At 71.8% G+C, this 57,671-nt stretch carries 42 protein-coding genes and 2 pseudogenes; 20 read left to right on the forward strand and 24 right to left on the reverse strand.

What is annotated here, in order from left to right:
• Positions 1-7: 7 nt before the first annotated feature.
• Entirely contained in the window at positions 8-1,138 is a 1,131-nt protein-coding gene (locus tag E9998_RS07995; protein ID WP_136529191.1) for a S41 family peptidase, read from the reverse strand.
• 86 nt (positions 1,139-1,224) lie between these two features.
• Between E9998_RS07995 and E9998_RS08000 the strand changes: the two genes are divergently transcribed.
• From E9998_RS08000 to E9998_RS27020, 5 genes and pseudogenes are all read left to right on the forward strand, one after another.
• Positions 1,225-1,728: an ArsR/SmtB family transcription factor gene (locus E9998_RS08000; protein WP_204745320.1), complete on the forward strand. Its 504-nt coding sequence runs from the start codon at positions 1,225-1,227 to the stop codon at positions 1,726-1,728.
• A gap of 41 nt (positions 1,729-1,769) precedes the next feature.
• Entirely contained in the window at positions 1,770-2,636 is an 867-nt protein-coding gene (locus E9998_RS08005; protein ID WP_136529192.1) for a GNAT family N-acetyltransferase, read from the forward strand.
• A gap of 198 nt (positions 2,637-2,834) precedes the next feature.
• On the forward strand, positions 2,835-4,016 hold the full coding sequence (locus tag E9998_RS08010; RefSeq protein ID WP_158299733.1) for an MFS transporter: 1,182 nt from the start codon (positions 2,835-2,837) through the stop codon (positions 4,014-4,016).
• 206 nt (positions 4,017-4,222) lie between these two features.
• Positions 4,223-5,488, forward strand: a pseudogene (gene xynC / locus E9998_RS08015) (glucuronoarabinoxylan endo-1,4-beta-xylanase XynC); the annotation flags it as partial.
• Positions 5,480-5,815, forward strand: coding sequence for a cellulose binding domain-containing protein (locus E9998_RS27020; RefSeq protein WP_476729801.1), 336 nt, complete (start codon positions 5,480-5,482; stop codon positions 5,813-5,815). The pseudogene xynC and the gene E9998_RS27020, both read left to right, overlap by 9 nt.
• A 52-nt stretch (positions 5,816-5,867) precedes the next feature.
• On the opposite strand, the gene E9998_RS08020 is transcribed toward E9998_RS27020, so the two are convergent.
• Positions 5,868-6,605, reverse strand: a complete 738-nt coding sequence (locus E9998_RS08020) for an SDR family NAD(P)-dependent oxidoreductase (RefSeq protein ID WP_136529195.1) — start codon at positions 6,603-6,605, stop codon at positions 5,868-5,870.
• Positions 6,606-6,716: 111 nt separating this feature from the next.
• Between E9998_RS08020 and E9998_RS08025 the strand changes: the two genes are divergently transcribed.
• Both E9998_RS08025 and E9998_RS08030 read left to right on the forward strand, forming a co-directional pair.
• On the forward strand, positions 6,717-7,001 hold the full coding sequence (locus tag E9998_RS08025) for a hypothetical protein (protein ID WP_136529196.1): 285 nt from the start codon (positions 6,717-6,719) through the stop codon (positions 6,999-7,001).
• Between the two features lie 226 nt (positions 7,002-7,227).
• Positions 7,228-8,487 carry an MFS transporter gene (locus E9998_RS08030; protein WP_136529197.1) on the forward strand — a complete coding sequence of 420 codons (1,260 nt, stop codon included), beginning with the start codon at positions 7,228-7,230 and terminating at the stop codon, positions 8,485-8,487.
• On the opposite strand, the gene E9998_RS08035 is transcribed toward E9998_RS08030, so the two are convergent.
• From E9998_RS08035 to E9998_RS08055, 5 genes are all read right to left on the reverse strand, one after another.
• A complete protein-coding gene (locus E9998_RS08035) occupies positions 8,477-10,366 on the reverse strand; it encodes an alkyl/aryl-sulfatase (protein ID WP_136529198.1) in 1,890 nt (629 codons plus the stop codon). The genes E9998_RS08030 and E9998_RS08035 overlap by 11 nt on opposite strands.
• 54 nt (positions 10,367-10,420) lie before the next feature.
• On the reverse strand, positions 10,421-10,801 hold the full coding sequence (locus E9998_RS08040) for a phage holin family protein (protein ID WP_136529199.1): 381 nt from the start codon (positions 10,799-10,801) through the stop codon (positions 10,421-10,423).
• Between the two features lie 17 nt (positions 10,802-10,818).
• Positions 10,819-11,106: an SHOCT domain-containing protein gene (locus E9998_RS08045; RefSeq protein WP_136529200.1), complete on the reverse strand. Its 288-nt coding sequence runs from the start codon at positions 11,104-11,106 to the stop codon at positions 10,819-10,821.
• Positions 11,107-11,119: 13 nt separating this feature from the next.
• Complete coding sequence (locus E9998_RS08050; protein WP_136529201.1) at positions 11,120-11,524, reverse strand: DUF6325 family protein; 405 nt, start codon at positions 11,522-11,524, stop codon at positions 11,120-11,122.
• Between the two features lie 100 nt (positions 11,525-11,624).
• Positions 11,625-12,308: a hypothetical protein gene (locus tag E9998_RS08055; RefSeq protein ID WP_136529202.1), complete on the reverse strand. Its 684-nt coding sequence runs from the start codon at positions 12,306-12,308 to the stop codon at positions 11,625-11,627.
• Positions 12,309-12,462: 154 nt separating this feature from the next.
• On the opposite strand from E9998_RS08055, the gene E9998_RS08060 reads away from it, so the two are divergent.
• Positions 12,463-12,867 carry a DUF7144 family membrane protein gene (locus tag E9998_RS08060; protein ID WP_136529203.1) on the forward strand — a complete coding sequence of 135 codons (405 nt, stop codon included), beginning with the start codon at positions 12,463-12,465 and terminating at the stop codon, positions 12,865-12,867.
• Positions 12,868-12,897: 30 nt separating this feature from the next.
• Positions 12,898-14,028 (forward strand): PP2C family protein-serine/threonine phosphatase, encoded by a 1,131-nt coding sequence (locus E9998_RS08065; RefSeq protein WP_136529204.1) that lies wholly within the window; start codon positions 12,898-12,900, stop codon positions 14,026-14,028.
• Here E9998_RS08065 and E9998_RS08070 read toward each other — a convergent pair.
• From E9998_RS08070 to E9998_RS08090, 5 genes are all read right to left on the reverse strand, one after another.
• The gene (locus tag E9998_RS08070) at positions 14,012-14,413 is read right to left on the reverse strand and encodes a DUF7144 family membrane protein (RefSeq protein ID WP_136529205.1); all 402 of its coding nucleotides are present in this window, start codon (positions 14,411-14,413) and stop codon (positions 14,012-14,014) included. The two genes, E9998_RS08065 and E9998_RS08070, sit on opposite strands and share 17 nt — an antisense overlap.
• Positions 14,414-14,506: 93 nt before the next feature.
• Entirely contained in the window at positions 14,507-15,592 is a 1,086-nt protein-coding gene (locus E9998_RS08075; protein ID WP_136529206.1) for an AI-2E family transporter, read from the reverse strand.
• A 137-nt stretch (positions 15,593-15,729) separates the two neighbouring features.
• The gene (locus E9998_RS25805) at positions 15,730-22,698 is read right to left on the reverse strand and encodes a DUF5979 domain-containing protein (protein ID WP_158299734.1); all 6,969 of its coding nucleotides are present in this window, start codon (positions 22,696-22,698) and stop codon (positions 15,730-15,732) included.
• A gap of 112 nt (positions 22,699-22,810) precedes the next feature.
• Positions 22,811-23,731, reverse strand: a complete 921-nt coding sequence (locus E9998_RS08085; RefSeq protein ID WP_136529208.1) for an NAD(+)/NADH kinase — start codon at positions 23,729-23,731, stop codon at positions 22,811-22,813.
• Positions 23,728-24,729, reverse strand: coding sequence for an SPFH domain-containing protein (locus E9998_RS08090; RefSeq protein ID WP_136529209.1), 1,002 nt, complete (start codon positions 24,727-24,729; stop codon positions 23,728-23,730). The genes E9998_RS08085 and E9998_RS08090 overlap by 4 nt, the downstream gene beginning before the upstream one ends.
• A gap of 67 nt (positions 24,730-24,796) precedes the next feature.
• Here E9998_RS08090 and E9998_RS08095 point away from each other — a divergent pair, with 67 nt between their 5' ends.
• Positions 24,797-25,474 carry an NUDIX hydrolase gene (locus E9998_RS08095; protein WP_136529210.1) on the forward strand — a complete coding sequence of 226 codons (678 nt, stop codon included), beginning with the start codon at positions 24,797-24,799 and terminating at the stop codon, positions 25,472-25,474.
• A gap of 125 nt (positions 25,475-25,599) precedes the next feature.
• On the opposite strand, the gene E9998_RS25220 is transcribed toward E9998_RS08095, so the two are convergent.
• Positions 25,600-25,776 (reverse strand): hypothetical protein, encoded by a 177-nt coding sequence (locus E9998_RS25220; protein WP_158299735.1) that lies wholly within the window; start codon positions 25,774-25,776, stop codon positions 25,600-25,602.
• Between the two features lie 111 nt (positions 25,777-25,887).
• Between E9998_RS25220 and E9998_RS08100 the strand changes: the two genes are divergently transcribed.
• The 8 genes from E9998_RS08100 (at position 25,888) to E9998_RS08135 (ending at position 35,539) form a co-directional block, all read left to right on the forward strand.
• Positions 25,888-26,556 (forward strand): DUF624 domain-containing protein, encoded by a 669-nt coding sequence (locus E9998_RS08100; RefSeq protein ID WP_158299736.1) that lies wholly within the window; start codon positions 25,888-25,890, stop codon positions 26,554-26,556.
• A 62-nt stretch (positions 26,557-26,618) separates the two neighbouring features.
• Positions 26,619-28,148: an extracellular solute-binding protein gene (locus E9998_RS08105; RefSeq protein WP_136529212.1), complete on the forward strand. Its 1,530-nt coding sequence runs from the start codon at positions 26,619-26,621 to the stop codon at positions 28,146-28,148.
• A 68-nt stretch (positions 28,149-28,216) separates the two neighbouring features.
• The gene (locus E9998_RS08110) at positions 28,217-29,185 is read left to right on the forward strand and encodes an ABC transporter permease (RefSeq protein WP_136529213.1); all 969 of its coding nucleotides are present in this window, start codon (positions 28,217-28,219) and stop codon (positions 29,183-29,185) included.
• Positions 29,185-30,069: a carbohydrate ABC transporter permease gene (locus E9998_RS08115; protein ID WP_136529214.1), complete on the forward strand. Its 885-nt coding sequence runs from the start codon at positions 29,185-29,187 to the stop codon at positions 30,067-30,069. The genes E9998_RS08110 and E9998_RS08115 overlap by 1 nt, the downstream gene beginning before the upstream one ends.
• Entirely contained in the window at positions 30,069-30,770 is a 702-nt protein-coding gene (locus tag E9998_RS08120) for a rhamnogalacturonan acetylesterase (protein WP_136529215.1), read from the forward strand. Before E9998_RS08115 ends, E9998_RS08120 begins: the two co-directional genes overlap by 1 nt.
• Positions 30,767-31,426 (forward strand): DUF1961 family protein, encoded by a 660-nt coding sequence (locus E9998_RS08125; RefSeq protein WP_204745321.1) that lies wholly within the window; start codon positions 30,767-30,769, stop codon positions 31,424-31,426. Before E9998_RS08120 ends, E9998_RS08125 begins: the two co-directional genes overlap by 4 nt.
• On the forward strand, positions 31,423-34,053 hold the full coding sequence (locus E9998_RS08130; RefSeq protein ID WP_136529217.1) for an exo-rhamnogalacturonan lyase family protein: 2,631 nt from the start codon (positions 31,423-31,425) through the stop codon (positions 34,051-34,053). The genes E9998_RS08125 and E9998_RS08130 overlap by 4 nt, the downstream gene beginning before the upstream one ends.
• Before the next feature lie 115 nt (positions 34,054-34,168).
• Positions 34,169-35,539, forward strand: coding sequence for an MFS transporter (locus tag E9998_RS08135; protein WP_136529218.1), 1,371 nt, complete (start codon positions 34,169-34,171; stop codon positions 35,537-35,539).
• A 291-nt stretch (positions 35,540-35,830) separates the two neighbouring features.
• Here the strand turns inward: E9998_RS08135 and E9998_RS27025 are convergent.
• The 8 genes and pseudogenes from E9998_RS27025 to E9998_RS08175 all read right to left on the reverse strand — a co-directional run.
• Positions 35,831-37,474, reverse strand: a pseudogene (locus E9998_RS27025) (ATP-binding cassette domain-containing protein); the annotation flags it as partial.
• A 122-nt stretch (positions 37,475-37,596) separates the two neighbouring features.
• Complete coding sequence (locus E9998_RS08145) at positions 37,597-42,186, reverse strand: ATP-dependent helicase (protein ID WP_192907057.1); 4,590 nt, start codon at positions 42,184-42,186, stop codon at positions 37,597-37,599.
• Positions 42,187-42,297: 111 nt separating this feature from the next.
• A complete protein-coding gene (locus tag E9998_RS08150) occupies positions 42,298-45,033 on the reverse strand; it encodes a beta-L-arabinofuranosidase domain-containing protein (protein WP_136529219.1) in 2,736 nt (911 codons plus the stop codon).
• Between the two features lie 100 nt (positions 45,034-45,133).
• The gene (locus tag E9998_RS08155) at positions 45,134-46,174 is read right to left on the reverse strand and encodes an endo-1,4-beta-xylanase (RefSeq protein ID WP_136529220.1); all 1,041 of its coding nucleotides are present in this window, start codon (positions 46,172-46,174) and stop codon (positions 45,134-45,136) included.
• 9 nt (positions 46,175-46,183) lie between these two features.
• A complete protein-coding gene (locus E9998_RS08160) occupies positions 46,184-47,788 on the reverse strand; it encodes a glycoside hydrolase family 43 protein (RefSeq protein WP_136529221.1) in 1,605 nt (534 codons plus the stop codon).
• Between the two features lie 11 nt (positions 47,789-47,799).
• The gene (locus tag E9998_RS08165) at positions 47,800-48,711 is read right to left on the reverse strand and encodes an alpha/beta hydrolase family protein (protein ID WP_136529222.1); all 912 of its coding nucleotides are present in this window, start codon (positions 48,709-48,711) and stop codon (positions 47,800-47,802) included.
• 75 nt (positions 48,712-48,786) lie between these two features.
• Positions 48,787-49,398: an RICIN domain-containing protein gene (locus E9998_RS08170; RefSeq protein WP_158299737.1), complete on the reverse strand. Its 612-nt coding sequence runs from the start codon at positions 49,396-49,398 to the stop codon at positions 48,787-48,789.
• A 50-nt stretch (positions 49,399-49,448) separates the two neighbouring features.
• Entirely contained in the window at positions 49,449-50,534 is a 1,086-nt protein-coding gene (locus E9998_RS08175) for a glycoside hydrolase family 62 protein (RefSeq protein ID WP_136529224.1), read from the reverse strand.
• 180 nt (positions 50,535-50,714) lie between these two features.
• Here E9998_RS08175 and E9998_RS08180 point away from each other — a divergent pair, with 180 nt between their 5' ends.
• The gene (locus E9998_RS08180; RefSeq protein ID WP_136529225.1) at positions 50,715-51,776 is read left to right on the forward strand and encodes a LacI family DNA-binding transcriptional regulator; all 1,062 of its coding nucleotides are present in this window, start codon (positions 50,715-50,717) and stop codon (positions 51,774-51,776) included.
• A gap of 23 nt (positions 51,777-51,799) precedes the next feature.
• On the opposite strand, the gene E9998_RS08185 is transcribed toward E9998_RS08180, so the two are convergent.
• Positions 51,800-52,891, reverse strand: coding sequence for a Gfo/Idh/MocA family protein (locus E9998_RS08185; protein WP_136529226.1), 1,092 nt, complete (start codon positions 52,889-52,891; stop codon positions 51,800-51,802).
• Positions 52,876-53,583, reverse strand: a complete 708-nt coding sequence (locus tag E9998_RS08190; protein ID WP_136529227.1) for a ThuA domain-containing protein — start codon at positions 53,581-53,583, stop codon at positions 52,876-52,878. The genes E9998_RS08185 and E9998_RS08190 overlap by 16 nt, the downstream gene beginning before the upstream one ends.
• A 148-nt stretch (positions 53,584-53,731) precedes the next feature.
• On the opposite strand from E9998_RS08190, the gene E9998_RS08195 reads away from it, so the two are divergent.
• Positions 53,732-54,745 carry a LacI family DNA-binding transcriptional regulator gene (locus E9998_RS08195; RefSeq protein ID WP_204745322.1) on the forward strand — a complete coding sequence of 338 codons (1,014 nt, stop codon included), beginning with the start codon at positions 53,732-53,734 and terminating at the stop codon, positions 54,743-54,745.
• 12 nt (positions 54,746-54,757) lie between these two features.
• On the opposite strand, the gene E9998_RS08200 is transcribed toward E9998_RS08195, so the two are convergent.
• Positions 54,758-56,515: a hypothetical protein gene (locus E9998_RS08200; protein ID WP_136529228.1), complete on the reverse strand. Its 1,758-nt coding sequence runs from the start codon at positions 56,513-56,515 to the stop codon at positions 54,758-54,760.
• Positions 56,516-57,671 lie beyond the last annotated feature (1,156 nt).

Consider the following 57,671-nt stretch of genomic DNA (forward strand, 5'->3'; position numbering starts at 1 on the left):
AAGACGCTCATGTTCGGCGCCACTCCCACAGCGCCGCAACGAGAACGGGGACCAGCGCACCTTCTTGTCGGTGCGCCTTTATCTCTAACCCTAAGCGCCCCAGCCCTACCGAGCCAGCTCCCAAACCAACAACCGCGGCAGCACGCCTCCCCATCCGAACCCGACCCGCTAACTCAGCCAGCGCCGCCAGCGCCTCTTTGGCCTCGGCCGCCACGGGCGCCCTCATGCCGTCGGCGCCGAGTTCGAGGACGGCTTCGAGGGCGCGGCGCCGGGCCTCGCGCAGGGCGTCCGCTTCGGCGGTCTCGACGTCGGGGACGACGCCGACGCCTTCCCAGTTGCCGCCTGAGACGGGGCTGACGGAGCGGGCGGTCGGGATGGTGACCTCGAGGTTGGTGTCGACGCGGAAGGCGTGGCGGGGGTGGGCGCCGCCGCGGGTGCGGGTGCCGACGACCTCCGCGCGGCCGCGCTCCTGGAGGTCGAAGCTGAGGGCCTCGCCGCCGGAGAAGGTCTTGGCGCCGGTGAGGACCCACAGGGGCTTGGTGCCGCCGAACTTGGGGCCGGGGACGTGCGCGGTCCACAGCTGCTTGAGGGAGTCGGGGTCGCGGTGGGCGAGGCCGGAGAGCTGGACCGGCTCGTCGTCGGTGAGGAAGCTGTAGACGAGCGCGACCGTGGTCGGGTCGGCGCCGAGGCAGTCGCGCAGGTCGATGATGAGGGCGTCGGTGCCGGCGAGCAGGTGCATGGCGGCGGTGAGCTGGTCGCCCGCGACCGAGGGCGGGAACATGAGCGGTTCGATCTTCAGGAGTCCGACGTTGCCGGGCAGGCGCTCGGCGCGCTGGACGCCGCCGCTGGTGAGGGCGCTCCACTCGGCCATCTGCCGCATCTGGGTGGCCTCGTCGTCGTGGGTGTCGCTCAGTTCGGTCTCGCTGTACTTCAGGCGCAGGTGGAGGTCGCGGTTCACCGCCTGCAGGTCGGGGGTGACGAGTTCGGCGAGGGCGGCCTGGTCGGCGCCGTCGTAGCGGCCTTCGGCCGCGGCGGCGGTGAGGACCGCGATGATCTCGGCGGCGGCCTCGGGGAACACGTAGTGCTCGTCGAGGAGGCGGGTGATGTTCGAGATGACGTCGGTGGCGGCGGTGGGCATCGGAGTCCTCCAGCGGTCGGCGGGTCGGTCAGTAGTAGTGAACCACCGATTTGACAAAGCGTCCAGACTCTTGGACACTTAATTTCATGACGGCACCCGAGGAAGAGATCACCATCGCCTCCGCCCAGGAGTACCGGGCGCTCGGCCATCCGGTGCGCCACCGGCTCCTGTTCGCGCTCGCGCAGAAGCCCGCGACACTGAGCGGCCTCGCGGCCGAGCTCGGGATCAGCAAGGGCAGCGCCGGGCATCACCTGAAGATCCTGCGCGAGTCGGGCCTGGTCGTGCCCGACCGCGCCAGGCAGGTCAGGGGCGGGACCGAGCAGTACTTCAGGCGCGCGGCGAAGCGGATGCGCTACGAGACCGGCGAGGCGACGCGGGCCGCGATGGCGGCCGTGGCCGAGGAGGTCCTCTCCGACGGCGCCGACCCGTTCCTGACCGTCCGCAACGTCCGGTTGAGCGAGGAGCAGGCCGAGCGGCTGCGCCGCACGCTGGAGGACATGGTCGAGGAGCTGTCCGACGAGGAGGGCGGGGCCAGGCACGGCGTCATCGTCGGGGTGTACCGGCCCGGCGGACGCGACGGCGCCGCGTAAAACGGTTGTGCACCGTGGGGCCGGTGGTGTGTGATCTGGGCATGGCAACGGAGTTGAATCGACCACGAGTCGACGAGATGGACGCGGCGGTGGCCGCCATGCGGGAGTGGCAGATCCAGGGGGCGCCCATGCAGCTGCACCCCGGTGACATCGCCTGGTACCGCCAGTTGGGCGCGGAGACCGCCGCCGCCGCGGTGCGGACCTGGAGCCGGGACGGGCGGCTGCTCGCCGTGGGCCTGCTCGACGGCCCCGACGTGCTGAGGATGACCACCGCGCCCGACGCGCGGCAGGACCGCGAACTCGCCGAGAGGGTCGTGGCGGACGTGGTCGACCCCGACCGCGGCGTCCTGCCCGAGGGGGCGGTCAACGTCGAGGCGCCGATGGACTCGCTGCTCCAGGAGCTGCTGCCCGAGCACGGCTGGGTGAGCGAGGACCCGTGGACGCCGCTGCGCCGCGACCTCGCCGACCCCGTCGAGGACCCGGGCCTGCGGATCGCGGTGACGGACGAGGCGCTGGCGCCGGTCCAGACCGCCGTGCACCGTTCGGCGTTCGGGTCGCCCGGGTTCACGGTCGAGCGCTGGCGCAACATGGCCGCCGGGCCGATGTTCGCCGACGCCCGGTGCCTGCTCGCCTACGACGCCGACGGCGAGGCGGTCGCGACCGCCACGGTGTGGTCGGCCGGGCCGGGCAGGCCGGGGCTCATCGAGCCGATGGGGGTCCACGCGGACCACCGCGGCAAGGGCCACGGCAGGGCGATGAACCTCGCCGCCGCCGCGGCGCTGCGCGAGATGGGCGCTTCGAGCGTCATCGTCTGCACCCCGAGCTCCAACCCCGGCGGGGTCGCCGCGTACGCCTCGGCGGGCTTCCGGATCCTCCCCGAGGTCCGCGACCTGTGCCGTAAGGACTGAACGCGAAGGGGACCCGCTCCGGCGGGTCCCCGATACAGTTTCAAAGAATATGTTGACATGTTTCAATAAGTTTTGGTAGCGTTTCCATCGCTCGGCGATCCCACGCCTTGCGGAACGCCAAGGACCGCAAGGCGACCGACGCACTCCACCCCTCCGATGCGGCGGCCCCGGCCAGGGCCGCTCGGCAAGGTGCGCGACATGACCAGACTGTCCGAACTCGACCGGCGATCGGTGGCCGCGCTCCTGGCGCTCGCCGTCGCGGCCTTCTGCTTCGTCACCGCCGAGACCATGCCGGTGGGCCTGCTCTCGGAGATCGCCGCCGACCTCAAGGTGCCGCCGTCCCAGGTGGGCCTGCTCGTGACCGGGTACGCGATCACCGTCGTGGTCGCCACGCTCCCGCTGGTGCGAGCCGTCGCCCGCGTCCCGCGCCGTCCGCTCATGCTCGTCCTCATGGCCCTCATGGTCGCCGCGACCGCGTTGTCGGCCGCCGCCACCGGCTACTGGATGCTCCTGGGCGCCCGCGTGCTCGGCGCCCTGGCCCAAGCGGTGTTCTGGGGCGTCGTCGCCCCGGTCGCGGCGGGCATGTTCGCCGTCGGTGTGCGCGGGCGCGTCATGGCGGTGGTCTTCACCGGCGGGTCCCTCGGACCGATGCTCGGCGTGCCCGCCGGGACCTGGCTCGGCCAGGTCGCCGGATGGCAGGCCACGTTCCTCGCGCTCGCGGGCCTGGGCCTGCTCGCGCTCCTCACCCTCGCGGCGGCGCTGCCGTCCCGGCCGACGCGCAACGAGCACGCCGGGCGGGGCACCACGCCCGACGCCCGCCGGTACGCGCTCGTGCTCGCCACGAGCGTGCTCACCGTGGGCGGGTTCTTCGCCGTCTTCACCTACACCGCCGAGTTCGTCACGGCCGTGGCCGGGATCGCCGCGGCGCTCATGGGGCCGCTGCTGCTCGCCCGCGGGATCGTCGACTTCGGAGGGATCGCCGCGGGCGGCATCCTCTCCGACCGGAACCAACGCCTCGCGGTCCTGCTGCCCTCGGTGCTGCTCACGGCGACACTGGCGGCGATGTTCGCGCTCGGGACGAACCCGTGGGTCGCCGGCGGCGCCGTCGTGGCGACCGGCCTCGCGATGGGCATGTACACCCCCGCGATCCAGAACCGGGTCATGGAGTTCGCGCCCGGCGGCACCGACACCGCCTCAGCGGGCAGCTCCATCGCCTACAACGTGGGCATCGCCCTCGGCTCGGGCCTCGGCGGCCTCACCATCGCGCAGTTCGGGACGCGGGGCATCGCGCTCACCGGGGCGCTCATGGCCGCCGCCGGACTCGCCGCCGCGCTCGCGACCTCGGCGACGGTGCGGCGGCGGGAGACTGTGGGAGCGTGAGGCCCCGCAAGGCTGGCAAGCGTTGACATGACATTGAGTTATGTCTATTCTTCAAACTTAGTGAACGTTCGAAAGCCGCAGCGAAACCATCGGCCGCTCCCCCGCCGGGACGCGCCGAACGGCTCCAGAACGGATCCCTCCCGAAGCCCGCGGGCGTTCCCACGGACGACCCGGGCCTCTCACCGGCAGCAGAGGAAAGAGGATCCATGACGTCACGAGACAACCGAACCGGTTCAGCCACAAAGAGATCGATCAGCAGGCGCTCGCTCCTGGCCGCCGGCGCCATCCCCGTCATCGCCGTCGCCGCACCGGCGACCGCGCAATCGGGCGTGACCGTGAACCCCGCGGCCTCCCGCCAGACCATCCGCGGCTTCGGCGCGATGAACCACACCGTCTGGATCGCCGACCTCACCGCGGCCCAGCGCGAGACCGCCTTCGGCAACGGCGCGAACCAGCTCGGCTTCACCATGCTCCGCATCCCCGTCCACGAGGACCGCGCCAACTGGAGCCGCGAGGTGGCGACCGCCAAGCGCGCCTCCGAGCTCGGGGCCCTGGTCTTCGCCTCGCCGTGGAACCCGCCCGCGTCGATGACCGAGACGTTCTCCGGCGGCAAGCGCCTGCGCTACGACCAGTACGGCGCCTACGCCGCGCACCTCAACGACTTCTACGAGTTCATGGGCGACAACGGGGTGGACCTGCACGCCGTGTCGGTCCAGAACGAGCCCGACTACGCGCACGACTGGACGGCCTGGACCTCCGCCGAGATCGTGCGGTTCCTGCGCGAGAACACCGCCGCCATCGGCACGAAGGTCATCGCGCCCGAGTCCTTCCAGTACCGCAAGGTGCTCTCCGACCCGATCCTCAACGACGCGCAGGCGCTCGCGAACACCGACATCCTCGGCGCGCACCTCTACGGCACCCAGCCCGCGGACTTCCCGTACCCGCTGTACCAGCAGAAGGGCGCGGGCAAGGAGCTGTGGATGACCGAGGTCTACTACCCCAACAGCAGCGACTCGGCCGACCTGTGGCCGCAGGCCCTGGACGTGGGCGAGCACATGCACCGCGCCCTCGTCGACGGCCAGTTCCAGGCGTACGTGTGGTGGTACCTGCGCCGCTCCTACGGCCCGATGCGCGAGGACGGCCAGATCAGCAAGCGGGGCGCGAACATGGCGCACTTCGCGAAGTTCGTGCGGCCCGGCTACGTGCGCGTGGACGCGACGGCCACGCCGCAGTCGAACGTGTACACCTCGGCCTACCGGGGCCCGGACGGCAGGGTCGTCGTGGTCGCGGTGAACAAGTCGGGCTCGGCGGTGAACCTGCCGGTCACGATCCAGGGCTCCACGGCGACGAGCGTGTCCTCCTGGCGGACCAGCTCCGCGGGGAACCTCGTGGCTCAGAACCCGATCGCGGTCTCCGGCGGCGCGTTCACCGCCTCCCTTCCGGCGCAGAGCATCACGACGTTCGTGACGGGTGAGGGAAGCGTCGACCCCGATCCCGACCCCGAACCGGGCGGGTCCTGCCAGGGCCGCGTCGAGGTCGTCGGCGACTGGGGCTCGGGCTGGCAGGGCAAGGTCTCGGTGACCGCGGGCGAGGAGGCCGTGGACGGCTGGAACCTCAACTGGACGTGGCCGGGCGGCCAGCAGATCACCAGCGCGTGGAACGCCGACTGGTCGCAGACGGGTTCGGCGGTCTCGGCCTCGGACATCGGCTGGAACGCCCGCATCGAGGCCGGCCAGACCCGCGAGGTGTTCGGTTTCGTCGCGTCGGGCCCGGCGACCGCGCTCGACCTCTCCTGCTGATTCCCCCGGAAGGCCCGCCCGCGCCCTCGCACGAGGGCGCGGGCGGTTGCGTTCAGCGCTTGGCGGCGAGCCAGCCGCCGTCCACGGGCAGTTCGACGCCGGTCACGAAGGCGGCCTCCTCGGAGGCGAGGAACGCGACGGCGGCGGCGACCTCCTCGGGCCGGCCGATGCGCCCCAGGAGCGTCTCGGTCCCGGCGTGGACGATCTCCTCGGGCGTGGTGTCGGCCCAGTGCGTGGTGAGGATCGGGCCGGGTGCGACCGAGTTGCAGCGGACCTCGGGGGCGTATTCGACGGCGAGCTGCCTGACGAGCGCGGTGAGCCCGCCCTTGGCGGCGGCGTACGCGGTGTAGCCGGGCTGGGTGCGGTGGGCGTGGACCGAGGAGACGGCCACGATCGCGCCGCGGTCGGCCCGCAGCGGGCCGATGCAGGCCTTGACGCCGAGGTAGGCGGCTTTGAGCGTGACGTCGTGCGTGAGGTCCCAGTCCGCTTCGGACAGCTCGTGGGGCGCGCCGTTGACGCTGGCGAAGGCGTTGGAGACCAGGACGTCCAGGCGCCCGTGCGCTTCGAGCACGGCCTCGGTGAGGGGCGCCCAGTCGGCGGCGCTCGCGGCGTCGGTGCGGTGGAAGCGGATGCGGCCCCCGGAGGCCTCGGCGAGGCGTGCGCCCGCGTCCTCGTCGGTGTCGGCAACGTACACGACGGCGCCCTCCTCGGCGAGCCTGGCGGTGCAGGCGGCCCCGATGCCCTTGGCGCCGCCGGTGACCACGGCGACCCTGCCTTCGAAACGGTTCATCGCGACACGGTAGCCCCGCGGTCGCCGGGCGCGCCAGGGGCCGCGAATGCGCGCGTACGCGTGCCGCGGGCCGCGTGCGGGTACAGACTGGTCCGGGACGAAGGGGGAGCCATGTCGGATCAGCCGTACGACGCCAGCGAGCAGGAGGTCTTCGGATTCGTCGACGACGATGACGAGGGCGCGACCGACGAGTCGCTGGAGGAGGACATCCTCGACGCCCGCGACTACAGCGAGGCCGACCGCTTCGGCATGACGCCCGCCGAGGAGCGCCGCGGCGGGTCCCTGGAGGAGGAGCTGGCGGCCGAGGTCCCCGACGAGGTCGCCGAACCGCTCGACCGGGACCCGGGCGAACCGGTCCCCGACGAGCCCCCGGGCGACTACCCCGAGCGGCCCTGAGCAAAGCGCCCGCCGGTGGTCCGGCGGGCGTTTCGCGTGCCGGGGCTTCGCGTCGCGGACGCGGCGGGGCTCACGTCGTTTCAGGATCGTTGACGCGCCCGAACTGCTGTACGCTTCCGACTGCCCATCGCCGTCGCCTCACGGCCGGGTGCCACGCAGTGGTCCCCCATGCCCGCCGTGCTGTCCGCGAGACCCTCGCGCAGCCCCCGCGAACGAGGTGTCGCCCATGTCCGCGCCAGCCGCGAGACCGTCCGATTTCGACCCCCGCTCGGTGGCCGCGCTCGTCGCGCTCGCCGTCGCGGCCTTCTGCTACGTCACCGTCGAGACCGTGCCGGTGGGGCTCCTCGGCGAGATCGCCGGGGACCTCGACGTCTCGCAGTCGCAGGTCGGCCTGCTGGTCACCGGCTACAGCGTCACGGTCGCGATCATCACGCTGCCGCTGGTGAAGCTGGTCGCGCGCATCCCGAGACGGCCGCTGCTGCTCGTGCTCATGGCGGTCATGGTCGTCGCGACCGTGTGCTCCGCGGCCGCCTCCGAGTACGGGGCGCTGTTCGCCGCGCGCGTGGCGACCGCGCTGAGCCAGGCCGTGTTCTGGGGCGTGGTCGGGCCGGTCGCCGCCGGGATGTTCCCGGTCCGCGTGCGCGGGCGGGTCCTCGCGGCGGTCTACACCGGCGGCTCGATCGGCCCGATGCTCGGCGTCCCGGCCGCGACCTGGCTCGGCCAGCGCGCAGGCTGGCAGGCGGCGTTCCTGGCGCTGGCTGCGGCGGGTCTGCTGGCGCTGGTCGTCGTGGCGGTCGCGCTGCCCGCGAAGCCGACCCGGAACGAGCACGCGGGGCGCGGCACGACGCCGGACGCGCGCCGGTTCGCCCTGGTGCTGGTGACGACGGTGCTCGCGGTGGCGGGGTTCTTCGCGATCTACACGTACACGTCGGCGTTCATCACCTCGGTGGCCGGGATGTCGGTGGCGATGCTCGGGCCGCTGCTGCTCATGCGGGGCCTGGCCGACTTCGGCGGGATCGCGGCGGGCGGGTACCTCTCGGACCGGGACCAGCGCCTGGCGGTGGCGCTGCCTATGGTGCTGCTGACGGCGATCCTGGTGGCGATGTGGGCGTTCGGGACGAGCCCGTGGGTGGCGGGCGGGGCGATCGTCCTCACCGGTCTGGCGATGGGGGCGTTCAGTCCGGCGCTTCAGAACCGGGTCATGGAGTTCGCGCCGGGCGGCACGGACACGGCGTCGGCGGCGAGTTCGGTGGCGTACAACGTGGGGATCGCGCTCGGTTCGGGCCTGGGCGGTCTGACGCTCGCGCACGGCGGTGCGCGGAGCATCGCGTTGACGGCGGCGGTGTTCACGGCGGCGGCGCTCGTGACGGGCCTGTTGACGGCGAACACGGCGAAGGTCGAGGCGGAGCCGGTCGCGGTCGGGTCTTTAAGACGCGAAGGGGCGCGGGCCGAGGCCCGCGCCCCCGTTGTTCGCGTCAGGGCGTGACGATGTCGAAGGCGGTGTCGCCCGGGTCGATGACGGCGGCGAGGCGACCGAGGGCGGCCTGGTCGCCGGTGACGGTGATGCCGGCTGCTGCGAGCTGGTCGGCGTCGAGGCCGAATCCGGCGAGGCGCGGGAGCGCGCGGCGGTCGGCGGTGATGGTGACCTCGGCGTCCTCGCGTTGCGGCGCGGTCGTGTAGGTGAGGACGCCGTTGGCGAGTCGCACGCGGTAGGTCGTGTCGGCGTCGGGGACGACGACGTCGACGAGGACGCGTTCGTCCCAGGCCTTCGGGCCGTTGACCTGGATGGCGATGGCGTCGAAGAGCATCTCGGGCGAGAGCTGTCCGATGAGGTCGGGCGAGCTGGCGGCGGTGGGCGTGCCGAAGTTCCCTTCGCGCAGTTCGGTGGCGCCCGAAAGGTAGAAGTTGCGCCAGGTGCCGTTCTCTGCGCCGTAGCCGAGCTGCTCGTAGGTGTCGGCGAGGAGGTCGCGGGCGGCGGCGTGGCCGGGTTCGGCGAAGACGGCGTGGCCGAGGAGTTCGGCGGCCCAGCGGTAGTCGCCGGACTCGAACGCGGGCCGGGCGGCCTCCACGACCTTGTCGGCGCCGCCGAGGGCCTCGGTGTAGCGCTTGGCGCGCTCGACGGGCGTGTGCTGCCACAGGTTCGCGGGGTTGCCGTCGAACCAGCCGAGGTAGCGCTGGTAGATCGCCTTCACGTTGTGGCTCAGGGAGCCGTAGTAGCCGCGGGCGTTCCAGGCGTTCTCCAGGACCGGCGGCAGTTCCAGCTCTTCTGCGATCTCGGGGCCGGTGAGGCCCTGGTTGAGCATCCGGAGGGTCTGGTCGTGGACGTAGGCGTACAGGTCGCGCTGGTTCTCAAGGAAGGCGACGACCCGGTCGTGGCCCCAGGTGGGCCAGTGGTGGGAGGCGAAGACGACGTCGGTGTCGGCGCCGAAGAGGTCGATGGTCTCGGTGAGGTACTTGGCCCACACGTGCGGGTCGCGCACGACCGCGCCGCGGAGGGTGAGGATGTTGTGGAAGGTGTGGGTGGCGTCCTCGGCCGCGCACAGGGCCTTGAAGCCGGGCAGGTGGATGAGCATCTCGGAGGGCGCCTCGGTGTCGGGCGCCATCTGGAAGACCATGCGGACGCCGTCCACGGTGGCCTCCTGGCCGGTGGTGGTGACCTCGTCGGTCGGCGCGATGAGGGTGACGGTGCCGGTGGAGGTGGTCTGGCCGAGGCCCGCGCCGACGGCGCCCTGCGGTCCCCGGGCGAGGGCGGCGCCGTACATGTACCCGGCGCGGCGGCCCATCGCGGTGCCCGCGTAGACGTTCTCGGCTACGGCGTGCTCGACGAACCCCTCGGGCGCGAAGACCTTCACGGCGCCGGAGTCGACCTCTTCCTGGGTCACGATGCCCTTGACGCCGCCGAAGTGGTCGACGTGCGAGTGGGTGTAGACGACGGCCTTGACGGGCCGGTCGCCGCGGTGCTCTCGGTAGAGGTCCCAGGCGGCCTTCGCGGTCTCGGCGGTGAGCAGCGGGTCGATGACGACGACGCCTTCGTCGCCTTCGATGAAGGAGACGTTCGACAGGTCCATGCCGCGGACCTGGTAGATGCCGGGGACGACTTCGAAGAGGCCCGCGGTGGCGTTGAGCCGGGACTGGCGCCACAGGCTGGGGTTGACGGTGTCGGGCGCGTCGCCTTCAAGGAAGGCGTAGGTGTCGTTGTCCCACACGGTGTCCCCGGCGTCGTTGGCGACCGCGCCGGGTTCGCGTCGGCCGACGAGGCCGCGGCTCGCGTCCTCGAAGTCCTGGGTGTCGGAGAACGGGAGCCTGCCGAGCAGCTCGCGCTGCCCGGCGGCGATGGAGGCGGAGGCCGGCTTGGATGCAGTCATGGCGCCAGTCTCACACCGGAGCCGGTCGATCGCCTGGTGAACGGCGATATCCGGTCACTCGGTCTTGCGGTCGGGGACGGCGAGGCCGATGAGCCATCCGGCGACGGCGACGATGAGCGCGCCCCAGAACGCCGACCAGAAGCCGTCGATGGCGAACGGCAGTCCCATCTGGTCGGCGATCCAGGCGGTGAGCAGGAACAGCAGGCCGTTGACGACGAGCGCGGCGAGGCCGAGCGTCACGACGTACACGCAGCCGCCGACCTTGCGCACCAGCGGCTTGATCAGCGCGTTGACGAGGCCGAAGACGAGGGCCACGCCGATGAGGGTGAAGGCGTTGCGCACCGGGCCGGAGCCGTCGAGCTCGATGCCGTCCACGATGAGCACCGCCAGGGCGAGCGCCGCGGCGGTGACGAGCGTGCGGGTGAGAAAGCGCATCGCCCTCCCCCTTCGGTTCAGCCCAGGAGCTTGGCTTTGGCGGCGGCGAACTCGGCGTCGTTGAGGGCCCCGGCGGCGTGGAGCTGCGCGAGGCGGTCGAGCTGGGCGATGACGTCGTCGCCGCCGCTCGGCGCGGGCGGCGGCGCGGCCTGCTGCTCGCGGTAGGCCTGGGCGTCGGCCTGGGTCTGCTCGCGGTTGTTCGCGGCGCGGTTCATGGAGCGGTTCACGGCCCCGGCGGTCCCGGCGATGACGGCGGTGCGCGCCATCGTGCCGAGCAGTCCGGGTCGTCCGACGCGTCGAATCATCTCGGTGCCTCCTCTAGTTCCCGGCGAGTTCGGTGATGGCCGCGGCCGGGACGCGCTCCCAGTCGAGCAGGTTCCCGCCGACGCCGCGGATCGCCTCGGACAGCGTCGACGCCCACGAGTGCTCGAACAGGAGCATCCCGATCGCGGTGTCCGGCTGGAGCTCCTCGGCGATCGCCTCGGCGTCCTCCGCCGCGAGCAGCCCCGCCGGTTCGCCCACGAGCGCGGCCAGTCGCTTGTCGACGTTGGCGGCCTCCAGCCACTCGACCGACCCGTCCGAGCCGCGGCTGACCAGCAGCGCGTCGAGCACGTTGATCGTGCCGTCCCCGTCGAGCCGTTCGAGTTCGGTCAGGACCCGGCCGTCGAAACGGTTCCCCGAGAACTCGACCAGTACCAGGTCCACTGGCGCCTTGCCCGTCATGCTCGCCTCCCGACTGGGACCGCGTCCTCGCAGGTCCTGCGTCGGACGCTACACCGGACGGAGCCGGGCGCCGGCCGTTTCGCCGCATCCGATCGGCCCGTCAGAACGTCTTGGGCAGCGCCAGGAGCACCACGGCCGCGCCGACGAACACCACGGCCGAGGCGATCGCCAGGAAGTGCTGGGAGCGGCGGGTGCGGGCGCGGCCCGCGACGCCCGCGAAGAACAGGGCGAGCGCGAGGATCACGGCCATGAACACGTAGTTGTCGGAGCGCTGGTTGAACTCGTGCGCCTCCTGCGTGAACGCCTCGGCGCGCGAGACGAGCTCGGCGGCGCGGGCGTCGGATTCGAGAACGTACTCGGGCATGTCGAACGGCGTCGCCGGGGCGGCCGGGTCGATCAGGGGGTGCGTGGCGATCCAGGCGTCGAAGGCGGGCTTGAACTCGGGGCGGAAGCGCTCGTAGAGGAAGCCCGAGACCTCGTCCGGGTTCGGCGCGTAGTCCCCCTGCGGGCGCGGCGAGGTCCCCGCGACGATCTCCCGCTGGAGCGCCTCGAGCCAAGAGGTGTACGCGACGGTGTCGGTGAGCCGGTCCTGGCCCGCGTCGGTGCTGGCCTTGGCCGACTCGGTGCGGGCCGCCCCGGCGTCGGCGAAGGCGATGGCCTGGAAGCCGCTCCACTTCGCGCTCTGGAATCCCGCCCAGGCGGTGCCGACCGCCGCGAGCGCCATGATGATCGTCAGGGCCAGGTCGATCCACCGCGGCATCGCCGCTCCACCGTCGTCGTCCACCGCACCGGCCTCCGTCCCGAATGGTCTGGACTGTAGCGGCCGAAAGCCCCGGCAGCGGCCGAATCGGGACGCGCGCAGCGAACACATTCGCGCGGTTCGCCACCTTAGGGCGCCCGTGGGGCGAAGATCGGTAGTTGACGGCAGGGAGGTTGTCATGGGGTCTACGACTCGCGGGCGCGGCGGCACGGTCGCCGCCGCGCTGCTGCTCGGGCTCGGCGGGATCGGGCAGGCGGCCAACGGGATCGCGGCGGTCGCCTCGGGCGGGTACGTCACCGCGCCGCCCGGCTACACGTTCGAGTTCAGCATCGCGGCGTGGGGCTGGGTGCACCTGGCAATCGGGGTGCTCGCGATCGTCGTGGCGGTGGGGCTCTTCCGCGGCGGGCGGCTCGCGCGGATCCTCGCGTTCGCGCTGGCGGCGGCCTCGCTCGTGTCGAACTTCCTGTGGCTGCCGATCGAACCGGGCTGGTCGGTCGCGCTCATCGCGCTCTCGGTGTTCGTCCTGTGGGCGGTGACGACGGCCGGCGAGCCGCTGTTCGCGCGGAGCGAGGGCGGCCGGTAGGACCGCCGGGGAAGGGTGAGGAGGCAGGCGATGGAGCGGCTCCCCGAAATGCTGGCGCTGCGCGAGACCCGCGGTCTCGCGTGGCTCCGGGCGATCCCGCTGGTGCTCATCGTCATCATGGTCCCCGTCGAGATCTTCACCTCGACGGTGGAGCTGTGGGCGGTCATCGCGGCGATGCCGCCGCTGGCCGCGCTCGTCAACGGCCCCAAGATCACCACCGTCGTCTCGGCCGCGTCCGTCGTGGCCTGCGTGACGCTGGAGACGATGGACCTGGGCGCGAACATCGAGGACGGGCACTCCGAGCTGCTCACCGTCGTCCTCATCGGCGCCACCAGCGTCCTCATCGCCTACCTGCGGGACCGGGTCGTGGCCCGGCTCCTGAGCATCGAGTCGGTCGCCGAGGCGGCCCAGCGGGCGCTGCTGCCGGAGCTGCCCAAGCGGATCGGGCGGATCGAATGCGCCGCCAGGTACCGGGCGGCGACCGCCGACAGCAGCCTGGGCGGGGACTTCTTCGACCTGCTCGACACGCCGTGGGGCATCAGGGCCGTCCTCGGCGACGTCTCGGGGCACGGGCTCGACGCCGTCATGACGACCGCCGCGATCCTGGGGTCCTTCCGGGAGGGCGCGCTCGACGACGTCGACCTCAACGCGCTGAGCGTGCGCCTGGAGCGGCGCATGACGATGTGCAACCAGTACCGCGGCGACTGGACCGAGGAGTTCGCGACGACCCTGCTCATGGCGTTCGACCGCGACGGGTCCACCGTGGAGATCCGCAGCTTCGGGCACCACGTGCCGCTGCTGGTGCGCGGCTCGGAGGTCCTGCCGGTCGCGCTCGACCCCGCGCCGCCGCTGGGGCTCGTCGGCGAGCACCACGTGGAGGCGACCTCGGTCGGCCGGGCGCTGGCGCCCGGGGACCTCCTCGTGGCGTTCACCGACGGGCTGCTGGAGGCCCGCGACCGCACCGACCGGCTCTACCCGCTGGAGGACCGCCTCCGCGAGCGCGTGGCGGCGGGACCGCCGTTCACGCACCCGTCGGAGGCCGTGGAGTTCCTGTTCGCCGACGTGAAGGCGCAGGGGCACCGGCTCACCGACGACGCGGCGGCGCTGGTGCTCAGGATCAGGGGCCCCGAGGACGGGCCGGCGGTCAGGAGGGCGAGTTGACCTCGCCGAGGACCACCGCGAGCGCCCAGATCACGAACACGTTGAACGCGATGATGAGCAGGGCCCACAGCGGGTAGTACGGCATGAAGAAGAACTGGTTGAGCGTCGAGACGATCACCAGGCCGATCCCCGCGCCGTACGCCCACGAGCGGCCCAGGAGCACGAACACGCCGACGAGCGCGACCAGCGCGCCGAGGACGACGTGGATCCAGCCCCAGCCGGTGGTGTCGATCGCGAACGTGTACTCCGGGAGCCTCACGTACAGGTCGTCGCGGGCGATCGCCGCGACGCCCTCGAAGAGCTGGAACAGCCCCGAGGTGATCATGAGGCTGCCGCCGACCACCGCTCCCGCGGTCGCCCAGGCGAGTCTTCCGTCGTCGCTCATCTTCGGCCCCTCTCCGCTCCGCCGCGGGCCGCGGCGCTGTCGCTCCTGTGTAGCGCCTCCGGGGGCGGGCGGGGACGGAATCGCGGAATCGGCTCAGGTCCGGTCGAGGCGCGGCAGGACGGTGGCGCGGACGATGAGCTGCACGGCGGCGCAGGCGGGCACGGCGACGAGGACGCCGAGGACCCCGGCGACGGCGCCGCCGACGAGGACGCTCGCGACGGCGGCGAGGCTCGACACCTGCACGGTCCGGTTCATCACCCGCGGGTAGATGAAGAAGTTCTCGAGCTGCTGGTAGCCGATGAAGAACGCGACGGCGACGAGCGCGGCCGGGAGCGAGACGGTCAGGGTGACCAGGGCGCAGACGACGGCGCCGAGGGTGGCGCCGACCTGCGGGATGAGGTCGAGGCCGGCGACGACGAGGGCGAGCGCGAGCGGGTAGGGGGTGCCGAGGACGAGCATGAGGAGGAAGGAGCTGACGCCCGCGCAGATCGCGACGAGCACGGCGCCGGTGAGGTAGCCGCCGACCTTGTCGAGCACGCCGTCGGCGAGTTCGCGGCCGTCGGCGCGCTTGGAGGCGGGGGCGAGGCGGAAGGCGCCGTTGAGGATGCGGTCGTAGCCGACGAGGAAGTAGAGGGTGAGGACGCCGACGGTGAAGACGATGAAGAACGCGCCCGCGACCGAGACGGCGCCGCCGATGACGCCGGAGGCGAGGGACTGCACGCGGTCGGGCGTGAGGTACCCGGCGAACTGGTCGAACAGGTGGTACCGCTCCTCGAAGTCCTGGACGGCGTCGGTGGAGGCGAGCCAGCGCACATAGTCGTCGAGGGAGCCGACGAGCCCGGCGATCTCGGTGACCGCGACGGGGACGACGATCGCGCCGAGGAGCGCGGCGGCGAGGAGGCAGCCGAGGAGGACTGCGGTGACGGCGAGGCCGCGGCGCAGGCCCTTGCGGACGAGGAGGGCGACGCCGCGGTTGAGGCCGGTGGCGAGCAGCCAGGCGACGAGGAACATGACGAGGACGGTGCTGAGGACGGGCAGGAGGAGCGCGGCGGCGACGACCACGGCCCCGCCGAGGCTCGCGAGGAGCCCGAAGCGGAACGGGGACCGCATGACCAGGGGCGGGGCGGTGCGGTGCGGGCGCGGCCCGTCCGATCCCCGCCACCGCCTCGACCCGTTCACGGCCGGTCCCCTCTCGCAGCGCCCGGATGGACCGGGCCTCCAGATCGTACGGTCGGGAATGGACCGGAATCGGTGATTCCTCGCATTGGGCGGTGGGGCCCGCCCGCGGAGGGTGCGTCCGCGAGCGGGCCGGTCGGTCAGCCGCGCGGTTCCGTTCCGGCCCTGCGGCGCCTGGCGAGGACGATCATGCCGAGGCCGAGCAGCAGGAGCGCCGCGGCGGCCTTGGCGAGGTCGGCCGTGTCGGCGCCGGTGACGGTCAGGCCCGGTTCGTCGGCGGTCCAGGTGTTGGTGATGACCGCGTCCTGGCAGGTCGCCTCGTCGCAGGCGGCCACGGTGAACTCGGCGGTGTCGGCGCCGTCGATGAGGATCGCGGTGGTCTCGGCGCCGCCGTCTCCGGTCTCGGTGAGCGTGCACTCGGCCCCGGCGGGCAGGTCGGTGTAGGCGGCCTGCCCGGCGCCGGTGACGGTCCGGGTCGCGCCGCCGGGGACGTCGACGGCGACGGTCTCGCCGTCGACGTCGGCGACGCAGGCGAGCGTGAACTCGAAGTCGTCGCCGTCGTGGTCGTCGGCGCCGGTCCCGGCCAGGTCCTTGGCGACCGTGAGGCCGCCGGTGTCGAAGCGGTTGGTGACGGTCAGTTCGGCCTGGTCGCGGAACGGGATCGTCGCCGTCTCGGCGCTGACGGTGACCTCGGTGGCACCGCCGGTCCCGGTCTCGGTCGCGGTGCAGACCGAGCCGGTCGGCAGGCCTTCGTAGACGGCCGGTTCGTCCACGCCGAACTCGCGGGTCGCGCCGTCGGGGACCGGCACGGTCACCGTGCCCTCGCCGGTGTCGAACACGCAGTCGAGCGTGACCTCGAAGGGCCCGGCGCCGTACAGGTCGGCGCCGTCGCCGGTGACCTCCTTGACGACTTCGAGCGAGCCGGAGGAGAGCACGTTCACCGCGTGCAGCGTCACCGGCGCGTCGGAGTCGACGGTGACCTGGCGCGGCAGGACGATCGCGAAGGTGGCGCCGCCGGTGCCGGTCTCCATCGCGGAGCACGCGGCCCCTTCGGGCAGGTCGTCGATCTCGGCCTCCATCGGCGAGGTGCCGCCGAGGACCACTTCGCCCTGCCAGACGGTGCGGGTGCCCGACTCGTCGTCGAGGGTGCAGAGCACCTGGATCGTGAAGGGGCCCGGGGTGACCGGGCCGGTGCCGGAGCCGAACACGTGCTTGCGCAGGACGAGCGAGCCGGTGCCGAACGTGTTCGTGAGGTCGGCGGTGTTGGTCGGCAGGTCGTCGCCGTTCTGCTTCAGGACGATCGAGGCCGAACCGCCGTCCACGACGACCGGGTCCTCCCCGGCCCGGTCGGTGGTGACGGTGATGCCGTCGGCACCCTTGTCGTCGGTCTCGGTGACGGTGCACTCGGCGCCGGCCGGGAGGCCGGTGAAGACGACCTCCTCGCCGCCGTCGAGTTCGGCGGTCATCGGGTCGTCGGGGCCGTAGCCGTCGGCGTAGACGGCCTCGCCGAGGTAGGTGCATTCGACTTCGATCGTGAACGGGCCGTAGGGGATCGGCTCACCGTCCTGGTCGACCGCGGCGGAGTCGAGGTCCTTGGAGACGGTGAGTCCTGCCAGCGCGTAGGTGTTGGTGGCGGTGATGAGGAGCGGGTCCTCGTCGTCGCGCACGACGGTGACGGTGGTGGCCTCGAAGTCGGTGGCGCCGTTGGCGTCGTCCTCGGTGACGGTGCACTCGGCGCCGTACGGCAGGTCTTCGACGACGACGGTCTCACCGGCGGTCACGGTCTGGGTGGCCTTGTCCCCCAGCGGGACGTCGGCCTCCACACGGGTGCCGATCGCCGAGCGGCACTCCAGGTGCAGCGTGAACGAGTCGGGCGCGTAGGCCGCGCCGTCACCGGCGACCTCCTTGGTGATCGCAAGGTGCCCGGTGGCGAGGGCGACGCCGACGCGCTGGCCCTCGGTCAGGGGCAGTTGGCTGAACTGCTCAGTGGCGCTTGCGGTCTCGCCGCCGACCGAGGCCGAGTTCCATGCGATCGTGTCCGGGCCCTCGGCGGGCGAGAACGCGGGCGCGGTCATGATGAACTCGAAGCCGATCTTCGACAGCGGTTCGAAGAGCGATTCGTCGGGGAAGGTCGCCTCGTAGCGGAGGGCGGTCACGCTCTCCAGGATCTCGTCGGTGAACGCCGGGCCGCCGCTCTGCGGAAAGAGCGTCCACGAGCCGTCCGGGCAGTCCTCGACCGCGACCTGGGTGCACTGGGTCGCATCGGCGGTCCAATACAGGCGGGTCACGGTGCCGTCCGGGACGGCCGTGGTCAGGCGCGCGGTGCCCTCGAAGAGCGGGCGCCATTCGGAGCCGCGCGGGTTGTCGTTGATGGCGCCGGTGTCGCCGGGCGTCGGCAGCTGGTCGAAGCCGACGACCTCCTTGAGGCCGAGGTTGCCGGTGTTGGTGGCCTCGAAGCGCCAGACGTGGTCGCCGCCGGGCTTGAGGATCGGGACGCACGGCGAGACGAAGAAGCCGTCGCCGTTGGGCGCGCATTCCTCGGCGGGCGTGTCCGCGTCGACCGACAGTTCGCCGAGTTCGTCGTCCTCGGCACGAACGGACTTGACCGAGCGGATCGAGGCCGAGGACGCGACGGTCACCGACGAGGCGGCCTGGCATTCGCCGGTGGCCGCGTCGAGGGTGCCGTCGCATTCGTCCCACGGGCGGTCGCCGGTGACGCCCGCGGTGTTCTGGACGACGGTGCCGCCCGCGACGCCGGGTCGGACCATGAGCTGGATCGTGATCGTGTAGACCTGGCCCACTTCGAGGACCGTGCCCGCCGGGAAGGAGAAGTCGATCTCCTCCACGTCGCCGGTGATGTCGGTCGTGACCTCCGCGGCGTCGGTCGGCATCGCCGGACCCGAGGCCGGATCGGGGGCGGCGCCGTCGAGCGCGTACGTGAAGGCGCCTTCGCCGCCCGGGTTCGCCTGGGGGTCGAAGGTGAGCTGCGCGCCGGTCGCGTCGGTCGGCATGACGTCGCGGATCACCGGGTCCACGATGGCCCGGTCACCGGTGTTGGTGACCTGGATCGTGTACGGGTACACCGTCGACGGCGGCTTCGCGCCGCCGTCCACCGCGCCGTCGGCGAGCTTGACGATCTCGACGGCGTTCTTCGAGTGGCGGTAGAGGACGGTGGCCTGGGCGGTGTCGGTGGCGCTCACCGGTTCGCCGTCCACGATGACGGCGCCCTTGACGATGACGTCGACGTTGTTGGTGGCGACGCCTGCGGCGGTCTCGCCAGGAGCGGGGGCGTTGCCGGTCAGGTCGGTCAGGACCGGGCCGCCGGTGCGCAGTTCGTCGCGGCGGACGAGTTCGATCGGCACGGCCTGGAGCGGCGTGGCCGGGTTCTCCCAGATGGCGCCGTCCTCACGCGTGAAGGTGAAGCGCAGGCCTTGGACGTCGGCGGCGTTCACGCCGTCCGGCAGTGCGAGGGACGTGGCGGGCTGGCCGTTCGTCCAGGCGCCGCCGGTGACGGTGACGCCGGAGCCGGTGTCGGTGAAGGTGCCGCCGGTGAAGGCGTCGACCTGCACGCGGTCGATGGGCGCGGTGAAGGAGAAGTCGCCGAAGCCGGAGAAGTCGTACTGGTTCCACAGCAGCGGCTCATCGTCGGTGAGCGTCATCAGGTTCGTGCGGGTCGAGCCGCCGGGCTGACCGGTGATCGTCATCGTGACCGGGCCGTGCGAGGGCTCGGTGATCGAGGTCGGGTCGAAGGACTTGCCCGCGGTGACGGAGATGTCGATGCCCGCGAGCGTGATCGTGTCGTCGTCCACGGCGGTCGGCGTGTCCTCGTCGGTGCCGCCGAGGTCGCGGACCTCGGCTTGCGCGTCGTTGGCGACCGGCGAGTCGGCGGTGGTGACCGCCGCGCCGCCGTCGCGGTGGGTCGCGCGCAGGCGCAGGTCGAGCTCCACCGTGGAGGTCGCCCCGGCCTCGATGCGGCCGGTGTGGGCCACGGTGATCCCGACGGCGTCCGCGAGGTCGGCTTCGGTGAGGGCCAGCGCGTCTTCGACGGAGTAGTCGGTGGTGCCGGCGGCGGTGGTGATCGTGACCGTCGTGCCGGTCGCGCCCTCGGGGATGGAGATCGAGACGATCTGCTTGAGGTCGAACACGTCGAACGGGTCGTCGTTGAGCGGATCGGTGATGGTCAGGGAGTCGACGTTGGCGGCAGTGCGGTTGGTGGCGGTGATCGAGACGCGGCCGGACGGGTAGGCGTCGGGGTCGGTGCCCGTGGGCGGGATGCCGAGCGGGCCGCCGGTCCAGTCCTTGGAGATGCCGACGTTGAGCGGGACGTCGACGATGAGGACGCCGTCGGTGTCGGTGTCGCGGACGACTTCAGTGCCGTCCTTGTAGCCGGTGGCACCTGCGGTGTCGTTGACGAGGCCGGGCGATCCGGCGTTGTAGTCGCGGCTGCCGAGGACCGGGTCCGGGTCGGTCTGGGGGTCGCGGACCTCGTCGCGGACCTGGAAGGTGAGGCGCAGGGTGCGGTCGTCGCCGCTGGAGCGGGTGACGCCGTCGCCGACCTGCGGGAGGGTCGGGTCGGTGCCGATGCGGTCGGCGCGGGTCGGGCTCTCGATGAAGACGAGGCGCACGCTCTCGGTCGTGGCGCGCTCGGTGTCGGAGAGCGTGTAGCCGGGGAAGGTCCCGTCGCAGGCGCCGGGGCACGGGTCGCTCGCGGCGCGGACCCAGGCGGTGCCGTTCCACAGTTCGACGCGGGCGACGGCGTCGTACGTGAGCCAGGGGTCGTCGGCGGCGGTGATCGCGTCGATCGAGACGAGGTCGAAGGCGTTGTAGAAGCTGTCGTCGATCGGGATCGTCGGGTCGGCGACGTCGGAGAGGATCACCTGGTCGAGGCCGGAGTAGCCGCCGGTGGACCAGTGGAGTTCGGCGTCGATCTGGTCGCCGGAGCGGGCGATCACGGTGTTGCCGGAGCCGGGCGTGGGTTCGAGGAAGTTCTTCTCGATGAGGTCGCCGGTGCCGTCGGTGGGGACCTTGTTGATCTGGACGTCGGCGCAGGCCGGGTCGGAGGCGTCGGCGACGTCTCCCACGGAGGCGTTCGAGGAGGCGCAGTCGGTGACGAGCGTGTCGAAGCCGGTGGCGTCGCCGGTGCCGTCGCGCTTCTGGTCACGAAGGGCCGCTTGGAAGTTCGGCTGCACGGAGGTGCCGGGCGCGAAGCCGTCGGGGTCGTGGTAGTCGAACTTGAGGCCTTGGACGTCGAGGTCGGCGGGGATCGGGAGGTTCACGATCGCGGCGCCCTCGATGGCTTCGGCGCCGGGCAGGACGACCCATTCGGTGCCGTCCCAGTAGGAGATGGTGAGGGTCGCCCCGGCGGGGACGGCGGTCTGGGTGATCGCGGTGGCGTCGAAGCTGTTCCAGAACGGGTCGGGGTCGGGGTCCGGCGGCACGGTGGACGGGTCCTGGACGATGAGGTGCGTGGCGTCGGTGGTGGAGGCCGGGAAGTCCTCGATCTGCGCGGGCAGCTGGACGACGACCTTCTCCCCCGGGACCGAGTTGATTTCGGTCGGGCTGATGCGCTTCTCCATGTCGACCGCGAGGCGGGCGGCGAGGGTGGTGAGCGTGTCGGAGGCGGTCGCGGTGCCGGTGTCGTCGCCTTCGGCGACCTCCACGAGGACCTGGTTGTCGTGGACGACCTCCTCTTCGGTCTGGTCGGGGTCGGTGTCCACCGTGAACGGGATCGTGGCCTGGGCGCCGGAGGCGATGTCGCCGGTGAACACGACGGTGAAGCCGGTGACCGTGGCGCCGTCCGCGGGCGCGGGCAGGGTGTCCGGGCCCGTGGCGTCGAGGGTGTCGGAGGTGCCGTCGTCGTAGGTGTAGGTGACCGTGGCGGCGGTGGCGCCGGAGGGCCAGACGACGCCGTCGGTGAAGCCGGTGAAGGTGAGGCCGTTCTCGAACGGGTTGTCGGTGGACGGGTCGGGTTCGGTGATGGTCATGGTGTCGACGGGCGTGCCGGCGTTCGTGCCGGTGAGGGTGACCGTGGACGGGGCGCCCGCGGCTACCGGGTCGGGGTCGAAGGACTTCCCGGCGGCGGCGGTGATGTCGAGCGGGATGATCGTGTAGTCCGCGGAGGCCTCGTCGGAGGCGGTGTCGCCTTCGGCGGCGACCTCGGCGGTCACGGTGTTGTTCACGACGGTCTGGGCGTCGATGTCGCTCACGTCGTCGCGGTGGACGAGGTCCAGTTCGACCGAGGCGCTGCCGCCCGCGGGGATCGGGTCGCCCGCGGCGTTCGTGAAGGTGAGGCGGACGCCGCGCACGTCGTCGGGGTCCACGCCTGCGGGCAGCACGGCGGTGGCGCCGGGCGTGCCCGGAACCCACGCACCGTCGACCCACACGTCCACTTGGACCTGGTCGGCGCCTTCGGGGAAGGTGACGGCGCCGAAGCCGGTGACGGCGAGGTGGTCGAAGGGGTTGGGGCTCGCGGACGGGTCGGTCGGGTCGGTGAGGACGAGCTGCTCGACGTCGCCGTTGGACTGGTCGGCGGCGGTGATCGTGGCGGTGGTGGGGGTGCCGGGGCGGGCGACGGCCTCGGTCGGGTCGAAGGACTTCCCGGCCTCGACGGCGAGGTCGAGCGGGACCTGCGGGGTGACGTCGACGCTGTCTTCCACTGTGGTGGCGTCGTCGCCGGCGAACTCGGCGGTGTTGGTGACGGGGATGCCGTCGGCCGAGTGCGGGAGGTCGGGGTCGGCCCTGACGAGGACTTGGATCTGGGCGGTCGTGGCGGGGAGCATCCCGACCGCGCCCGGCGGGCTCGACAGCTCCTCGGTGAAGGTCACGGTGATGTTCTGGCCGTCGGCCGAGGCGTCGGCGGCGGCGCCGCTGACGGTGGGGGTGCCCTGCACGATGAACTCGGCCGGGATCGCGTCGGTGACGACCGCGTTCGCGCAGCCCGCGCCGAAGGTCGTGCAGCCCACGGTGATCGTGTAGGTGAACGTCTCTCCGGGTTGGACGGTCTCAACGGAGGCGGTCTTCTGGACGCTGAGCGTCGCGGGCTCCTGCGCGTACACCGGGGCGGGGCTCAGGACGGACATCATCATGACCAGCGCGACCGTGACCAGCACGGACGCCTTCCACCTGACAGACCGCATCGGCACCCCCGCGCATCGACCACAGTGCCCGAAGGACGGGCACGACCCCGCGCACGGTATCACCCGAAGTGACGATATGACTCCATTATGTGGCGTCGGGGCGGCCGGGGCGGGCGAGGTGGAGGTGGCGGTCGGCGAGGCCGATGGTGAGCTGCTGGCCCCAGGTGACGTCGAGGCGGTCGGATTCGACGCCGTCGGCGAAGACGACGAGGCGTTCGCTCTCGCAGACGAGCCGCAGGCGCTCGCCGGTGGCGAGGGCGCCCGCGGTGAGTTCGGTGCCGGTGGCGGGCGAGGGCCAGGCCTCGCGGACGAACCAGGACAGGGCCGGTTCTTCGGGTGCCGGGAGCGCGGCGGCGAGGCCGCGTTCGGCGGCCACGGAGGCGCTCCAGCCGGTGGCGCCGGTCCCGGTGCCGATGAGGACGCCCGAGGAGGACTGGCGTTCGGCGCGGCCGTCCGCGTCGATGAGGCGGTAGCGGGCGGACTGGTGGCCGCTGTGCCCGGCGTAGATCTCGTTGAGGCCCGAGAGCTCCTGGCCGTCGTCGAGGCGGGCGGTGACCATCGTGAGGCGCCGGATCGCGGCGGTCCCGGCGGCGACCGCCCGGAGCGCCGCGGCGGCGACCTCCGGGCGGAAGCGCATGAGGACGCCGGGGTTGCGGCCCGGCTCGGGGTCGACGCCGACGACCGGTTGGCCGTCGAGGTACTTGGCGAGGTTGGCGACCAGGCCGTCCTGGCCGACCGCGACGACGAGGTCTTCGGGGGCGAAGAGGAACCGGGGCAGGTCCTCGCGGTCGACGCGGCCGCGGCGCCAGTCCGCCGGGATCGCCGCGTCGACGGCGGTGAGGGCGGCCTGGAGCGCCTCGTGGCGGGCGGTGACCTCGTCCAGGTCGCGTCCGCGCTGGCGCAGGTAGTGGTCGGCGGCGGGGCGGGTGCCGTGGCGGACCAGGAGTTCGTCGAGTTCGCTACGGCGGCTGACGACCACGACGCGCGGTGCGAGGGTCGTGCTCATCGCTGGCCGTCGGCGAGGCGGGTGAGGGCGCCGCTGAGGAGGTCGGGGGTGATGGTGAGCTGGCCGATCTCGGGGAGCTGCCCGGCGAGTTCGCGCATGGCGAGGGCCTGGAGGATCGCGGGCGGCAGGTCGCTGTAGGCGGCCATGCGGGCGGCCTCGGCTTCGGCTTCGGCGGCGCCCACGGCGCGGACGCGGTCGGCCTGGGCGGCGGCGAGGGTGCGCTCCTTCTCGGCTTCGCCCTGGGCGGTGGCGAGGCCGGCGGCGGCGTCGAGTTCGGCGCGGCGGCGGTCGTTGGCGCCCTTCTGCTCCACGAGCTGCTGTTCGCGGCGGGCGAGTTCGATCTTGTTCTGGAGTTCGTTCTCGGCGATGGCCCGCTCGCGTTCGACGGCCTGGGCGCGGCGGGCGTAGGTGGCCTTGTCGGCGTCCTGCTGGACGGCCTCGCGGGTGGGGGTCTGAAGCGAGCGTTCGAGTTCGGGTTCGGGGCGGATGGCGACGACGCGGGCGCTGACGACGGCCACGCCGATGTCGCCGAGTCGGGGGTCGTCGGCGAGGGCGGCGGCGACGGCCTCGCGGATCTGGGTGAGGCCGAGGGTGAGCGCCTCGGCGAGGGGCAGGCGGGTGAGCAGGTCGAGGGCGGGCTGCTGGGCGAGCTCGGTGAGGAGCGTGGCGACCTGGTCGAGGGGGCGGGCGCGGGGGCGTCCCTTGTAGGGGTCGACCGAGAAGTCCAGGCGGGTCGAGGCCAGCGCGGGGTCGGCGATCCGGTAGGTGACGGTGGCCTGGACGGTGACGTCCGAGAAGTCGGCGGTGCGGGCGTGGAAGAGCAGGGGCAGTTCGCGGTCGTCCACGGGGACCTCCGAGAGGACGGCGACCAGGGGGCGGTACCAGAACGACTGGCCCGTGCCCTCCTTGCAGAGTCGGCCGCGCTTCTGGTAGCGGACCCAGGCGGTGGGGGCGCCGCGGAGGTGGCGCAGGAACAGCAGTCGGGTTACGTCGGCCATGGGGTGGCTCCTTTTCTCGTCAGTACGACGATAACCGGGATGGTAGATTATCGTCAAGGTGGTGATAATGAATTATCCGGTGTTCGCCGTCACGGTCGACCTCGTGGTGCTGACGGTACGCGGCGACGAGTTGTGCGTGCTGCTGGTGCGGCGCGGATGCGAGCCCCACCTCGGCGAATGGGCGCTGCCGGGCGGCTTCGTCCTCGCCGACGAGGACCTGGCCGCCGCCGCGCGGCGCGAGCTGGCAGAGGAGACGGGCCTCGCCGGACCCGGGGGCCATCTGGAGCAGCTCGCGAGTTACGGTGCGCCCGAGAGAGATCCGCGTGGGCGCGTGGTCACCGTCGCCTACCTGGCGCTGCTGCCGGACCTGCCGGTGCCGAAAGCGGGCACCGACGCGGCCGAGGCCGAGTGGCGGCCGGTCGGCGAGCGGCGCCTGGCCTTCGACCACGACCGCATCCTGGCCGACGGGGTCGAACGGGCCCGCTCGAAGCTGGAGTACACGCCGCTGGCGACCGCGTTCTGCCCGCCCGAGTTCACGATCGCGGCGCTGCGGCAGGTCTACGAGGCGGTCTGGGGCGAGACGATCGACCCGCGGAACTTCCACCGCAAGGCGACCACCGCGCCCGGGTTCGTCTCCCCCACCGGCGACTCGACCGGAGGCGGTCCGGGCCGCCCGGCGAAGCTGTTCCGGCGCGGATCGGCGACCCTGCTGAACCCGCCGATCCTGCGCCGCGGCGGCGTCTGAGGGCCGGGCGCGCGGCGCTTCGCACGGAGGCGGCGTCGAGGCTCGCGACGGCAGGTTGAACCGATTCAATCACGCAGTGGCAGGTCCGCGCCGTGACCCGACCGCGCAGGCCTCGAACTTTGCACTCAGATGCCTTGCGCTGCAACGGTATTGATGGAGCCGATCCCGCGATCTCCTTTGGACTCGGCCGAGCCGACGATCACGAGGTCGAATCGGGTGCGTAACACCCTGATTACGGTCTTTACGTGGAACCCCGCCCCCGGATTGACGAACAGTTGATCGTTAACTATTGTGTCAATCACATTTGAATCCTTTCAAATTCTGGTTACCGTAGTGCCTCCCCCTCAGGGGCACCGCGGACGAGCGGTCGGCGACGCCGACCGCATGCATCAACGAAGATGTGGAGCACACGCATGACGACGCTGGAGTCCCCCCGCGGACCCGCCGCCCCCGAAGGCCCCGCCAAGGGCGCCTCGCGGGTCGAGCGCTGGTACGGCTGGGTCGACGCCGTCGCGTACGTCGGCCTCCTCAACCTTCTCGTGATCGCCTTCACCGTCGCGGGCGGCGTCGTCGCCGGATGGGCGCCAGCGCTCGCCGCCGCCACGGCCTGCAGCCGGGCCCGGCTGCGCGGGGACGTGCAGCGGGTCGTGCGCGACTTCGCCTCGCGGTGGCGGCGCCAGTTCGTCCACGCCAACCTCCTCGCCGCGCCCTCGGCCGCCGTGCTGCTGTGCCTGGGGCTCAACCTGATCGCGCTCACCGACCGGCCCGGGACGGGCTGGCTGCGGGCCGCGCTCGTGGCGGCCGCGGCGGTGGGCGTCGCGCACCTCGTGCTGGTGCTGACGATGGACGCCCACTACGAGCTGCGGCGCGGGCGGTGCATCCGCCTGGCCTGGTCGTTCCTCGTCCGGTTCCCCGGGGCGCCGCTCCTGCTCGTCGCCACGACCGCGCTCGTCGTCGCGGCCACCGCCTTCGTGCCCGGGCTGCTGCCCGTGCTCGCGATCGGCGCGTGGGTGCACCTGTGCACCGCACTCTGCCTGTCCTTCTACGCCGCGAACGACCGGAACCTCCCGGCCGCGACCTGACCGAGCCGGCGACCCCGCCGGCGTGACCGACAACCGAAGAAATCCCCTTCGAAAGGACCCCGATGAGATCCAGAAAGCGCATACCAGTCGCGATCCTCGCCGTGGGCAGCCTCGCGCTGACCGCGACCGCCTGCTCCGACGACGGCGCCGGCAGCGCCGAGCCGCTGGAGTCCCTCGACATCATGGCGCCGTTCTTCTCCGCCGTCCCGCCGGAGGAGGACGACCCGATCGACGCCGCGCTCAGCGAGCTGGCCGGACTCGACATCAGCGTCCAGTGGGTGCCCAACACCGACTACGGCGCCAAGACCAACACCGTGCTCGCCGGGGACGACATCCCCGACGTCATGGTCATCCAGGGCAAGGACCAGGCGTTCGTGCAGACCGCCGAGGCAGGCGGGTTCTGGGACCTCACCGAGTACCTCGCCTCGGGCGACTACCCGAACCTCGTCACCGAGAACCCCGAGGTCCAGGAGGCCTCCAGCGTCAACGGCAAGGTCTACGGCGTCTACCGCGCCCGCGACGTCATCCGCTCCAGCGTCATCCTCCGCCAGGACTGGCTCGACAACCTCGGGCTCGAACTGCCCGAGACCACCGACGACCTCTACGAGATCGCCCGCGCCTTCACCGAGGACGACCCCGACGGCAACGGCGAGGACGACACCTACGGGATGATCAATCCCATGTGGGGCGGCATCGGCAACGGCAGCCCGTACGACGCCATCGAGGTCTGGCACGGCTCGGGCAACCTGTGGACCGAGGAGGGCGGCGCGCTCGTCCCGGCCTTCACCACCCCCGAGTGGAGCCAGGCGCTGGAGTACGAGCGCGACCTGGTCTCCAACGGGTACGTCAACGCCGACTACGCCACGATGGACCCCGCCACCTGGAACGAGCCGTTCCTCAACGGCGAGGGCGGCATCATCCTCGACGTCCAGTCCCGCGCCGCCCAGCTCGTGGGCCTGTTCAAGGAGCAGGACCCCGACAACTTCGACAAGTACGTCGGCCTCGCGGGCCAGCTCGAAGGCCCCAACGGCACCTTCGCGATGCCCACCGCCGGGTACTCCGGTTTCCTCGCCGTGCCCCGCGCGGGCGTGCAGACCGAAGAGCAGCTCAAGCAGGTCCTCACGGCCCTCAACGAGCTCAACACCACCGAGGCGCAGAACCTCATGAACCACGGCATCGAGGGCGACAACTTCACCGTCGAGGACGGCGTGGCCGTGTTCGACACCTCGAAGCAGGACTTCACCGACCAGGTCACCGGGGCCTGGGCGCAGCTGGGCATGAACGTCGCCGGCTACAACGCCTACCCGCTCCAGCAGCCGACCGAATACGACCAGGCGCTCTACCAGCTCCGGCTCGACCTCCAGGCCGAAGACCTCGCCAACGCCGTGTTCAACCCCGCCGCGGGCTTCGTCTCGCCGACGTACACCACCAACGGCGCGCAGCTCGACACCATCATCGCCGACGCCCGCATCCAGTACATCGCGGGCCAGATCGACGAGGCCGGCCTCCAGGCCGCCATCGACAACTGGCACGCCAGCGGCGGTGACGAGGTCACCCAGGAGATCAACGACCTCTACGCCGAACTGAACTGACCCTCCGTGCGGGGCCGGCCGGCCGTCGGTCCGGTCGGTCCCGCACGCCGAACCCCAAGGAGACTGCGATGACGACCGTCCTGGAGGTCGACCGCGAACCGGGCGCGCCCCCCTCGCGGACCCCTGCCCGCCGACGGCGCCTGTGGACCGACGCGGTCCGCTACCGGTGGCTGTTCCTGCTGATGCTGCCCGGCGTCCTGTACTTCGTCCTCTTCCGGTTCTGGCCCATGTACGGCGCCCGGATCGCCTTCAAGAACTACATCCCGTTCCTCGGCATCGACGGCAGCGAATGGGTCGGCCTGACCCACTTCCGGGAGTTCCTCTCCAACCCCGACTTCCCGCGCCTGCTGGAGAACACCCTCATCCTCGCGGGCCTGAGCCTGTTCATCGCGTTCCCGCTCACGATCGTGCTCGCGCTGCTGCTCAACGAGCTGCGCCTCCAGATCCTCAAGCGCACCGTCCAGACCCTGGTGTACATCCCCCACTTCCTGTCGTGGACCGTGGTCGTCTCGATCACCGCGCTGCTCTTCGCGATCGGGAACGGGCCGCTGTGGACGTTCCTCGGGTGGGCGTTCGGCACCGACGCGAACTTCCTCGCCGACCCCGACTGGTTCCGGCCGCTCATCCTCATGCAGGAGGTCTGGAAGAACACCGGCTGGGGCACCATCATCTTCCTCGCCGCGCTCGCGGGCGTCGACCAGGAGCAGTACGAGGCCGCCGTCATCGACGGCGCGGGCCGGTGGCAGCGCGTCTGGCACATCACCATCCCCTCGATCCTCCCCACGATCGTGGTCCTGCTCATCCTCCAGACCGGACAGATCCTCAACACCGGCTTCGAGCAGATCTACCTCATGTCGAACTCGCTCAACCGCACCGTCGCCGACGTCTTCGACACGTACGTGTACTTCGCGGGCATCGAGCAGGGCGCCTACAGCTACTCCACGGCGGTGGGCCTGTTCAAGGCCATCGTCGGGCTCGTGCTCATCTTCGGCACCAACTGGCTCGCCAAGCGCTTCAACCAGCAGGGGATCTTCTGATGAACGCCACGAACCACAAGCGGTTCAACACCCGCGCCGGACGCGTCTTCGACGTCTTCAACGTCCTCCTGCTGACCGGCGTGGGCCTCATCGCGATCCTGCCGTTCGTGTACGTGCTCGCCGGGTCGTTCGCGACCGAACTGGAGATCACGACCAGGCCGTTCTTCGTGTGGCCCAACGAGTTCACCACGACCTCGTACGAGTCGATCCTGTCCTCGGACGTGATCGTGCGGGCGTTCGCCACCACGATCGCCGTCACCGTCGTCGGGACGTTCGTGCAGCTGGCGCTCACCGCGCTCATGGCGTACCCGCTCTCGAAAGTCGACCTGCCGGGGCGGCGCACGATCCTCAGCCTCGTCGTCTTCACGATGGTGTTCAGCGCGGGCATGATCCCGACGTTCCTCGTGGTCAAGGACCTGGGCCTGCTCGACTCGTACTGGTCGCTCATCCTGCCGATGGCGATCAACCCGTTCAGCCTCATCATCATCAAGAACTTCTTCCAGCAGCTCCCGCAGGAGCTGGAGGAGTCGGCGAAGATCGACGGCGCCAACGAGCTCCAGGTCCTGCGCCACGTCGTGATCCCGCTGTCCAAGCCGGTCCTGGCGACGTTCGCGCTGTTCTACGCCGTGGGCATCTGGAACGACTACCTCTCGCCGCTGCTGTACCTCAGCGACACGAGCAAGTGGACGCTCCAGATGATCCTGCGCCAGGTGACGGCCGCCGCGTCGCTCTCCGCCGAGGAGATGTCCTCCGACGTGCCGCCGCCCGCCCAGGGCATCAAGTTCGCCGTGGTCATCATCGCGACGATCCCGGTGCTCCTGGCCTACCCGTTCCTCCAGAAACACTTCGCGAAAGGCATGCTCATCGGGAGCGTGAAGGGCTGATGACGATCCACCTCGCGGGCGACTCCACGGTCGCCCCCACCGACGGCGGCGCCACCTCCGGCCGCCCCGACCTGCCGCTCCTCGGCTGGGGCGACGAACTCGGCCGGTTCATGGACGAGGACGTGCGCAACCACGCCAAGGGCGGCGCCACCACCGAGTCCTTCCGGGAGGAAGGACTGTGGGACTCACTCGCCGGGGAACTGGCGGCGGGCGACACCGTCGTAATCCAGTTCGGGCACAACGACCAGAAGCAGCCCGAGACCCTCTCCTCGGGCGGCGGCTACCGGGAGCGGATCACCGCGTTCGTCGCCGAGGTCAGAGCGGCCGGGGCCGTCCCGGTGCTCGCGACCAGCGTCGAACGCCGCATGTTCGAGGACGGCGCGCTCAGGTACTCGCACGGGCCCTACCCGGCCGAGGTCCGCTCGCTCGGACGCGCGCTCGACGTCCCCGTCGTCGACCTCACCGTGTTCACGCGCTGGCTCTACACGTGGCTCGGCGAGGGCGAATCGGCCGCGCTGTTCGTCCACGGGGCCGCCGCCGCGATCGGCGCGGAGGTGGACGAGAAGCTCGGGAACGACAACACGCACTACACGACCGCGGGCGCAGCGGCCGTCGCCAGGTTCGTCGCCGAGGAGCTCAAGGCCCTGCGCGGCGTCGGCGACGACGAAGAGCCGCTTGGAAAGTGGATGGTCCGGCCTTGAGCGCCTACCGCAATCCGCTCGCCGCCCCGGCGGACCTCGACGGCTGGACCGCCGAGGGGCCCGCCGGGGTCCGGCACACGGACGGCGGCACGGTGCTGTCGAGCACCGCGGACGAGGCGGCGCTGACCGCCGCCGGACGCGGCGACCACGCCCACTTCACGTACTGGTGCCCCGAGGTGTTCGGGCCCGACCTCGCGGTCGAGTGGGACTTCAAGCCGCTCGCGGGCGAAGGGCTCGCCATGCTCTTCTTCGCCGCGGCCGGCACCGGCGGCAGGGACCTCTTCGACCCGTCCCTGGCGCCGCGCACCGGGTACTACCCGCAGTACCACTCCGGGGACGTCGCGGCGCTCCACGTCTCCTACCTGCGCCGCAAATGGCCCGCCGAGCGGCGCTTCCGCACCTGCAACCTCCGCAAAAGCCCAGGTTTCCACCTGGTGGCCCAGGGCGCCGACCCGCTCCCAGGGCCCGAGGACGCCGAGGGCCACTACCGCGTCCGCGTCGTCAAGCGCGGCGCCGACGTGTCCTTCGCGATCGACGGCCTCACCCTCTTCACCTTCCACGACGACGAGCCGCTCGGCGCGGGGCGCATCGGATTCCGGCAGATGTCGCCCCTCGTCGCCCACTACCGCAACCTCGAGGTGACCGAACTCCCATGACCGCTGAAACCACCACTGTGGACGTACCGCTCCGCTGGCTCGACGACGCCGCGCCCGACCTCGCCGCCGGAGGCGTCACCTGCGGCGTCCCGCTCCCCGCCGGAGCCGTGCGCGACGCCGGGGACCTCGCCGTCCACGACGGCGACGGCGCGCCCGTGCCCGCGCAGACCTGGCCGCTCGCACTGTGGCCCGACGGCAGCGTGAAGTGGGCGGGGGTGGCGCTCGGCAACGGCGAGCCCGCCGAGGGCTACCGGGTGGTCCGCGGCCCGGCCGCCGCAGCGGCAGTGCGCGTCACCGTGACCGCCGTGGACGGCGGGTACGCCGTCGACACCGGCGCGGGCACCACCGTCGTCGCCGACTCCGGGCCCGAGTTCATCCGGTCGATGCGCGTCGGCGGGAACGAGGTCGCCACCGGCGGCAGGCTCGTCTCCAGCAGGCAGGACCATCCCGAACCGGACGTGCACGGCCGCGTCCACGCGACCGGCCACGTCACGGGCTGCGCAGTGGAGCAGGACGGGCCGCTCCGCGCGGTCCTGCGCGTCGAAGGCGTCCACCGCGACGACACCGGCCGCGCATGGCTGCCGTTCACCGTGCGGCTCGTCTTCGCCGCGGGCGCACCGACGTTCAAACTCGTGCACTCCTTCGTGTTCGACGGCGACCCCGAACGCGACTTCCTCTCCTCGCTCGGCGTCGAGTTCACCGTGCCGCTGCGCGCGGCATGGCAGGACCGGCACGTGCGCATCGCCGGCGCCGAGGGCGGGTTCCTCCGTGAAGCCGTGCGCGGCCTCACCGGGATGCGCCGCGACCCCGGCGCCGCCGTCCGCGAGGCCCAGATGGACGGCCGCGCCACTCCCCCGGCCGACACCTGGGAGCGCGGCGTCGGCGACCTCTCCCGCTGGATTCCCGCCTGGGACGACTACTCGCTGCGCCAGCTCAGCGCCAACGGCTACACCCTCCACAAGCGCACCGCTCCCGACCGGCCCTGGATCGACGTCGCCCAGGGCACCCGCGCCGACGGCCTCGCCTACGTCGGCGACACCGGCGGCGGACTCGCCGTGGGGCTCAACGGGTTCTGGCAGTCCCACCCCACCGGGATCGACGTGCGCGGCGCCGCGGGCGACGCCGCCACCCTCGCGACCTGGCTGTGGTCCCCCGAATCCGCCCCGATGGACCTGCGGTTCTACCACGACGGCCTCGGCCAGGAGACCTACGCCGACCAGCTCGACGCCCTCGAGATCACCTACGAGGACTACGAACCCGGCTTCGGCACCGCGCACGGCATCGGCCGCACCCACGAGCTGACCGTGACCCCGTTCGCCGCCACGCCCCCGGTCGAGGAGCTCGCGCGGATCACCAGGGCCACCGTCACGCGGCCGCAGCTGACGCCTACTCCCGAAGCGCTGCAAGGGATGCTCGGCGACTGGGACCTCCCCGACCGCACCGACCCGCACCGCGCCGCCCTGGAGGACCGCGTCTCGTTCCTCCTCGACTTCTACGTCGGCCAGGTCGAACAGCGCTCCTGGTACGGGTTCTGGAACTACGGCGACGTCATGCACGCCTACGACACCGACCGCCACACCTGGCGCTACGACGTCGGCGGCTACGCCTGGGACAACTCCGAACTCTCCCCCGACCTGTGGCTGTGGACCTCGTTCCTGCGCACCGGCCGCGCCGACGTGTACCGCCTCGCCGAACGCATGACCCGCCACACCGGCGACGTCGACGTCTACCACGCCGGGCCCTGGCAGGGCCTCGGCACCAGGCACAACGTGCAGCACTGGGGTTGCAGCGCAAAGCAGCTGCGCATCTCCACGCCCGCCTACCGGCGCCCGCACTACTTCCTCACCGGCGACGAGCACACCCGCGACCTCATGCTGGAGCTGCGCGACTCCGACACCACGTTCCTGGCCGTCGACCCCACCCGCAAGGTCCGGCGCGACGCCGCCACCTACCGGCCCGAACGCCGCGCGCTCGCCGTCGGGCTCGGCACCGACTGGAGCGCCCTGGCGGCGACCTGGCTCGCCGACTGGGAGCTCACCGGGAACGAGCGCTCGCGCGATCGGCTCCTGGGCACCATGCGCGACATCGGCGCCCTCCCGAAGGGCTTCTTCACCGGCGAGGCCCTCTACGACCTCGACACCGGCCGGTTCGACACCGACCGCGACCGCGTCTCCGTCTCCCACCTCTCGGCCGTCTTCGGGCTCGTCGAGGTGTGCAGCGAACTCGTCGGCCTCATCGACGCCGGCCAGCTCGAGGCCCCCGGGTTCAAGGAGGCCTGGCTCCAGTACTGCCGCCTCTACCTCGCCACCCCCGAGCAGCAGACCGCCGAACTCGGCGCGCCGCTCTCCGGCATCCACCTGGAGCAGGCGCACTCGCGCCTCGCGGCCTACGCCGCGAACCGCCTCGGCGACGACGCCCTGGCCGACCTCGCCTGGGACGCGTACTACTCCGGCGGCGAGTTCATGGGCGAGGCGGCGTTCATCGCCGTGCGGGTCCTGCCGCCCGAGGTCCTCGCCCCGGTCGAGGAGGCCCGCACCCTGTGGACCAACGACGCCGCCCAGTGCAGCCTCGCGACGATCCAGAACCTCGCGCTCATCGGCCACCGGCTCAAGGGCCCGCAGGCGTAGCCCTCTCATCGGTCCCGGCGACGCCGCCGGGACCGATGAGTTCGGCGGGGCGGGGCAGTCTTAGCGGTAGGGGCCCGCGGACACGACGGGCCCGACCCTCCGAGAGGACACCGCGATGAACGAGGCGCCCGCGCAACGACCGAACGGCTCCGACGAGGGCTTCCGGACGTTCCTCCAGGTGCTCGTCAACACCGCCGTCGCGAACGTGACGACGAGCTTCCTGTGGTTCGCCTTGACGTTCTGGATCTACGTCGAGACGCGCAACGTCATCGCCACCGGCGTCATCGGCGCCTCGTACATGCTCTTCACCGCCCTGTTCTCCATGCTCTTCGGGACCCTCGTCGACCGGTTCCGCAAGAAGGCCGTCATGGTGTGGGCGACCCTCGCCGCGCTGGCGGTGTTCGTCCTCGACGCGCTGTTCTTCTTCGCGGTGGGCGAGGACCGGATCGCCGACCTCGGGCTGCCGTGGTTCTGGATCTTCGCGGTCGTCATGCTCGCGGGCGCCGTGGTCGAGCAGCTGCGCGCCATCGCGCTGTCGACCACCGTCACACTCCTGGTGCCCGCCGAGCGCCACGCGAACGCGAACGGCCTCGTGGGGACCGTCCAGGGCGTCGCGATGCTCGTGACCAGCGTCTTCAGCGGACTGTCGGTCGGCTTCCTCGGGATGGGCTGGACGCTCCTGCTCGGCATCGGCGCGCTCGCGCTGACGCTCGTGCACCTCGTGCCGCTGCACTTCCCCGAGGAACGGCCCGCGCCCGCCGAGGCCGGGTCGCCGTGGGTCGACGTGCGAGGCGGCTGGCTCGCCGTCCGGGCCGTACCGGGCCTGCTCGCGCTCGTCCTGTTCACCTCGCTCAACAACCTGTTCGGCGGGGTGGCGATGGCGGTCATGGACCCGTACGGCATCGACATGTTCGGCGTGCAGGGCTGGGGCTTCTGGTTCGCCGTGGCCTCCACCGGGTTCATCGCGGGCGGCGCCGTCGTCGCGAAGAAGGGCGTCGGGCGCAACCCGATCCGCACGATCCTGCTCGTGGTCGTGGCGCTCGGCGCGGCGGGCGCGGTCTCGACGCTGCGCGAATGGGGCTGGCTGTACATCCTCGGCGTGTGGCTGTTCATGGCGCTGATCCCGGCCGCCGAGGCGGCCGAGCAGACCGTCATCCAGCGCGTGGTGCCGTTCGAGCGGCAGGGCCGCGTGTTCGGGTTCGCGATGACCTTCGAGGCCGCCGCCGCGCCGGTCACCGCCCTGTTCGTGGCCCCGCTCGCCGAGCTGTGGCTCATCCCGTACATGCGCACCGCGGAGGGGCAGTCCAAGTGGGAGTGGCTCCTGGGCACCGGCGACTCGCGCGGCATCGCGCTGGTCCTGCTCCTCGGCGGGCTCGGCTGCGTCGCGCTCGCCCTCGTCGCGATGCTCTCCCCGCAGTACCGCAGGCTCAGCGACCGGTACCGGGCCGCGGTGGACGAGGACAAGGCCGCGAAGGTCGACGCGTAACTCCACGTAAGCCCGCGACTGGAGGCCCCACAGTTCGGCGTAGACGCCTCCGGCGGCGGCCAGGTCGGCGTGGGAGCCGAGCTCGATGAGCTTGCCGCCCTCCAGGACCGCGATGGCGTCGGCGTGGACGACCCCTTGGAGCCGGTGCGAGATGAGGACGGTGGCCGATCGCCCGGCGCGGGCGCGCAGCGTCGCGAACAGGGAGGCCTCGGCCCTCGCGTCGAGCGCCGCGGAGGGCTCGTCGGCGATGAGGAGGCCCTCCTCGTCGCGGTAGAGGCCGCGGGCCGAGGAAAGCCGCTGCCACTGGCCGCCGGAGAGGTCGACGCCGGCGCGGAACTGGGAGTCCAGGAGCTGGTTCCAGCCGTTGTCGAAGCCCTCGACCATTTCGAGGGCCCCGGCGTCGCGCGCGGCCCGCTCCAGGCGATCGGGGTCGGCGGGCGCCGCGGAGCGCCCGAGCCGCACCGAGGTCTCGGCGGTGAAGGGCCAGCGCTGGACCTGTTGGGCGATCACGGAGACGTGCGGTCGCCACAGGTCGGGGTCGATGCGGGTGACGTCGACGCCGTCCCAGAGGATGCTGCCGGAGGTGGGCGTGTAGAGGCCGGCGAGGAGTTTGGCGAGGGTGGTCTTGCCGGAGCCGTTCTCGCCGATGAGGGCGACGGTCTCGCCGCGGCGGACGGTGAGGGTGACGCCGGTGAGGGCGTCGGTGCGCTTGCCGGGGTAGCGGAAGGACACGTCGCGGACTTCGATGAGCTCGGGCACCGGGAGGGGGTCGGCGGCGGTCGGGGCGGGGGCGGCGAGGTGGGGTTGGGCGGCGATGCGCTCGGCGGCGAGGTCGTCGAACTCGTGGCGGTCGGCGGCGTAGAGGCCGTCCTCGTAGACCTGGTTGACGGCGACGAGGAGGTTGGCCATGGCGGTGGAGCCCTGGCCGAGGGCGAGGACGGCGGCGGCGGCGACCGCGAGGGGGACGGTGCCCGCGGCGAGCATCCACAGGAGGGCGCCGTAGACGGCGGCGACGGCGATGCCGGAGACGGCCTGGCCGAGGGCGCGGGTCGCGGTCTGGCTGCGGATGACGGCGAAGTCGGCTTCGGTCTCGGCGTCGACCATCGCGCGGTGGCGGTCGCGCAGCCAGGCGGCGGCCTGGTGGTAGCGGAGGTCGTCGGCGGTCCACCTGGCGCCCATGAGCCATTCGACCATCCACAGTCGGCGGCGGCGGGAGACGCGGGAGCGGTTGGAGGCGTACATGAGGCGGGCGGAGCGGACGGCGGCCCAGCCGGTGGGGAGGGCGGCGGCGAACAGGAGCGGGATGAGGACGGGTTCGATGACGGCGAGGGCGGCGGCGACGGCGGCGACGGTGACCGCGCCGGTCACGAGGTCGACGCAGTTGCCGACGAGGTCGACGACGGCGCGGGAGCCGCGGTCCTTGGCGGCTTCGAGGCGGTCGGCGAACACGTCGTCGTCGAAGGCGGAGCGGGGGACGGCGGTGACGAGGCGGTAGAACTCGCGTTCGGTGCGGTTGAGCACGAGGGGGTTGAGGCGCTGCTGGGCGTATCCGGCGCCGATGCCGAGTGCGGCCTTGGCGGCGGTGGCGCCGGCGAGGAGGGCGAGGGCGGGGAGGGCGGCGAGGACGCGGTCCCAGGTGGGGGCGGCGGCGAAGAGGGCGGTGGTCACGTCGGCGACGGCGAGGAGCGCGGTCGTGGTGGCGACGCCCGCGACGACGTTGAGGGCGAGGGCGGCGACGGTGAGGCCGGGGGCGGCGGCCCAGGCGGTGCCGAGGGCTTGGCGCACGAGGCTGGGGAGGCGCCGGGCCATGCGCCAGAAGGAGGCGTTCTCGGCCTCTTCGGCGTGGGCGTACCAGGCGACGTCCTCCATTTCGGGCGCGGCGTCCTCGCTCGCCTGCTCGGCCTTGCGTTGTCTCGGTACTCTGCGCCACCGCATGCGACCTCCTGAGTTCGCTCGGCTGGCATCATCCCAAGCGGGGCCGACGAAATGAAGGCCTCGGGGGCGCCGGGGGCTGTCGGCATTGCGACAGCGCGCCGGTTGCCAACGCGCGCAACGGGTCAGGGCCGAAGTCGGTAGCCGCGGGGGGTGACGCGGAAACCCGCGGTTTCGAGGAGCGGGGCGAGCGGGGAGGACTGGGCGGTGTCGGCGTTGACGCGTTCGATGTGGAGGGGGCCGGTGGCGCCGGAGCGGACGGCGTCGGCGAGGGCGTCGAGGGCGGGCGCGAGGCGGTCGGGTTCGGGCCAGGCGAGGAGGCTCCGGCCGCCGCGTTCGAGGTAGAGGGCGAGGTCGCCGTGGAGGAGGACGACGAGGGCGCCGGCCTTGCGGCCGGGGGTGTGGGCGGACCCGGCGGGCGGTTCGGGCCAGGCGAGGGCGGCGCCGTAGGCGTTGGCGGGGTCGGCGGCGGCGAGGACGAGGGCGCCGCGGGGCGCATCGGCGCGCAGGCGGTCGACGGCGCCTTCGGCGGCGAACTGGGCGGCGCCGAGGCCGTCGACGACGTAGCCGCGGCGGGCGCGGCCGGTCTCCTCGAAGGCGGTGAGGACGCGGTAGACCTTGGCGAAGCCGCCGTCGACGCCTTCGGCGGCGACGGCGCCGCGGGTGACGACGCCGTGGCGGTCGAGGAGGGTGTGGGCGAGGGCGTGGGCGCGGAGGGTGGGGTCGGGTTCGCGGGCGGGCGGCAGGGACCAGCGTCCGGCGACCGAGGGGAGGCTCGCGACGGTCTCGCGGCGCAGGTCGCGCCAGCCGGGGAGGCCTTGGCGGGCGCGTGGGGCGGTGCGGCGGGTGCGGTGCGCGGTGGCGCCGGGGGTGCGGCCCGAGCCGAGGCGGGCGCGCAGCGGCGCGAGGGTGTCGTTGGCGGCGCGGCCGGTCCAGGCGAGGTCCCAGAGGGCTTCGGCGAGGTCGGTGTCGGCGGCCTCGGGGTGTCCTTGGGCGCGGACGTGTTCGGCGATCTGGCGGAAGAACAGGCCGTAGCCGCCCGCGAGTGCGTCCATGAGGGACTCGTGGAGGTCGGTGGCGTCGAGGGGGCCCGGTTCGGGGAGCAGGAGCGGGGCGGTCTCGGCGGGGTAGAGGGCGATGCGGCCGTCCTTGCCGGGGAGGGCGCCCGCTCCGGCCCAGAGGACCTCGCCTGAGGCGGTGAGCTCGTCGAGCATCGCCGGGGTGTAGTCGGGGACGCGGGCGGGCAGGATCAGGGTCTCCAGTGCGGAGGCGGGCACGGCGGCGCCCTGGAGCTGCTCGATCGCGCGGGCGAGGCCGTCGACGCCGCGCAGTTCGCCGGGGCCCGCGGCGTCGCCGAGGTGCTGCCAGCGAGGCAGGAACGCGGCGAGGTCGGCGGGCGGGACCGGTTCGAGTTCCTTGCGGAGGGCGGCGAGGGAGCGTCGGCGCAGGCGGCGCAGGACGGCGGCGTCGCACCATTCGAGATGTTCGCCGCCGGGCCGGAACTCGCCTTCGACGAGGCGGCCGTCGGCGGCGAGGGCGCGCAGGCCGGTCTCGGCGACGGCGGCGCCGAGGCCGAAGCGGGCGGCGGCGTCGGCGGTGGTGAAGGGGCCGTGGGTGCGGGCGTGGCGGGCGAGGAGGTCGCCGAGGGGGTCGTCGGCGGGTTCGGTGAAGGCGGCGGGGAGGCCTGCGGGGAGCGCGGTGCCGAGGGCGTCGCGCAGGCGCCCGGCGTCTTCGACGGCGGCCCAGTGGTCGCGGCCGGCGATGCGGACGCGGATGGCGCGGCCGGTGTCGTGGAGGGTCGCGGCCCAGACGGGGTCGGCGCCGCGTTCGGCGAGTTCGGGTTCGGTGAGGGGGCCGAGGAGTCGCAGGAGGTCGGCGACGGATTCGGGGTCGCGGGCGCGGCGGTCGGGGGTGCGGCGCTGGAGTTCGCGTTCGGTCTCGGCGAGGACGTCGGGGTCGAGGAGTTCGCGCAGGTCGACGTCGCCGAGGAGGTCGGCGAGGAGGCGGGAGTCGAGGGAGAGGGCGGCGGCGCGGCGTTCGGCCAGGGGGGTGTCGCCGGCGTACATGAACTGGGCGACGTATCCGAAGAGGAGGGTGCGGGCGAAGGGGGAGGCTTCGGCGGTGGTGACTTCGACGATGCGCATTTCGCGGTTCGCGAGGTCCTTCATGAGTTCGGTGAGGCCTGGGACGTCGTAGACGTCTTGGAGGACTTCGCGGACGGCTTCGATGATGATCGGGAACCCGGGGTAGCGCCCGGCGACTTCCAGGAGCTGGGCGGAGCGCAGGCGCTGCTGCCAGAGGGGCTGGCGTTTCCCGGGTTCGCGGTGCGGGAGGAGGAGGGCGCGGGCGGCGGCCTCGCGGAAGCGGGAGGCGAAGAGGGAGGAGCCGGTGACGGCCTCGGTGACGAGTGCGCCGATCTCGTCGGCGTCGAAGGCGAGGTCGGCGGCGTGGAGGGGTGCGGGGGCGTCTTCGGCGCCGTGGGCGTCGGGGAGGCGCACGACGATGCCGTCGTCGTGGTGCATGAGCTGGGGGTCGATGCCGTGGCGGGCGCGGAGGCGGTTGCCGAGGGCGAGGGCCCAGGGGGCGTTGACCTGGGCGCCGAACGGGGAGTGGACGACGATGCGCCAGTCGCCGAGTTCGTCGCGGAAGCGTTCGATGACGACGGTGCGGTCGTCGGGGACCTCGCCGGTGGCCTCGCGCTGTTCGGCGAGGTAGGCGACGGCGTTGCGGGCGGCGTTGGCGTCGAGTCCGGCGGCGGCGAGGCGTTCGTGGGCGGCGGCGGGGTCGAGGGCGCCGAGTTCGCGGACGAAGGCGCCGATGGCGCGGCCGAGCTCGAGGGGGCGGCCGAGGCCGTCGCCGCGCCAGAACGGGAGGCGGCCGGGGGCGCCGGGTGCCGGGGAGACCGAGACGCGGTCGCGGCCGATCTCCTCGATGCGCCAGGAGGAGGTGCCGAGGGTGAAGACGTCGCCGACGCGGGATTCGTAGACCATCTCCTCGTCGAGTTCGCCGACGCGCCCGCCGCCGCGTTTGGGGTCGGTCCCGGCGACGAACACGCCGAAGAGGCCGCGGTCGGGGATGGTGCCGCCGGAGGTGACGGCGAGGCGCTGGGAGCCGGGGCGGCCGGTCACGGTGCCCGCGTTGCGGTCCCAGACGATCCGCGGCCGCAGTTCGGCGAAGGCGTCGGAGGGGTAGCGCCCGGCGAGCATGTCGAGTACGGCTTCGAAGGCGGAGTCGGGGAGTGCGGCGAAGGGGGCGGCGCGGCGGACGAGGGCGAGGAGGTCGTCCGCGTGCCAGTCGTCCATGGCGGTGGCGGCGACGATCTGCTGGGCGAGGACGTCGAGGGGGTTGGCGGGGATCTTGAGCGCTTCGATCTCGCCCGAGCGCATGCGCTCGGCGACGACGGCGGACTGGATGAGGTCGCCGCGGACCTTGGGGAAGAACACGCCGCGCGAGACGGCGCCGACCTGGTGGCCGGCGCGGCCGACGCGCTGGAGCCCGGAGGCGACCGAAGGCGGGGCCTCGACCTGGACGACGAGGTCGACCGCGCCCATGTCGATGCCGAGTTCGAGGCTGGAGGTGGCGACGACGGCGGGGAGGCGCCCGGCCTTGAGTTCGGCTTCGACCTCGGCGCGCTGCTCTTTGGAGATGGAGCCGTGGTGGGTGCGGGCGAGGATCGGCGGCGCGCCGGGCGTGGCGCCGGAGCCGCCCATCGTCGCGGCGGGGGCGTGGTGTTCGGGGAGGGGTTCGCCGGTGCGTCGTTCGTAGGCGATCTCGTTGAGGCGGTTGGAGAGTCGTTCGGCGACGCGGCGGGCGTTGGTGAAGACGATGGTGGAGCGGTGCCGTTCGACGAGGTCGACGATGTGGGCTTCGACGTGCGGCCAGATCGAGGGGGCGGGGCGGCCGGGGGCGGTCGGGTCGGGGGTGTCGCCGACGGCGCTCATGTCCTCGATCGGAACGACGACGGAGAGGTCCCAGCGCTTCTCGGACGGCGGTTGGACGACGACGGTGTCGGCCTGCGGGGAGAGGAAGCGGGCGACGTCCTCGACGGGGCGGACGGTGGCGGAGAGTCCGATGCGGCGGGCGGGTCGCGGCAGGAGCGCGTCGAGGCGTTCGAGGGAGAGGGCGAGGTGGGCGCCGCGTTTGGTGGCGGCGACGGCGTGGACCTCGTCGAGGATGACCGTCTCGACGCCCGCGAGGGCTTCGCGGGCTTGGGAGGTGAGCATGAGGAAGAGGGATTCGGGGGTGGTGATGAGGATGTCGGGCGGGCGGTTGGCGATCGAGCGGCGCTCGGCCTGCGGGGTGTCGCCGGAGCGGACGGCGACGGTGAGGTCGGGTTCCGGTAGGCCGAGGCGGCGGGCCTCGGCGCGGACGCCTTCGAGCGGGGCGCGGAGGTTGCGTTCGACGTCGACGCCGAGGGCCTTGAGCGGGGAGAGGTAGAGGACGCGGCAGCGGCGCTTGGGGTCGGTCGGCGGCGGTGCGGCGGCGAGGGCGTCGATGGCCGAGAGGAACGCAGCGAGGGTCTTGCCCGAGCCGGTGGGGGCGACGACGAGGACGTTCCGGTCCTCGCCGATGGCCTTCCAGGCGCCTTCCTGGGCGGCGGTCGGGGCGCCGAAGGCGCGGTGGAACCACGAGGCGGTGGCCGGCGAGAAGCCGGCGAGGGCCGGGTGCGGGGACTCTTCGGCGGCGTCCGCGCCGTTGCGCTCGGTTCGGGCCATGGCGTCCATGGTGCCCCACGGGTACGACGGGTTCACCGGTTCCGGTGAGGCGGGGCTCGCCGCGCCTCGGCTTCACGGCCGAGGGCGGCGATCCGGCCGACGCGCTCGACGCTAGATGAACCTCCACAGGTGGTCGGCGGTGCCGTTGTCGTCCCAGAGGACGATCTGCGCACCGGAGGCGGTCGAGGCGCCCGTGACGCCGAGGACCCGGCCGCCGCTGGCGCACTGGACACGGAAGGCGTCGCCGCTCCCCCAGCGCAGGCGCCAGCGGTGGTCGGCGGTGCCGTTGTCGGCCCACTGCACGATGCGGGCGCCGTTGGCGGTGGACATGTTCTCGACGCCGAGGACCTTGGCGCTGTGGGAGTTGCGGAGCTTGAAGTAGCCGCCGGTGTCGAGGACCGCAGTCCACAGGTGGTCGGCGGTGCCGTTGTCGGCCCACTGGATCGCGAGGCCGCCATCGGCGGTGGACATGTTCTGGACGCCGAGGACCAGGCCGCTGTTGACGTTCTGGATGCGGCGGGCGCCGGTGGGGACGAAGCGCCAGCGGTTGTCGGCGGTGCCGTCGTCGGGGGCCTGGACGGCCTGGGCCCCGGCGGAGGTGGAGGCGCCGGAGATGCCGAGGAGCTTGGCGCTGTGGGAGTTGCGGAGCTTGTGGGTGCCGTCGCCCTGGTCGACGGGGGTCCATAGGTGGTCGGCGGTGCCGTTGTCGGCCCACTGGAGGGCCGGGGCGTTGTCGGCGGTCGACATGTTCTCGACGCCGAGCACCTTGCCGCTGTTGCGGTTGCGGATCTTCAGGGCCGAGCCGGAGACCGCCAGCTCCCACAAGTGGTCGGCGGTGCCCGTGTCGTTCCACTGGATCGCGAGGCCGCCGTCCGCGGTCGACATGTCGCGCACGCCGAGGACGAGGTTCGAGTTCGCGTTGTAGAGCTTGTAGGCGGGGGCGTCGGAGCCGCCGCCCTCTCCGGTGCTCCAGTAGACGGTGTAGTTGTGGCCGTGGGCGTCGTAGAAGGGGCCGAGGTTCACGTCGGCGCCGTTCGCGGTCGCGGTGAACGCGAGCGCCGAGGTGCTCGTGCGCTGGATCGACTCGGGCTCGATCACCGGGAGGGCGTTGAGGGTCGTGGACCCGTAGTTGCCGGAGAGGACGGTGGGGCCGAAGACCACGGCGGCGACTTCGGCGTCGTCGTTCGAGGGCTCGACGACGAGGCGCATGGGGAGCTTGAGGGTCACCGTGTCGCCGGAGGCCCAGGCGCGCGTGAGGTTCGCGTACGAGCCGGGGGCGGTGTCGATATCCTGGACGGTCCCGTTGACGCTGACCGTCGCGCCCTGGGTCCAAGAGGGGATGCGCAGGCGCATCGTCCAGGACCCGCTGGTGGAGCCGGTGACGGTGAGGGTGGTCGTGTCGGAGACGGGGTAGGAGGTGGACTGGGCGACGGTGATGCCGCGCTCGGCCCAGGTGAGGGTGGAGGGCGTGTAGAGGTTGACCCACAAGGTGGTCCCGGCGTGCCAGTACACCGAGTCCATGAGCTTGGTGAAGGTCTCCAGGCCGGTGCCCTGGCAGCACCAGAACGAGTTGTAATCGGTCGACCAGGTGCCGCCGCCCCAGGCGGGGCCGACGCCCCGGTGGCCGCCGGGGTTCAAGGACGTGAAGTAGGTGATGTGGCCGTGGGCGTTGCCCGGGTCCTGCCAGCCGATGAGGTGGTTGAGGAGGGCGCGCTCGTAGTAGTCGAAGTAGGAGGCGTCCTCGGGGTCGAGCTGCCACAGCTCGCGGGTGAGCTTGAGCATGTTGTAGGTGTTGCAGCCCTCGCAGGTGTCGGTCCGGAGGTACCCGGCGATCTGGTCGGGCAGGCGGAAGTGCTCGGCCTGGCTGTTGCCGCCGATGACGTAGGTGTGGTCCTCGGTGACCATGGTCCAGAAGTTGTCGGCGATGTTCCGGTAGCGGGTGGTGCCGGTGGCCTTGTACTCGCGGGCGGCCCCGACGATCTTGGGGATCAGGGTGTTCGCGTGCATGCCGTTGAGCGAGTCGGTGCCGTTCGCGAGCGGGTCGAACACGGCGGCGTGGTCGAACCGCTGCGCGGCGGTGAGCCAGCGGGCGGTCCCGGTCTGCTGGTAGAGGTCGGTCAGGACGGCGTTCATGCCGCCGAACTCGACGCGCAGCACGTTCTGCATCTGGGAGGAGGAGAGCCGCGCGGTGCGGGTGTCGACCCATCCGGCGAGGCCCAGCAGCACGTCGCGGGCCTGGGTGGAGCCCATGAGCCGCCACACGTCGAGGAGGCCGGCGAGGGTCTTGTGGAGGCAGTAGTACAGGACGTCGGACCTGGTGCCGGCTTCGAGGCCGTCGAAGTTGGACTCGGGGAACCCGCTGAGGTACCCGGCTGCGAACCCCGCGGCACCGTTGTTGGCCTGGCACGCGGCGAGCCCGGCGACCATGGCGTTCGCCTTGTCGCGGCAGGTCGTGTCGCCGTGCACCGCCCAGGACTGGGCCCACGAGGTGAGGAAGTGCCCCTGCATGTGGGTGCGGAAGGGGAAGTCGGGGGCGTCCCAGCCGCCGTTCGAGGACGCGCCGTTGGTGGAGAGGCGGTGGTTGGAGCGGAAGTTGTACAGGAGCCGGTCGACGTCGATGAAGCGCAGGTAGGAGAGGGTGCGGTTCTGGTTGTCGAGCCAGCGTCCCGAGTTCAGCTTCACGCGGCCGAACTCGAAGGCCTGCGTGAGGTTCCCGATGTCGGTGCGCACGGGCGCGAGGGCGGCGTGCGCGGTGCCGGGAGCGGTGACGGCGGTCGCGGTGGAGGCGACCGCGGCGACGCCGGCGGCTTGGAGGAGCCTGCGGCGGCTGAGGGGGGACGAAGTCATGAGGGAACTCCTTGTCAAGAATGTTTACGTTCACATGGTGATGGATCGGTAAGGGTGCCGCGGGGGGCCTCGGCTCTGGGCCCCCCGCGGCGGTCACGGGTCAGCAGTTGCCGCCGCCCTCGTTGAGCGCGTTGAGGACGGACGTGTACGCCTGCTTCTTCTGGTAGTTGTCGTCGAACAGCAGCGGGTCGTCGTCGCGCCAGGAGTACTTGTCGGTGACGCCCCAGACGGTGATGCCGGTGCAGCGCGAGACCGCCATGCACGCGTTCGTGACCGTCTCGAAGGTCGCGGCCTGGCTCGAACCGGAGCCGCCGACGTCGAGTTCGGTGATCTCCACGTCCACGCCGAGGGCGGCGAAGCGCTGGAGGTTCTGCTGGTAGGTGCCCAGGTTGTCGCCCGCGCTGAGGTGGGTCTGGAAGCCGACGCAGTCGATCGGGACGCCGCGGTTCTTGAAGTCGGCGACCATGTTGTAGATCGCGGTGCTCTTGGAGTTGATCCCGTCGGTCCCGTAGTCGTTGTAGCAGAGCCTGGCGCCGGGGTCGGCGGCGTCGGCGGCGCGGAAGGCCTCCTCGATCCAGCCGTTGCCGAGCTGCTGCTGGAGGTTCGACTGGCGGCGCGAGCCGTCCCACTCGAAAGCCTCGTTGACGACGTCCCAGGCGAACACGTCGCCTTCGTAGTGGTTCGCGACGCCCGTGATGTGGTTGAGCATGGCGTTGCGCAGGTTGTTGCCGGTGAGACCTTCCACCCAGCCGGGCTGCTGCGCGTGCCACACGAGCGTGTGGCCGCGGACCTTCATGCCCCGCTGCTGCGCCCAGGTGACGATCTGGTCGCCGCCGGAGAAGTTGAACTGGCCCGGGTTGGGCTCGGTGGCGTCCCATTTCATGGCGTTCTCGGCGACCACGCTGTTGAACTCGGTGGCGAGGGTGTTCGCGTAGGCGCTCTCGCTGAGGCGGTTGCCGGCGACGGCGGCGCCGAAGTAGCGGCCGGATTCGGCGGCGGAGGCGCCGAGGGTGGTGGCGGCCTGGGCCGGGCTGGTGAACACGAGCGCGCTCACGGCGGCGATACCGGCGGCGGCGACGGCGGCCGTCGCCAGTGCCAGGCGGCGGCGGACGAGTCGTGGTCTCGTGGGTAGGTCGGTCATTGCGACTCCTTATGTGGTGACGGTGAACCGGTTGACGGTGACGGCTCCGCCGAGCGCCTTGGTGGCGTGGTTGAAGACGGCGAAGCGGTAGCCCATGAAGAAGGTCCAGTTGCTGTTGAGGGTGAAGGCCGGGCCGAGCTGCGTGAAGGCCGAGCCGTCGGTGCTGTAGGAGAACTGCGCCTGGCGGCCCGAGCCGGGGCGGATGTCGGCGCTCACGCGCAGCCAGACGGTCGAGGAGCACAGTTCCGCGGAGGCCCGTTCGGTGCCGGTGCCGGTGGTGTTCCAGTTCGCGTCCATGGTCAGCGAGTCGGTCATGGAGATGCGGGTGGTGGCGCCGTCGCGGCGCAGCCCGATCCAGGCCGAGGCGTCGCGGAGCATGGCCAGGCCCGCGCGGTCGCCGTCGGCCATCGCGGCGGGGTCCAGCTCCACTGTGGCCGTGGAAGAGGGGCCTTGGATGCGGTGGGTCAGCGTGTTCCGGGCGTTGTAGAGGTCGCCGGTGACGGTGGCGGTCTGGAGGCGGAGGCCGTTCCCTGTCGACCACTTGCTGTTGTCCGGGTTGTGGTTCCACTCCCATTTGGCGGCGAGTGTCGCGGCGGTGAAGGTGTCGGTGCCGGTCATCGGTGCGACCGGGTGCGGGGTGAGGTTCGGGAACGGGTAGGTGCTCCCCCAGGCGCCGCCCACGGTGGTGACCTGCGGCCAGCCGTCCGAGGTCCAGGTGATCGGCGCGAGCGCGGGCACCCGGCCGCCGGGGTAGGCGTCGACGAAGGCCATGTAGTACCAGGCGCCCGCCGCGGTGGAGACGAGTCCGCCCTGGTGGGGGACGCCGCCGCCGGAGATCGGGCCGGGCATGTTCAGCAGGACCTGGCGCAGTTCGTAAGGGCCCCAAGGGGATGCGGACTTGAGGATGTACTGGCCGTTGGCGGGACGGGTGAGGAAGATGTAGTAGTTCCCGTTGATCTTGTAGAAGCGCGAGCCCTCCAGGGTGCCGATGCTCGACGGGGTGGAGAAGACCTGCTGGTTGCGGACCTCGGACTTGCCGTCGGCGGAGAGCTGCGCGACCGAGATCTGGGTGTTGCCGTAGGCGACGTACATCGTGTCGTCGGTGTCGACGAGCATCCCGGCGTCGTAGTAGGCGCGGGAGAGCTCGGCGTGGCGCGTCCAGGTCCCGGCCGGGTCGGTGGCGGTGTACATGTAGGACCGGGCGAAGTCGATCTGCCCGAGCCAGTAGAAGCGATTCTGGCTCGGTCGGTGCGCGATCGTGGAGGCCCAGATGCCGCGCACGTAGCCGCGGGCGCCGTTCAGGTCGTATTTGGACCCGAAGTCGAGGGTGGGCACCGAGTGCCCCACCAACTCCCAGTTGACGAGGTCCCAGGAGCGGAGCACGGGCGCGCCGGGCGAGTAGTGCATCGTGGACGCGGTCATGTAGAAGACGTCGCCGGCCCGGATGACCTCGACGTCGGCGAAGTCCTGCCACACCACGGGGTTGCCGAAGGTCGACTGCTGCGCCTCGGCGTCGCGGAGCGGCATCAGGGAGGCGGCGGCGGCGCCCGCGAGGACGCCGGCCCCGCCGAGGAGGAGCCTGCGGCGGCTGCCGGGGGCGTCGAGCCAGTTCATGCGGTGCTCCTTCATCGGTCGAGCTCCGCTTCCCAGACGATCCCGCCGCCGGAGGCGTCCGAGGCGAGGCGGGCCTTGGCGGCGGTGTCGCCGTACAGGCTCCAGCGCATCCAGTCGAGGGAGACGGCGACGGTCTGGTCGTAGGTGGGTCCGTTCCAGATGTACTCGTCGTGGCCCTGGCCGGTGTGGGTCATGAACGCCTTCGGGGCCGGGAGCTCGGCGTGCGCTTGGCGCGCGAGCGAGTACTGGCAGATGGGGTCCTGGTCGCCGTGGACGAACAGGACGTTCGCGTTCACCTCGCCGGTCGGGTTCCCCATGTCGACGCAGGCGTACGGGATCGCGGCGGTGATCCGCGAGTCCGGCCAGGCCGTCAGGAGGCCGTGGGTGGTCATGCCGCCCAGGGAATGGCCGGCGACGCCGACGCCGAGCGTGGTGTCCATGCGGCCCTCGAAGGCGTCGCACGAGCCCTCCGCGCCGAGGGCGAGGGTCCGGGTGAGGACCTCGGAGACGTCCTTGGACTGGTTGCCGTTGTAGACGTCCTGGATGTTCCCGGGGGTGCCGGTGGTCGTGGTCGAGAAGACCGGCGCGGGGACGATGAACCCCGCTGCGGCCAAGGGCCGGATGTGGGGGCCGTAGGACTCGGGGTTGCCGCCGAGGCCGTGGCTCCATTCGACGACGGGAAAGGGCCCGTCCGCGATCGGGGCGTCGCGCACCGGGTTGCCGCCGGGCGTGCCGGAGGCGGCCGGGTAGAAGATCCGGGTGGTGAGGCTGCGGCCGGCCCGGCTCCAGGCGAACTCGCGGACGCCGAGCGGGAAGGTCTGCGTCGGGGCGGTGGCCGCCAGTGCCGGTGCGGCCGAGCCGAGCAGGGCGGTCGCGCCCGCGACGGCGGTGAGTCCCAGTATGGTGCGGCGGGGCATGGTCATGCGCGGTTCCTTTCGGGGGGCCGGGCCGGGCGGCCGCTGGTGCGTGCGAGGGCGCCCGGCCCGGTGCCGGGTCGGTCAGTCGGCCTGGATGTCGGCGAGGACGGAGTCGGCGCCGCAACTCGCCCCGACGGGGATGAGCGAGTACTGCTGGTTCGTCGCGCCCGTGGAGGTCCACTGGCGGATGGGGTCGCCCGCGGTGGTCGACCAGTTGTAGACGTCGAGCGCCTTGCCGGAGTTGCGGTTCACGAAGGTGTAGTAGCCGGCGGAGTTCTGGTTGACCGTCCACTGCTGGTTGGCGGCGTTGTAGTCGGTGTACTGGGCGATGGTCGCGCCGTCGGCGGTGCTCCAGTTCCAGACGTCGAGCACGAGGCCGGAGTTGCGGACCTGGATGCGGTAGTAGCCGTTGCCGGAGTCGAGGAACCGGAACTGCTGGTTCGTGCCCTCGTAGTTCGTGTACTGCGTGAGGATCGCGCCGGTGGCGGTCGAGGCGCCCTGGATGTCGAAGGCGAGGCCGGAGTGGCGCGAGACGATCGTGTACCAGTCGCTCGTGGACGGCGGCGCCGCCTCGGCGCGGTCGGTCTGGAAGGCCACGAGGCCCATGGTCGCGATCACCACGGCGGCGGCGAGCGCGGCGAGGCCGCGTGACCAGCGGGCCAGGAACGAGAAGTCGGGTGCGGCCGAGGTCATCGGGTGCTCCTTAGCGGTTGCGGTTTCGGGGAGTGAGGGGTTCGGCGGGGTCAGCATGCGGGGCCTCCGGTGAGGGTCAGCAGGCCGAGGCGGTAGGGCAGCTGCGAGTAGTCGCCGCCCGAGTTGGGGTTGCGGCCCTGGTAGAGCAGCTGGAGGTTGCCGGTGTCGATGGTCATGGTCTGGTCGTGGGTGGAGCGCAGGAGTTCACCGTGGCTGATGTCGGTCGTCCAGGGGGTCCCGGGGAACGAGACGTTCGCGGCGCCGGCGAAGGGCGCGCTCTGGCTCGTGGCGAGGGGCTGCCATTGGCTGGTGAGGGTGTCGGCGGTGTAGGCGCGGTAGTAGCGGGCGCCGTTCGAGCCGATGGACTCCCACATGAGCATGTAGTCGTCGGTGCCGTCGACGTTGTAGACGGCGCCGCCCTCGAAGAGGTTGTTCTTGGTGTCCTGGAGGACGATCTGCGTGTTGGTGAAGCCGTTCGGGAAGTTCGCGACGGTGGTCTCGGCGCGGTAGACGTGGCCGTTGTCGTCGGCGGAGAAGAGGTGGCACTTGGCGTCGTCGCAGATGACCCAGTAGTCGAGCCAGAAGCCGTTGCCGATGTTGTCGCGCACGACCTGCGGCATCTCGTTCTGGAAGTTGCGGGGCGCCGACCAGCTGCTCGGGTCGTTGATGTTGCTCGTGGTCGAGTACGACGGCAGTCCGGTCTGGTACACGAGGTACCAGAGGTTCTGGGGCGCGTAGTAGAACACGTGCGGCGCAGCGGCGTACCGGGAGCCGATGTTGGGGTTGGTGTCGAGGAAGGTGTGCGGCGCGGAGCCGGCCTGGGACCAGTCGTCGAAGCTCGTGTAGGCGAGGCTCCAGTTGCCGGCGGTGTTGGCGACGGTGAAGAAGACGTGCCACTTCCCGCTCGCGTCCTGGACGACGGTGGGGTCCTTGGTCGAGACGACGTTGTGGGTCGAGTTCGGCTTGGGGCCGATGAGGGCCCCGGTCGACTCCCAGCTGAAGCTCGCCGGGAGGGCCTGGGCCTCGACCTGGTCGTCGGTGGTCTGGGCGTTCGCGGTGAGCATGCTCGCGGCGAGCGCCGCCGCCGCGGCGAGGGCGGCGAGCGCCCCCAGGGTCTTGGTGCGGAACTTGCGCATGGCGGGCCTTTCCGTTGTGCCGTAATGCGTGCTGTTATCGCTCACAATCCGGGGCCGGTTCGCAATTTTCGAAGCGGTTCCCGAAACTTAGATGATTCGAACTATAGAAAGTTATCGATCTCATGTCAACGGCGGGCGTGAAGTTGAAACGGATGTGGCGACTGGCGTTAGACTGCCGCGATGAGCCCCGCCCCTGAACACGCTCCCGCCGAGAACCCCTCCGGGCCCCTGACGATCGCCGAACTCGCGGCCCTGGCGGGCGTCTCGACGGCGACGGTCTCCAAAGTGGTCAACGGCCGCTCGGACGTCTCCGCGGCCACCCGCGAGCAGATCGAGGAGCTCATCCGCTCGCGCGGCTTCCGCAGGCAGCGGCGGCCGACGAAGTCGGCGGCGCTCATCGACGTGCTCTTCCACGAGCTCGCGGGCCTGTACCCGATCGAGATCCTCAACGGCGTCGAGGAGGTCGCCCGGCATCACCGTCTCGGCGTCGTCGTCTCCGAGCTCGGCGGGCGCCACGTCCCCGGCCAGGGCTGGATCGAGGACGTCCTGGCGCGCCGCCCGCACGGGGTCGTCTCGGTGTTCTCCGGGCTGACCGCCGAGCAGAGCGAGCGCCTCTACTCGCGCGACATCCCGCTGGTGCTCCTCGACCCGACCGGCGACCCCGACCACGACGCGCCCTCGGTCGGCGCGAGCAACTGGAACGGGGGCCTCACGGCCGCAAGGCATCTCATCGGACTCGGACACCGGCGCATCGCGATCGTCACCGGACCGGGCCACCTGGAGTCGAGCCGCGCCCGCCTCGACGGCTTCCGCGCCGGCCTCGACCTCGCGGGCGTCGCGCTCGACCCCGCGCTGGAGCGCCACAGCGACTTCATGATCGAGGGCGGGCGCGAGCACGCCCGGGCCCTCCTGCGCCTCGACGCACCGCCCACCGCGATCTTCGCCTGCAACGACGGCATGGCCCTCGGCGTCTACCACGCCGCGGCCGAACTGGGCTTCCGCATCCCCGAAGACCTCAGCGTCGTCGGCTTCGACGACCTCCCGAAGGCGAAGTGGACGATCCCGCCGATGTCCACGATCCGCCAGCCGCTCAAGGAGATGGCCGCCGCCGCCGCGAACATGGTCGTCACCCTCGCCGCGGGCGGCGCCCTCCCCCAGCACCGCCTCGAACTCGCCACCGAACTCGTCCTGCGCCAGAGCACCGCCGCGCCCCGGAACGCGAAGGGCCCCGCCGGGTCCTAAAACGACAGCGGGGCCGGGCGTCCTCAGGCGGCTTCGGGAGCCTCCTGGAGCGGGACGGCCGCGGGACGCTCGCACGTGCTCGCCACGTCGACCGAGACGCCCTGGTCCGCCGAGGCGAGCAGGGCGGTCATCACTTCGAGGACGTGGTAGGCGAGGTCGCCGTCGGCGCGGAACGGCTCCCCCTGCGCGGCCGCGGCGAGGTCGGCCAAGCCGAAGCCGCGGGCGGCGTCGAGGTAGCCGGCGCTCGGATCGAGGGTCTCCCACTCCCCGCCGAGGGCGTGCAGGCGCACGTCCCCCGCGAACCCGTTGGGGTCGGGGACGATCAGTGAGCCGGACTGGCCGTGGACCTCGATGTTCGAAGCGCGCGTCGCGACCGCGTCGAAGCTCATGACCAGTGTGGACAGTGCGCCGGACTCGTGACGCAGGACGCCGGTGACGTGCGTGTCGACCTCCACCGGGATCGACTCGCCCTCGCGCGGGCCCGAGCCGACCACGCGGGTCTCGCGCGTGTGGCTGGCCGCGCCGATCACCGAGGCGACCGGGCCGAGAAGGGTCACCAGCGCGGTCACGTAGTAGGGCCCCATGTCGAGCAGGGGGCCGCCGCCGGGCAGGTAGTAGAAGTCCGGGTTCGGGTGCCAGCGCTCGTGGCCGGGCGTGACCATGGTGGCCGTCGCGGCGACCGGGGCGCCGATCGCGCCGTCGTCGATGGCCTTGCGGGCGGTCTGCACGCCGGTGCCCAGGACGGTGTCGGGGGCGCAGCCGACGCGCACGCCGGCGGCGCGGCCGGCCTCGACGATCGCGCGCGCGTCCTCCAGGGTCGCGGCGAGGGGCTTCTCGCCGTAGACGTCCTTGCCCGCGGCGATGGCCTTGAGCGCGATCTCGGCGTGCGCGGCGGGGATCGTGAGGTTGAGGACGAGGTCGACCTCGGGGTCGGCGATGAGTTCGTCCACGGTGAGGGCGCGGACGCCCTGCTCGGCGGCGACCGCTTCGGCGCCGGCGGCGTTGAGGTCGGCGACGGCGACCAGGCGCACGGCGTCGAGGCGCTCGAAGGCCTTGAGGTACTGGCCGGAGATGGCCCCGGTGCCGACGATGCCGATCCTCAGCGGCTGGCCCACAGGATGCCCCTCTCGATGATGGTGCGCACGTTGGCGTCGGCGAGGACGCCCATGTCGTGGCCGGGGGTGGCGACGAAGATCCGGCCCTCGCCCCAGAGGCGGGTCCACACGGCCGGGCAGGTGATGGGCCGGTGCCACGGGTGGTAGGGGGTGACGGGGATGGTGGTGGTCGCCAGGACGTCGTTGTACTCGTCGGAGAGGACCCAGTACTGCTCGGTGTGGAGGTCGAAGTCCTGGATGCCTTTGACGATCGGGTGGTCGGCCTGCTCGGGGACGATGTTCACGGTGTAGTGCGTGAAGCAGTCCGCGGCCTCGCCCTTGAGGTCCTCCTGGGGGGCGCGGGTGGGGTGGGTGGCGAACTGGCCGCCGATGAGCTGGAGGTAGTCGGAGCTGGCGCGGTAGGAGTCGGCGATGCCGCCGTGCCACCCGGCCATGCCGGTGCCGTGCTCGATGGCCGAGCGCAGGCCGTTGAGTTCCTCGCGCTCGATGGTGTTCATGGTGTTGGTCTGGACGACGAGGTCGACCGAGGCCATGTAGCCCGCGTCGGCGTAGACGGCGCTGGTGTCCTCGACGCGGACGTCGTAGCCGTGTTCGTCGAGGAACGGGAGGAACGAGTCGGTGGCCTCGACGGGCTGGTGGCCGTCCCAGCCGCCGCGCACGACGAGCGCGCGCTTGATTCCTGGTGCAGACATGGTGAGGTACATGCTCCTGTGAAGTTGCGCAAATTCCCTTGGATGCAGTGCGGTGCGCTTCCTTTCTACAGCACTTCCCCCCTGGCGGCAAGGGCGTTCCACGAGCTTGAAGTTGCGCAACTTTGCCGTCGTGCGGTAGGTTCGGCGGATGCAGAACGGGCGGCGCACGACCCTCGCCGACGTGGCCGCCGCGGCGGGCACGTCGGTCCCCACGATCTCCAAGGTCCTCAGCGGGCGCTCCGACGTGTCGGCCGAGATGCGCGAGAAGGTCATGCGGGCCGTCGCCGATCTGGGCTACCGGGGGCGCGCGGGCCGCGGCGCCCCGCCCTCGGCGCGACCGGCCATGGTCGAGCTCGTCATGAGCGGCCTCGAGGGGACCTGGGCGAACCGGGCCCTGAGCGGCGTCGAGCGCGCCGCCGCCGCGGCCGGGGTCGCGCTCGTGGTCTCGGTGGCCCACCGCGACGACGACGCCTGGCTCACGCGGCTGCTGGACCGGAACCTCGGCGGCGCCGTCCTCGCGCTCGTGGACGCCACGCCCGAACAGCTCGCCACCCTCGACGCGGCCCGCGTCCCGGTGGTCCTCCTCGACCCGGTCACCCAGCCGCCCTCAACGGTCGCCGGCGTCGGCGCCACCAACTGGGCGGGCGGCCGCGCCGCCGCCGAGCACCTCATCGCCCTCGGCCACGAACGCCTCGGCATCGTCGCAGGCCACCGCGGACACCTCTACAGCAGGGCCCGAGTCGACGGGTTCCGTTCAGCAGCGATAGAAGCCGGGCTCCGGTTCGACGAGACGTCGGTGGTCTTCACCGACTGGAAGCGCGGCGACGCCGCCGAGCGCGCCACCGCCCTCCTCACCGGCGACCGCCGCCCCACGGCCGTCTTCGCCTGCTCCGACAACATCGCCGTCGGCGTCTACGACGCCGCCGAGGCCCTCGCTCTCCGCATCCCGGACGACCTCGCCGTCATCGGCTTCGACGACCTCCCCGAAGGCCAATGGCTCCGCCCCGCCCTCACCACGATCCGCCAGCCCATCGCCGAAATGGGCGAAGCCGCCCTCCGAATGCTCCTGAGGATCATGGCCCACCCGCCGACGAACTCGCCGCGCGAGGAACTGGCCACCGACCTCATCGTCCGAGGATCCACGGCCCCGCTGCCCCGTTGAACCGGCCGGGCATCAGCGGTACCCGAGGCGCTCGGCCATCTCCTGAGAACCGCCGCACCAGGTCTCGGACGACCGCGGGTCCTCGGTTCGCAATTTGTTGACGATGCGGTCCACCTCGGCGCGGATCGTTTCATCGTCGACTTCGAGCGCGTCGGGGAAGTCGAGGATGAGTCGGAACTGGATCCACTCTGTATCCGAGCCGAAATCGGCGGGGACACCGGGATGAGCGAAGTAGAGCCGGACGCAGGAGGTCTCATCGGCATCGCTTCTGGCCGGTGAGGGTTCGCACTGCCAGCGCGCCATCACCTCCGGCTCGGCTTCGAGGCGTTCCCGCAGGAATCGCGCGGCCCTGCGGGCGGGCCACTCCCAGGTGAAATCCGCTGCGGCCTTTGCGATTTCGGCGGCGTATGCGTCGGCGTCGAAGCGGTAGGTCCTCGGCTCGGCCGATTCGGTGGATCGGGTCGCCCATTCGACCTCGCCGGTCTCGGCGTCCAGTCGGACATCGGCGATGAACGGTCTACAGCAGCGGGAATCGCCACAGCTCGCGTTGCCGAGCAGGATCTCGTGCGGTTCGGTTCCGGCGCTGAGGCCCGCTCCGGACTGGAGCACGGTCTCGGGGTTCTCCGGCCCTCCGTCGCCAAGGTGTCGCTCCGCCAGGGGCATGCCGTCGACCAGGACGTTCACTCGGACATCGGAGTCGCTGCTGGGCGCAGGAACGGTGATGCGGACGGCGAATCCCTCGCCGAAGGTCTCAGGTTCAGCTCGGGCGGCACGCCGGGTCTGCCGGACGAGCCAGAGGGCGTCGGGGTCGCCGGGGCGGGCATCGAGTGCGGCTGCGGCGGTCGCGGCGGCTTCGTCCGAGGCGAGCGCTGAGCGGAACTGCTCGACCGCGCGGACGCGTTCGCCCGGTTCGAAGTGCAGCAGGGCCGCGACGCCGTACGCCAGGCCGTGGTGGAGTCGGACGAGCATCGACAGTGAGGCGGCGTCGCGGGTCAGTTCACGGGCGTGCTCGGCCGCTTCGAGGAACGGAGCGGCGAACCGCCGGTCTTCGTGCATGGCCGGGGGCCGACGTTCGAAAGCGCCGAGTTCCAGGACGAGGTCGGCGCCGGTGCCGACCGGGGCGGCTGCAGGAAGTGAAGCCAGCGTGTCGAAGTCGAGTTCAAGGAACGTGTCCAGGCGTTCGCTCCGGTCGTCCGGGTCGGTCCGCTCAAGTGTCCAGAGCAGGTGGGGCGCCGGATTCGGCGACCGACCGATGGCGGCCACGGCGAACCGTTCGGCGCGGGACCCGAGCAGGCCGAAGACGCGGACACGTTCGAGGTCTTGGGGCTCGCCTGGCAGGAGCAGCAGGCCCACCTCGATTTCAAGGCCGGTCGTGCCGGTGTCGAGCAGGTGGAGGGCGACGGCCCGGGCCCGCTCGGGAGGCGGTGAGAGCCCTTCCAGGTCGGGCCCTTCGCCGTCGTCGCCGCTCTTCGCCTCGTGGATGCGCCGCAGGGCCGTGCCGAGCTCGCCCGGGTCACCGCCGTCAAGGGCCGCGGCGACCGCCTCGCGCACGGCCGTCCGGCGCCCGGCTTCGAGCAGCTCGTCTTCGGCCGGATCGAAGTCGAAGAAGTAGGCGTCGTCGTCATCGTAGTCAAGGTCGAAGTCGATGATCGTCCGCCTGACACCGGCGCAGGAGCGCAAGGCTTCGAGCTCGTCGTCGGGGATCGGGCCTTCCGGGTGGCGGGCGAGGAGGTCGCGGAGTCGGTCCCAGAGGGGTGTCGGGGCGATCATGGGCGTGGTACGGGGGTTGCGGGAGTGCCCATCGTGTCATCGTAGTGAGCAGCCCGCGTTGGCGGCGACGGCTTTTGAGGTGGGCAGGGCTTCGAGGTTGTCGCAGAATTAGGCGTTCGAAGGAAACGGCGGGCCCAGTTCGGTTGAGAGCCAGAGACAAAGGCGGCACCGACAAGGGGTGGATCGATGGTGAGGGTCGCATTGTGGGTGGCGGGCCGACTCCGTGCGGGCCTAGGGGTGGGGCGTGGTCGATCGTGTGCATTGCGCTCGGGGCGCGTGGGGCGACGCGCTAGAGCAAGGGATGCAGCTCTTAGCTTGTGCCGCAACGAGTTGCGGTGGAAATATGAGTGCTTTCGCATCTTGTGGGTGATGACGATGGCGTACAGGCGAGCGATACTTGACATATGCACGAAGGACGGAGAAGCAAGGTCCAGGTGGCGAGCCGGTGCAAGCAGACTGATCCAAGCCTCTGGCCGCTCCCAAACCGGACATGTTTCTGAGACAGCGACCTGGCAGGACCGGGTATTCCTCCCGAGCAGTGGGAGGCGTGGAGTTCTCATCCTGATCGTGCCATCGCGTCCCGCAGCTGATCACCGCTCCCTCGACGGGGGTGGTACTGGGTGGGAGATCGCGGGCCGGGATCACCTCGACCCGCGGCAGTGTTCCGAACGAGACACACGAAGGCACGACCGCCGACGCGACCGTACGCGGCCCGGCCGGGCACCACAGGACCCGGGCGAAGCGCCGCACACAGCGCCGGTGCGCACCACGATCACCACCACCCGACTCCGCGCGAGCCTGCGCGAAGGAAATGCGCCCGCAAGGGCGGCAACGGAAGGAGCGAGGTGAAATCCAGCCCCCGGTCAGTAGGGCCGCACGAGACGAAGCAGTCCACCGGCACAACCCTGGCAGGGCCGGCGACCAACCACAGCCTCCCTTGGCGGCCCAGTGGAGCGTCCCCTGAGATCGGGACACCTGGATCGCCGGGCCGGTATGCCCGGTCGCCTCATCGGGCGGCGCTCGCCCGGGACCGTATCGGTTCATCGGATTGCGGTGCCGCACACGAAGCGCGGCAGGTCGTGCGAGGCCGCTCGCGGATACGTCGCGGTGGCCTGCGCTGGCGGAAGCCGGTGAGCGCGGGCGAGAACGGCAAACC

It is taken from the genome of Glycomyces paridis (genome assembly GCF_004912155.1).
GTDB lineage: Bacteria > Actinomycetota > Actinomycetes > Mycobacteriales > Micromonosporaceae > Glycomyces > Glycomyces paridis.

Excerpts from the sequence above, each read along its gene's own strand:
- E9998_RS08085 (WP_136529208.1), bottom strand. The coding sequence starts at position 23,731 with ATGAGCACGACCCTCGCACCGCGCGTCGTGGTCGTCAGCCGCCGTAGC.
- E9998_RS08180 (WP_136529225.1), top strand. The coding sequence starts at position 50,715 with ATGAGCCCCGCCCCTGAACACGCTCCCGCCGAGAACCCCTCCGGGCCC.
- E9998_RS08070 (WP_136529205.1), bottom strand. The coding sequence starts at position 14,413 with ATGAGCGACGACGGAAGACTCGCCTGGGCGACCGCGGGAGCGGTGGTC.
- E9998_RS08065 (WP_136529204.1), top strand. The coding sequence starts at position 12,898 with ATGGAGCGGCTCCCCGAAATGCTGGCGCTGCGCGAGACCCGCGGTCTC.
- E9998_RS08110 (WP_136529213.1), top strand. The coding sequence starts at position 28,217 with ATGACGACCGTCCTGGAGGTCGACCGCGAACCGGGCGCGCCCCCCTCG.
- E9998_RS08060 (WP_136529203.1), top strand. The coding sequence starts at position 12,463 with ATGGGGTCTACGACTCGCGGGCGCGGCGGCACGGTCGCCGCCGCGCTG.
- E9998_RS08100 (WP_158299736.1), top strand. The coding sequence starts at position 25,888 with ATGACGACGCTGGAGTCCCCCCGCGGACCCGCCGCCCCCGAAGGCCCC.
- E9998_RS08155 (WP_136529220.1), bottom strand. The coding sequence starts at position 46,174 with ATGACCGACCTACCCACGAGACCACGACTCGTCCGCCGCCGCCTGGCA.
- E9998_RS08115 (WP_136529214.1), top strand. The coding sequence starts at position 29,185 with ATGAACGCCACGAACCACAAGCGGTTCAACACCCGCGCCGGACGCGTC.
- E9998_RS08170 (WP_158299737.1), bottom strand. The coding sequence starts at position 49,398 with ATGACCTCGGCCGCACCCGACTTCTCGTTCCTGGCCCGCTGGTCACGC.
- E9998_RS08130 (WP_136529217.1), top strand. The coding sequence starts at position 31,423 with ATGACCGCTGAAACCACCACTGTGGACGTACCGCTCCGCTGGCTCGAC.
- E9998_RS08160 (WP_136529221.1), bottom strand. The coding sequence starts at position 47,788 with ATGAACTGGCTCGACGCCCCCGGCAGCCGCCGCAGGCTCCTCCTCGGC.
- E9998_RS08030 (WP_136529197.1), top strand. The coding sequence starts at position 7,228 with ATGTCCGCGCCAGCCGCGAGACCGTCCGATTTCGACCCCCGCTCGGTG.
- E9998_RS08105 (WP_136529212.1), top strand. The coding sequence starts at position 26,619 with ATGAGATCCAGAAAGCGCATACCAGTCGCGATCCTCGCCGTGGGCAGC.
- E9998_RS08190 (WP_136529227.1), bottom strand. The coding sequence starts at position 53,583 with ATGTCTGCACCAGGAATCAAGCGCGCGCTCGTCGTGCGCGGCGGCTGG.
- E9998_RS08095 (WP_136529210.1), top strand. The coding sequence starts at position 24,797 with ATGAATTATCCGGTGTTCGCCGTCACGGTCGACCTCGTGGTGCTGACG.
- E9998_RS08090 (WP_136529209.1), bottom strand. The coding sequence starts at position 24,729 with ATGGCCGACGTAACCCGACTGCTGTTCCTGCGCCACCTCCGCGGCGCC.
- E9998_RS08040 (WP_136529199.1), bottom strand. The coding sequence starts at position 10,801 with ATGCGCTTTCTCACCCGCACGCTCGTCACCGCCGCGGCGCTCGCCCTG.
- E9998_RS08020 (WP_136529195.1), bottom strand. The coding sequence starts at position 6,605 with ATGAACCGTTTCGAAGGCAGGGTCGCCGTGGTCACCGGCGGCGCCAAG.
- E9998_RS08150 (WP_136529219.1), bottom strand. The coding sequence starts at position 45,033 with ATGACTTCGTCCCCCCTCAGCCGCCGCAGGCTCCTCCAAGCCGCCGGC.
- E9998_RS07995 (WP_136529191.1), bottom strand. The coding sequence starts at position 1,138 with ATGCCCACCGCCGCCACCGACGTCATCTCGAACATCACCCGCCTCCTC.
- E9998_RS08050 (WP_136529201.1), bottom strand. The coding sequence starts at position 11,524 with ATGACGGGCAAGGCGCCAGTGGACCTGGTACTGGTCGAGTTCTCGGGG.
- E9998_RS08135 (WP_136529218.1), top strand. The coding sequence starts at position 34,169 with ATGAACGAGGCGCCCGCGCAACGACCGAACGGCTCCGACGAGGGCTTC.
- E9998_RS08035 (WP_136529198.1), bottom strand. The coding sequence starts at position 10,366 with ATGACTGCATCCAAGCCGGCCTCCGCCTCCATCGCCGCCGGGCAGCGC.
- E9998_RS08195 (WP_204745322.1), top strand. The coding sequence starts at position 53,732 with ATGCAGAACGGGCGGCGCACGACCCTCGCCGACGTGGCCGCCGCGGCG.
- E9998_RS08175 (WP_136529224.1), bottom strand. The coding sequence starts at position 50,534 with ATGCGCAAGTTCCGCACCAAGACCCTGGGGGCGCTCGCCGCCCTCGCC.
- E9998_RS08010 (WP_158299733.1), top strand. The coding sequence starts at position 2,835 with ATGACCAGACTGTCCGAACTCGACCGGCGATCGGTGGCCGCGCTCCTG.
- E9998_RS08000 (WP_204745320.1), top strand. The coding sequence starts at position 1,225 with ATGACGGCACCCGAGGAAGAGATCACCATCGCCTCCGCCCAGGAGTAC.
- E9998_RS08005 (WP_136529192.1), top strand. The coding sequence starts at position 1,770 with ATGGCAACGGAGTTGAATCGACCACGAGTCGACGAGATGGACGCGGCG.
- E9998_RS08120 (WP_136529215.1), top strand. The coding sequence starts at position 30,069 with ATGACGATCCACCTCGCGGGCGACTCCACGGTCGCCCCCACCGACGGC.
- E9998_RS08145 (WP_192907057.1), bottom strand. The coding sequence starts at position 42,186 with ATGGCCCGAACCGAGCGCAACGGCGCGGACGCCGCCGAAGAGTCCCCG.
- E9998_RS08200 (WP_136529228.1), bottom strand. The coding sequence starts at position 56,515 with ATGATCGCCCCGACACCCCTCTGGGACCGACTCCGCGACCTCCTCGCC.
- E9998_RS08045 (WP_136529200.1), bottom strand. The coding sequence starts at position 11,106 with ATGATTCGACGCGTCGGACGACCCGGACTGCTCGGCACGATGGCGCGC.
- E9998_RS08025 (WP_136529196.1), top strand. The coding sequence starts at position 6,717 with ATGTCGGATCAGCCGTACGACGCCAGCGAGCAGGAGGTCTTCGGATTC.
- E9998_RS08165 (WP_136529222.1), bottom strand. The coding sequence starts at position 48,711 with ATGACCATGCCCCGCCGCACCATACTGGGACTCACCGCCGTCGCGGGC.